This window comes from Leuconostoc sp. XM4 (genome assembly GCF_055698815.1).
The window spans coordinates 1,127,061-1,184,731 of record NZ_CP134507.1; the positions used below are offsets into that span (position 1 = coordinate 1,127,061).

60 protein-coding genes and 1 riboswitch (2 of these 61 cut by a window edge) are annotated in these 57,671 nt (G+C 38.5%); of the genes, 5 read left to right on the forward strand and 55 right to left on the reverse strand.

The genetic code is table 11. The annotated features are described in order from the left end of the window. Window positions 1-1,742: the 5' portion of an MMPL family transporter gene (locus tag RHP64_RS05715; RefSeq protein ID WP_014324780.1), read on the reverse strand. It extends 373 nt beyond the left edge of the window; 1,742 of the gene's 2,115 nt are visible here — the first part of the coding sequence; it begins with the start codon at window positions 1,740-1,742; the stop codon falls past the left edge of the window. A 144-nt stretch (window positions 1,743-1,886) separates the two neighbouring features. Between RHP64_RS05715 and RHP64_RS05720 the strand changes: the two genes are divergently transcribed. Then, entirely contained in the window at window positions 1,887-2,348 is a 462-nt protein-coding gene (locus RHP64_RS05720; protein WP_011679881.1) for a GNAT family N-acetyltransferase, read from the forward strand. 39 nt (window positions 2,349-2,387) lie between these two features. Here the strand turns inward: RHP64_RS05720 and RHP64_RS05725 are convergent, their stop codons facing one another. The 29 genes from RHP64_RS05725 to xerC form a co-directional block, all read right to left on the reverse strand. Beyond that, window positions 2,388-3,758, reverse strand: coding sequence for an FAD-binding oxidoreductase (locus RHP64_RS05725; RefSeq protein ID WP_025268134.1), 1,371 nt, complete (start codon window positions 3,756-3,758; stop codon window positions 2,388-2,390). Between the two features lie 26 nt (window positions 3,759-3,784). Further along, window positions 3,785-4,984, reverse strand: a complete 1,200-nt coding sequence (locus tag RHP64_RS05730) for an MFS transporter (protein ID WP_014324782.1) — start codon at window positions 4,982-4,984, stop codon at window positions 3,785-3,787. Between the two features lie 118 nt (window positions 4,985-5,102). Next, complete coding sequence (locus RHP64_RS05735; RefSeq protein WP_014324783.1) at window positions 5,103-6,038, reverse strand: helix-turn-helix domain-containing protein; 936 nt, start codon at window positions 6,036-6,038, stop codon at window positions 5,103-5,105. A gap of 9 nt (window positions 6,039-6,047) precedes the next feature. After that, entirely contained in the window at window positions 6,048-6,809 is a 762-nt protein-coding gene (locus RHP64_RS05740; protein ID WP_014324784.1) for an acetoin reductase, read from the reverse strand. 210 nt (window positions 6,810-7,019) lie between these two features. Continuing rightward, on the reverse strand, window positions 7,020-8,219 hold the full coding sequence (locus RHP64_RS05745; RefSeq protein ID WP_025268135.1) for a Zn-dependent hydrolase: 1,200 nt from the start codon (window positions 8,217-8,219) through the stop codon (window positions 7,020-7,022). A 6-nt stretch (window positions 8,220-8,225) separates the two neighbouring features. Beyond that, a complete protein-coding gene (locus RHP64_RS05750) occupies window positions 8,226-9,452 on the reverse strand; it encodes an MFS transporter (protein WP_025268136.1) in 1,227 nt (408 codons plus the stop codon). A 23-nt stretch (window positions 9,453-9,475) separates the two neighbouring features. Then, window positions 9,476-10,252 carry a thiazole synthase gene (locus RHP64_RS05755; protein ID WP_014324786.1) on the reverse strand — a complete coding sequence of 259 codons (777 nt, stop codon included), beginning with the start codon at window positions 10,250-10,252 and terminating at the stop codon, window positions 9,476-9,478. Between the two features lie 21 nt (window positions 10,253-10,273). Continuing rightward, the gene (gene thiF, locus RHP64_RS05760; protein ID WP_011679892.1) at window positions 10,274-10,921 is read right to left on the reverse strand and encodes a sulfur carrier protein ThiS adenylyltransferase ThiF; all 648 of its coding nucleotides are present in this window, start codon (window positions 10,919-10,921) and stop codon (window positions 10,274-10,276) included. Window positions 10,922-10,931: 10 nt separating this feature from the next. After that, window positions 10,932-11,129 (reverse strand): sulfur carrier protein ThiS, encoded by a 198-nt coding sequence (gene thiS, locus RHP64_RS05765; RefSeq protein ID WP_010292462.1) that lies wholly within the window; start codon window positions 11,127-11,129, stop codon window positions 10,932-10,934. Between the two features lie 26 nt (window positions 11,130-11,155). Further along, window positions 11,156-11,794: a thiamine phosphate synthase gene (gene thiE / locus RHP64_RS05770; RefSeq protein ID WP_014324787.1), complete on the reverse strand. Its 639-nt coding sequence runs from the start codon at window positions 11,792-11,794 to the stop codon at window positions 11,156-11,158. 131 nt (window positions 11,795-11,925) lie between these two features. After that, a riboswitch (TPP riboswitch) is annotated at window positions 11,926-12,016 on the reverse strand. A 149-nt stretch (window positions 12,017-12,165) separates the two neighbouring features. Further along, complete coding sequence (locus tag RHP64_RS05775; RefSeq protein WP_025268138.1) at window positions 12,166-13,047, reverse strand: type I 3-dehydroquinate dehydratase; 882 nt, start codon at window positions 13,045-13,047, stop codon at window positions 12,166-12,168. Further along, window positions 13,044-13,598, reverse strand: coding sequence for a type 2 periplasmic-binding domain-containing protein (locus RHP64_RS05780; protein WP_025268139.1), 555 nt, complete (start codon window positions 13,596-13,598; stop codon window positions 13,044-13,046). Before RHP64_RS05780 ends, RHP64_RS05775 begins: the two co-directional genes overlap by 4 nt. 3 nt (window positions 13,599-13,601) lie before the next feature. Continuing rightward, the gene (locus tag RHP64_RS05785; RefSeq protein WP_011679896.1) at window positions 13,602-14,402 is read right to left on the reverse strand and encodes a shikimate kinase; all 801 of its coding nucleotides are present in this window, start codon (window positions 14,400-14,402) and stop codon (window positions 13,602-13,604) included. A gap of 7 nt (window positions 14,403-14,409) precedes the next feature. After that, window positions 14,410-15,261 carry a prephenate dehydrogenase gene (locus RHP64_RS05790; RefSeq protein WP_014324790.1) on the reverse strand — a complete coding sequence of 284 codons (852 nt, stop codon included), beginning with the start codon at window positions 15,259-15,261 and terminating at the stop codon, window positions 14,410-14,412. Beyond that, a complete protein-coding gene (aroA, locus tag RHP64_RS05795; RefSeq protein ID WP_462784968.1) occupies window positions 15,258-16,562 on the reverse strand; it encodes a 3-phosphoshikimate 1-carboxyvinyltransferase in 1,305 nt (434 codons plus the stop codon). The genes RHP64_RS05790 and aroA overlap by 4 nt, the downstream gene beginning before the upstream one ends. A gap of 46 nt (window positions 16,563-16,608) precedes the next feature. Then, window positions 16,609-17,787 carry a chorismate synthase gene (gene aroC / locus RHP64_RS05800; RefSeq protein ID WP_011679899.1) on the reverse strand — a complete coding sequence of 393 codons (1,179 nt, stop codon included), beginning with the start codon at window positions 17,785-17,787 and terminating at the stop codon, window positions 16,609-16,611. A 1-nt stretch (window position 17,788) separates the two neighbouring features. Then, on the reverse strand, window positions 17,789-18,853 hold the full coding sequence (gene aroB, locus RHP64_RS05805; RefSeq protein WP_014324792.1) for a 3-dehydroquinate synthase: 1,065 nt from the start codon (window positions 18,851-18,853) through the stop codon (window positions 17,789-17,791). Then, window positions 18,850-19,842 (reverse strand): 3-deoxy-7-phosphoheptulonate synthase, encoded by a 993-nt coding sequence (gene aroF, locus RHP64_RS05810; protein WP_025268141.1) that lies wholly within the window; start codon window positions 19,840-19,842, stop codon window positions 18,850-18,852. Before aroF ends, aroB begins: the two co-directional genes overlap by 4 nt. 4 nt (window positions 19,843-19,846) lie before the next feature. Beyond that, window positions 19,847-20,671, reverse strand: a complete 825-nt coding sequence (gene aroE / locus RHP64_RS05815) for a shikimate dehydrogenase (RefSeq protein ID WP_025268142.1) — start codon at window positions 20,669-20,671, stop codon at window positions 19,847-19,849. Next, window positions 20,668-22,590 (reverse strand): transketolase family protein, encoded by a 1,923-nt coding sequence (locus RHP64_RS05820; protein ID WP_025268143.1) that lies wholly within the window; start codon window positions 22,588-22,590, stop codon window positions 20,668-20,670. The genes aroE and RHP64_RS05820 overlap by 4 nt, the downstream gene beginning before the upstream one ends. Before the next feature lie 381 nt (window positions 22,591-22,971). After that, window positions 22,972-23,544, reverse strand: coding sequence for an anthranilate synthase component II (locus tag RHP64_RS05825; protein ID WP_011679904.1), 573 nt, complete (start codon window positions 23,542-23,544; stop codon window positions 22,972-22,974). Then, a complete protein-coding gene (gene trpE, locus RHP64_RS05830; RefSeq protein WP_014324795.1) occupies window positions 23,541-24,905 on the reverse strand; it encodes an anthranilate synthase component I in 1,365 nt (454 codons plus the stop codon). The genes RHP64_RS05825 and trpE overlap by 4 nt, the downstream gene beginning before the upstream one ends. After that, a complete protein-coding gene (gene trpA, locus RHP64_RS05835) occupies window positions 24,892-25,668 on the reverse strand; it encodes a tryptophan synthase subunit alpha (RefSeq protein ID WP_025268144.1) in 777 nt (258 codons plus the stop codon). Before trpA ends, trpE begins: the two co-directional genes overlap by 14 nt. Then, window positions 25,665-26,240 carry a phosphoribosylanthranilate isomerase gene (locus RHP64_RS05840; RefSeq protein WP_025268145.1) on the reverse strand — a complete coding sequence of 192 codons (576 nt, stop codon included), beginning with the start codon at window positions 26,238-26,240 and terminating at the stop codon, window positions 25,665-25,667. The genes trpA and RHP64_RS05840 overlap by 4 nt, the downstream gene beginning before the upstream one ends. After that, complete coding sequence (gene trpC, locus RHP64_RS05845; protein ID WP_025268146.1) at window positions 26,237-27,025, reverse strand: indole-3-glycerol phosphate synthase TrpC; 789 nt, start codon at window positions 27,023-27,025, stop codon at window positions 26,237-26,239. Before trpC ends, RHP64_RS05840 begins: the two co-directional genes overlap by 4 nt. Next, entirely contained in the window at window positions 27,022-28,047 is a 1,026-nt protein-coding gene (gene trpD / locus RHP64_RS05850) for an anthranilate phosphoribosyltransferase (RefSeq protein ID WP_025268147.1), read from the reverse strand. Before trpD ends, trpC begins: the two co-directional genes overlap by 4 nt. After that, window positions 28,040-29,227, reverse strand: a complete 1,188-nt coding sequence (trpB, locus tag RHP64_RS05855; protein WP_011679910.1) for a tryptophan synthase subunit beta — start codon at window positions 29,225-29,227, stop codon at window positions 28,040-28,042. The genes trpD and trpB overlap by 8 nt, the downstream gene beginning before the upstream one ends. A 433-nt stretch (window positions 29,228-29,660) precedes the next feature. Beyond that, window positions 29,661-30,539: an aldose 1-epimerase family protein gene (locus RHP64_RS05860; RefSeq protein WP_011679911.1), complete on the reverse strand. Its 879-nt coding sequence runs from the start codon at window positions 30,537-30,539 to the stop codon at window positions 29,661-29,663. A gap of 64 nt (window positions 30,540-30,603) precedes the next feature. After that, window positions 30,604-31,506, reverse strand: a complete 903-nt coding sequence (xerC, locus tag RHP64_RS05865; protein ID WP_014324800.1) for a tyrosine recombinase XerC — start codon at window positions 31,504-31,506, stop codon at window positions 30,604-30,606. Between the two features lie 141 nt (window positions 31,507-31,647). Here xerC and RHP64_RS05870 point away from each other — a divergent pair, with 141 nt between their 5' ends. Then, a complete protein-coding gene (locus tag RHP64_RS05870) occupies window positions 31,648-32,088 on the forward strand; it encodes a hypothetical protein (RefSeq protein WP_011679913.1) in 441 nt (146 codons plus the stop codon). A gap of 33 nt (window positions 32,089-32,121) precedes the next feature. On the opposite strand, the gene RHP64_RS05875 is transcribed toward RHP64_RS05870, so the two are convergent. The 3 genes from RHP64_RS05875 to RHP64_RS05885 all read right to left on the reverse strand — a co-directional run bounded on the left by RHP64_RS05875 (window position 32,122) and on the right by RHP64_RS05885 (window position 34,466). After that, window positions 32,122-33,465: a PFL family protein gene (locus RHP64_RS05875; RefSeq protein WP_002814654.1), complete on the reverse strand. Its 1,344-nt coding sequence runs from the start codon at window positions 33,463-33,465 to the stop codon at window positions 32,122-32,124. A 53-nt stretch (window positions 33,466-33,518) separates the two neighbouring features. Beyond that, a complete protein-coding gene (locus RHP64_RS05880; RefSeq protein ID WP_014324802.1) occupies window positions 33,519-33,791 on the reverse strand; it encodes an ACT domain-containing protein in 273 nt (90 codons plus the stop codon). 231 nt (window positions 33,792-34,022) lie between these two features. Then, on the reverse strand, window positions 34,023-34,466 hold the full coding sequence (locus RHP64_RS05885; RefSeq protein ID WP_011679914.1) for a nucleoside 2-deoxyribosyltransferase: 444 nt from the start codon (window positions 34,464-34,466) through the stop codon (window positions 34,023-34,025). A 266-nt stretch (window positions 34,467-34,732) separates the two neighbouring features. Here RHP64_RS05885 and RHP64_RS05890 point away from each other — a divergent pair, with 266 nt between their 5' ends. Beyond that, window positions 34,733-35,368, forward strand: coding sequence for a hypothetical protein (locus RHP64_RS05890; protein WP_011679915.1), 636 nt, complete (start codon window positions 34,733-34,735; stop codon window positions 35,366-35,368). 27 nt (window positions 35,369-35,395) lie between these two features. Here the strand turns inward: RHP64_RS05890 and RHP64_RS05895 are convergent, their stop codons facing one another. The 18 genes from RHP64_RS05895 to RHP64_RS05980 form a co-directional block, all read right to left on the reverse strand. Further along, window positions 35,396-36,553, reverse strand: a complete 1,158-nt coding sequence (locus RHP64_RS05895) for a hydroxymethylglutaryl-CoA synthase (RefSeq protein WP_025268148.1) — start codon at window positions 36,551-36,553, stop codon at window positions 35,396-35,398. A 135-nt stretch (window positions 36,554-36,688) separates the two neighbouring features. Next, the gene (locus tag RHP64_RS05900) at window positions 36,689-38,311 is read right to left on the reverse strand and encodes an ABC-F family ATP-binding cassette domain-containing protein (RefSeq protein ID WP_025268149.1); all 1,623 of its coding nucleotides are present in this window, start codon (window positions 38,309-38,311) and stop codon (window positions 36,689-36,691) included. A 163-nt stretch (window positions 38,312-38,474) separates the two neighbouring features. Further along, the gene (locus RHP64_RS05905; RefSeq protein WP_010280083.1) at window positions 38,475-38,912 is read right to left on the reverse strand and encodes a hypothetical protein; all 438 of its coding nucleotides are present in this window, start codon (window positions 38,910-38,912) and stop codon (window positions 38,475-38,477) included. 48 nt (window positions 38,913-38,960) lie between these two features. After that, complete coding sequence (locus RHP64_RS05910) at window positions 38,961-39,698, reverse strand: RsmE family RNA methyltransferase (RefSeq protein ID WP_025268150.1); 738 nt, start codon at window positions 39,696-39,698, stop codon at window positions 38,961-38,963. Beyond that, window positions 39,698-40,588 carry a 50S ribosomal protein L11 methyltransferase gene (prmA, locus tag RHP64_RS05915; protein WP_462784969.1) on the reverse strand — a complete coding sequence of 297 codons (891 nt, stop codon included), beginning with the start codon at window positions 40,586-40,588 and terminating at the stop codon, window positions 39,698-39,700. Before prmA ends, RHP64_RS05910 begins: the two co-directional genes overlap by 1 nt. After that, on the reverse strand, window positions 40,575-41,645 hold the full coding sequence (locus tag RHP64_RS05920; protein ID WP_011679920.1) for a zinc-binding alcohol dehydrogenase family protein: 1,071 nt from the start codon (window positions 41,643-41,645) through the stop codon (window positions 40,575-40,577). Before RHP64_RS05920 ends, prmA begins: the two co-directional genes overlap by 14 nt. Beyond that, window positions 41,642-42,433, reverse strand: coding sequence for a hypothetical protein (locus RHP64_RS05925; RefSeq protein ID WP_025268152.1), 792 nt, complete (start codon window positions 42,431-42,433; stop codon window positions 41,642-41,644). Before RHP64_RS05925 ends, RHP64_RS05920 begins: the two co-directional genes overlap by 4 nt. After that, on the reverse strand, window positions 42,417-44,270 hold the full coding sequence (gene lepA, locus RHP64_RS05930; protein ID WP_025268153.1) for a translation elongation factor 4: 1,854 nt from the start codon (window positions 44,268-44,270) through the stop codon (window positions 42,417-42,419). Before lepA ends, RHP64_RS05925 begins: the two co-directional genes overlap by 17 nt. A gap of 128 nt (window positions 44,271-44,398) precedes the next feature. Beyond that, complete coding sequence (locus RHP64_RS05935) at window positions 44,399-45,451, reverse strand: Gfo/Idh/MocA family oxidoreductase (protein WP_025268154.1); 1,053 nt, start codon at window positions 45,449-45,451, stop codon at window positions 44,399-44,401. A gap of 43 nt (window positions 45,452-45,494) precedes the next feature. Next, window positions 45,495-47,552 carry a glycine--tRNA ligase subunit beta gene (gene glyS / locus RHP64_RS05940; RefSeq protein ID WP_025268155.1) on the reverse strand — a complete coding sequence of 686 codons (2,058 nt, stop codon included), beginning with the start codon at window positions 47,550-47,552 and terminating at the stop codon, window positions 45,495-45,497. A 37-nt stretch (window positions 47,553-47,589) separates the two neighbouring features. Beyond that, complete coding sequence (glyQ, locus tag RHP64_RS05945) at window positions 47,590-48,531, reverse strand: glycine--tRNA ligase subunit alpha (protein ID WP_014324811.1); 942 nt, start codon at window positions 48,529-48,531, stop codon at window positions 47,590-47,592. Window positions 48,532-48,808: 277 nt separating this feature from the next. After that, window positions 48,809-49,921, reverse strand: coding sequence for a DUF805 domain-containing protein (locus RHP64_RS05950; protein ID WP_462784970.1), 1,113 nt, complete (start codon window positions 49,919-49,921; stop codon window positions 48,809-48,811). 82 nt (window positions 49,922-50,003) lie between these two features. Beyond that, window positions 50,004-50,549, reverse strand: a complete 546-nt coding sequence (frr, locus tag RHP64_RS05955; RefSeq protein WP_002814677.1) for a ribosome recycling factor — start codon at window positions 50,547-50,549, stop codon at window positions 50,004-50,006. Beyond that, a complete protein-coding gene (pyrH, locus tag RHP64_RS05960) occupies window positions 50,549-51,274 on the reverse strand; it encodes a UMP kinase (RefSeq protein WP_011679926.1) in 726 nt (241 codons plus the stop codon). The genes frr and pyrH overlap by 1 nt, the downstream gene beginning before the upstream one ends. Window positions 51,275-51,420: 146 nt before the next feature. Then, complete coding sequence (tsf, locus tag RHP64_RS05965; protein ID WP_002814686.1) at window positions 51,421-52,296, reverse strand: translation elongation factor Ts; 876 nt, start codon at window positions 52,294-52,296, stop codon at window positions 51,421-51,423. A 109-nt stretch (window positions 52,297-52,405) separates the two neighbouring features. Continuing rightward, window positions 52,406-53,182 (reverse strand): 30S ribosomal protein S2, encoded by a 777-nt coding sequence (rpsB, locus tag RHP64_RS05970; protein WP_002814693.1) that lies wholly within the window; start codon window positions 53,180-53,182, stop codon window positions 52,406-52,408. Between the two features lie 145 nt (window positions 53,183-53,327). Continuing rightward, a complete protein-coding gene (locus tag RHP64_RS05975) occupies window positions 53,328-53,600 on the reverse strand; it encodes a GIY-YIG nuclease family protein (RefSeq protein ID WP_011679927.1) in 273 nt (90 codons plus the stop codon). Then, a complete protein-coding gene (locus tag RHP64_RS05980; protein ID WP_025268158.1) occupies window positions 53,597-54,361 on the reverse strand; it encodes a tRNA1(Val) (adenine(37)-N6)-methyltransferase in 765 nt (254 codons plus the stop codon). The genes RHP64_RS05975 and RHP64_RS05980 overlap by 4 nt, the downstream gene beginning before the upstream one ends. A 59-nt stretch (window positions 54,362-54,420) precedes the next feature. Between RHP64_RS05980 and RHP64_RS05985 the strand changes: the two genes are divergently transcribed. Next, window positions 54,421-55,059, forward strand: a complete 639-nt coding sequence (locus RHP64_RS05985) for a lysophospholipid acyltransferase family protein (RefSeq protein ID WP_025268159.1) — start codon at window positions 54,421-54,423, stop codon at window positions 55,057-55,059. 10 nt (window positions 55,060-55,069) lie between these two features. On the opposite strand, the gene RHP64_RS05990 is transcribed toward RHP64_RS05985, so the two are convergent. After that, window positions 55,070-55,306, reverse strand: coding sequence for a YneF family protein (locus RHP64_RS05990; protein WP_002814697.1), 237 nt, complete (start codon window positions 55,304-55,306; stop codon window positions 55,070-55,072). A gap of 249 nt (window positions 55,307-55,555) precedes the next feature. On the opposite strand from RHP64_RS05990, the gene lexA reads away from it, so the two are divergent. Continuing rightward, entirely contained in the window at window positions 55,556-56,194 is a 639-nt protein-coding gene (gene lexA, locus RHP64_RS05995; RefSeq protein WP_011679930.1) for a transcriptional repressor LexA, read from the forward strand. Between the two features lie 39 nt (window positions 56,195-56,233). Here lexA and pyrE read toward each other — a convergent pair whose 3' ends face one another. The 3 genes in view from pyrE to carB are tightly spaced (at most 44 nt apart) and all read right to left on the reverse strand, a layout consistent with a single transcriptional unit that may run on beyond the window. Further along, the gene (gene pyrE / locus RHP64_RS06000; RefSeq protein ID WP_011679931.1) at window positions 56,234-56,866 is read right to left on the reverse strand and encodes an orotate phosphoribosyltransferase; all 633 of its coding nucleotides are present in this window, start codon (window positions 56,864-56,866) and stop codon (window positions 56,234-56,236) included. Then, window positions 56,867-57,562 carry an orotidine-5'-phosphate decarboxylase gene (pyrF, locus tag RHP64_RS06005; RefSeq protein ID WP_025268160.1) on the reverse strand — a complete coding sequence of 232 codons (696 nt, stop codon included), beginning with the start codon at window positions 57,560-57,562 and terminating at the stop codon, window positions 56,867-56,869. Window positions 57,563-57,606: 44 nt separating this feature from the next. Continuing rightward, window positions 57,607-57,671, reverse strand: partial view of a carbamoyl-phosphate synthase large subunit gene (gene carB, locus RHP64_RS06010; RefSeq protein ID WP_025268161.1) — the 3' portion only. Its footprint extends 3,115 nt past the window's final position; 65 of the gene's 3,180 nt are visible here — the last part of the coding sequence; the start codon falls outside the window, past its right edge; it ends in the stop codon at window positions 57,607-57,609.

The window sequence follows — 57,671 nt, forward strand, 5'->3', positions numbered from 1 at the left end:
TTAAGTATTGCGCCCTTGGCTGGAATACCAAACAAGTTAATGAAGTGGCCATCTTGTGCTATAAACACAATAGCGCCCAATGTTGCCCCTAATGATAACACAAATCCTAGCACCGCAACCAATGGAATCAGCAAGGATCTAAATACGACTGTCAACAAAATGAATGCGAATAGCACGATAATAATTGCGAACTTTGGCAAAGCCTTCATTAATGCATCAGACATATCGATGTTGATGGCAGTAGATCCTGTAACATACAACCTTGGCAAACCCTTTTTTTGATTCAAGTCACGTATCTTATGAACGAGCTTCTTAGTTTTAACAGCATTGGCATCCGTTTTGGGAATGACCGTAATCATCTGATAATCGTTATCTTTACTTGGCATAGCTTGTGAAACAGTGGCTACATTTCCTAGATCTTTAATCTCATTAACACTATCGCTCACCTTTACCATGTCATCTGTTTTTAGTAACACGACCAATGTTGCTTGACTACCCTCGCCATAGGCTTCTGTCATCAAATCATATGCGCGTCGTTCAGTTAGTTTTTCTGACTTAACCGAATCGTTAGGTAGTCCAAGGTTAATATGTGTGAATGGTGTTGCAATAACACCCAGTACCACGACCACCAACATTGTTAATAGTAACTTATATTTGGTTACTAGCTTACCCCAACCACCTTCAATGCGCATTTTACTTGCAAATTGTAACAATCGGTTTGGCTTTTTGCCGGTAACTCGATCACCTAATACGACCAGCATCGCTGGTACAAAAGTCAAGGAAGTTAAAATTGCAGTAAGAATGGCCAAAGAAGCAGTAATACCCATCACTGAGAGCATATCAATGCCAAGGACTGTCATACCTAATAAAGCGACAATGACTGTTGCCCCAGCAAATATCACCGACGTACCTGCGGTAGACATCGCTGCCGATAAGGCATCTTTTTTTGATTTATTTTGCTGTAATTCTTGTCTGTAACGTGAAATGATAAATAAAGCATAATCAATTCCGACTGCCAATCCCATCATTCCAACTAATGACATTGAGAAAGTTGCTACTGATAAGAAGTTCGTTGAAATCAAAACCAACATCATACCAGTCACCAGACCCAATAGAGCTGATAAAATAGGAATTCCAGCGACCAATAGTGAAGCAAAAGTAATTGCTAAAATCACAAATGCAATAGCCAAGCCAACCACTTCAGCCTGCTCACCATTATCCATACCTGAAATCGTAACATCATTTGAAGTTAGTTCTGTTTGAATACTTTTGTGTCGTGTAATCTTTATTGACTTCTCTAATGCGTCAACTGTTTTTTCTGAAACATTTTCGCCTTTTTGCTTATATATCACCCTAGCTGTAGCAGTCATGCCATCTTTACTGTAACTATTTAACATAGCTGGCAAAATCACCATTTTGACATGGCTGTTTTTTTGTACATCTTGAAATAGTTCTGCCATGACTTGCTGATTTTTATCAGTAGTTAATGCTTTACCATTATTTGAGTGTAGTACAATTTGTACCTGACCACCATTTTGCCTAGTACTTGGAAACTCCTTTTCCATTAGTTTATTAGCTCTTTCAGACTGTGACCCCTGAATAGACATCCCCGCACTATCAAAATGAATACCAAAGCTAAGAGCCGCACCAACTGATACAGCAATTGTTATGAAAAATGCCACAATTGTCAGCTTAGCATGCCGATATATCCACCGTCCTAATTTACTAAGTAATTGCCCCATTAATATATTTCTCCTTCTAAGTTAATATATTGACTATATCAACAAAAAGAGACTTACACATCGTACCAAAGGGCACACTTTTTGCCCTTTAGGGCAATTGTGATTGATATGGTATACTAAGTAACTAAATACGAGGAGATAACAATGTTAAGATTAGAAAAAATGACAGCAACGCATTTTGATGACTATATGAGTAGATCAATCAAAGAATACGCTTTGGAAAAAGTGCAAGCTGGTAGTTGGACACAGGAAGATTCGCTGGGTAATGCAAAATTAACATATGACCGACTATTGCCAGATGGATTAAACACTCCAGATAACTTTCTCTTCTCCATTATCAATGATGACAACGTTATTGGCTATATTTGGCTTGGAGCAGACAGTGAAAACAAGAACATCGCTTTTATTTTTGACTTTGAAATTTACGATACCTATCAAAATAATGGTTTTGGCTCTCAAGCCATTGCACTAGCTTCCACAAAAGCAAAAGCGCTGGGGTTCACCTCAATTGGCCTACATGTTTTTGGTACTAACTCTCGCGCTATACATGTTTACGAGAAAACTGGCTTTGAAATAACTGATATAAAGATGCAGAAAAAACTATAAAAAGAGCAGAGATATAGTCAACTATATCTCTGCTCTTTTTTATGCATATCTAGATTGGTTTATGATGTGTTTTGAATCATATTTTTTAACAACCTTTTGCAATCGTTCACGCGTATCACGTGACCATGCTTTTGTTGTTTCTGACTTACTGGTATCACTGGAATAAGCACCATACACACCACATCCATGCTCTTGTAGCGGTTTGAATAATTGATTCAATAAACTTGATTGTGTGACGTCTCCCCACATAGCAACAAACAACGTTGCCTCACGAAATGACCAAGCATCAAAATCAGGCGACAACTGATTTATAGGACCATCAATAGCGCGCACTTCAATACCCATGACTGCACTAGATTTTAACATGGTATGCAATGCATTCAGTAAATGATCATCAATTTTAGTTAACAGTACATTTTTGACATAGACGTCATTCGCCCCTTCGTGTGGTAAATGCGGTGCCTGGACTAATGTATGATAACTCAAATTGCTCTCATCTTGCTTTTCAACTTTGGCGATGTTTAGTGCGTCAGTAAAATATTTTTCGCACAAATCTGTTTTTTCACCGCACCAGATGTTTGTTGCCTGCACCGAAATAATACTTGAAGTACTGTCACTTTTGCTTAGCATTAATAAACTACTCATATCTTCAGTCGCAGTTGTTATCCAAGAATGCCATGTAAACAAAAAATGTGATAAGTCGAATACGTTATATGATAACTTTTGCAAACCGATTGGTACTCTTTGTCCTGATTTTGCTGGTTCGACTTTGTCGGCTTGAAAAATAAACTCAGTAACGATACCGACTTGTGAACCTCCGCCACGAATTGCCCAAAATAGGTCGCTATTTTCTTCTTTGTTAACATTACGCTTCTTGCCATCAGCGGTAATGATAGTTGCACCTAGTATTTGATCAGTGGTCAATCCTTGTTTCCGCACGAGTAAACCTAACCCACCGGAAGTTGCTAAACCACCAACGCCGGTGTCGCCAAAGTCACCACTAGACAAAACTAAATCGGCTTTACTAATTTTGTCAGCCACGTCACCCCAAACTGCACCGGCTTGGACTTTAACAAGACCTTTAGCCTCATCAAGTATGTTTACTTGGTTCATCTGTGATAGGTCAATAATGATACCACCATCATTAACTGAATAATTAGTTATGCCGTGCCCACCACTACGAACAGAAAAAGGAATTTGATGTCCAACAAAACGCTGCACATTTCCAGCGTACTCAACCACGTGCGAAACTTGTTCATCATTTTCAGCCATGAATACTAATCTAGGATGCCCTACCTTAAAATAATTAGAACTAACAGACTCGTACTTACCGCTATTTTTTGTAACTGCTATGTTACTTAATGTGGCGGGTAACGCTGGCCATTTCTGTTGATTATCACTGTCTGTCATTAGACTAATTTCTCCTTTACTATGAACTAGCTCAATGTATTTTCACGTTTTGAATTATTAGCAAGAAAAAATAAATAAGTTAAAATCGCAAACGCAACAAAAAATAAAAATGGTAACTTTATGTTGATTTGATAAATAAATGAACCAAACAATGGTGACACAATTCCAGCTATTGCTTGGGTCATAGCAACAGTACCTGCAACTGCTCCTTGTTGATCCTGTGAAACAACAAGTGAAGCACCAGCAGATAGTGAACTCATTCCAAACGCAGCTCCTGCACCAATCAAAATGTAGCTTACCACTAACATCCAAAAGGCACTAGCTACAGTAATCAATAATAAGCCAAGCACAAGTAATGGAATTCCGACAATCATCATCTTACGAGCAGAAAAATTTAGTACTTTAATTTGCAAAATTTGTGTCAACATTAATGTTACGCCTAATATAACAAACAGCAGAGACGAGGTCTTCGCACTTTGAACAACCGTTTGACCAATATTGTCATGTAAATATAGCGATGTTAGTAACTGTAACCCAACCACAACGAACATCACAGAACATCCAACTAACAACCAGCTCAATAATTTAACCGAGAAAAACTTTTTTGACCCAGTTTCTTTTTTGTCGGTAGCGTGTGCTTCGTTAATTGATACCTGTCTTTTGGGTAAAATAGCCGTCATAATAACGGTAAACAACAACAAGAGAACAATGGTTGTATAAAAAGGCAAATATAGATTACCAGTTGTTGAAATCAGCCCACCAATAATTGGCCCCAAGACCATTGCTAACCCTGTTGCAAAGCCAAGGGATGACATGTCTTTTGCACGATCTTTGGTCGTTGAAATATCTGCCATATAAGCATTTGCCGCCGTTGGTGTCGTTGTCATGAATATGCCTAGCAAGAACCTAGTGCCCATCAATCCATAAAAGAATAATGGTACTGCTTTTGACGACGCAATTGACATATGAAACAAGATCACGTAAAGAATGAAGAATACCCCCATCCCGAACAGTCCAATAATCATCACGATTCTACGACCAAATATATCACTCATTTTCCCCCATATTGGTGCAAACAGTAACATTGCCGCAGCACCGAGAGAAATCATAATACCAATTTGACTTGGTATCATGTGTGCTTTAGTTGAAATTGCTGACAAAACTGGCATGGTAATGTAAATTCCCAAATACGACACCAGTGTCGCAACAAAGAGTTTCTTTTTCATAAAATAAAAAATTCCTTTCCTTAATCAAATACTCTAGTGATTAATGTAAAGGAATTTCATGTAGTATACTGCTCTATTTTGGTAATTCTAGCCCAATCGTTCAATGAGCCTACTAAACTTAGTTTTTATAAAGCTGACGATACATTTTAGGTGTCATTTGTTTTTCTTTTTTAAAAAAGGCTGAGAACTTACTTGTATTCATATAACCAACTTCGTTGGCAATAAAAGTAATACTGGCCTGACTATCCTTTAGTAAAGTACAGGCATATTCCAAGCGCGCAGACATCAAGAAACTGTGAATTGACTGGTAATATGTGGCTTTAAACAATTTCTGCATGGTCGTTTGACCAATATCATATTGTCTAGCCAACTGCTGCAAAGTTAACTTTTCACCGATGTGATTCAGCAAATAGCCATGAATAGCATAAATTTTCTTAATATCTCTTGTTGGAAAATAAGTTTTCGGTAAAATAGCTTCGTGCGCCTCATCTGAATTAAGATATAATAATAATTCCGCTATTTTCAATCGTAAAAATTGCAATTGATTCGTTACTTCAACCGCTTCAAAATCTTTAAAAAACCGTTCAATAAACTCTGTTTTTATCAAGATATAATCTTGGTCGGATAAATAATACTTAGTAATGCTATCAATTAGCTGGTCATTACCAACAAGCCTTATAAAATCGTCACTAACTTTCTGGCGATTGATCAGCAATGTAATGCCTTGATATTGGCCACTAACGCTAGAATAGTGATTATTATCATCAAAACTTTGAGCTATTTTCAAAAAACCCGGTTCCAAAAAAATTGTCTCTTGATTATTTTTGATTAAGTTAACAGATCCATTGTAGGAAAAATCTAAGCGCAACACTTGGTCAGAAAAAGTTATCGCCCCATAATACCTATCGAAAGAATAGTCATGTATCACCAAATCCAAGCCTTGTGTTAACTTTATCGCAATTGGTTGAAGATTTCCCGAATTACTAAATAGATTGGTTTTATTTACTTTATTTATGTGTTTTAAAAAATTTAAATAGTTATTTTTATTCGTCATCAAAGACTATTATACATAATTAATCCCACCATCAACTAAAATAGATTGACCGGTGATATAATTTGATTTTTCATCAGCCAAAAATGACACTAGGTTGGCAACATCAGCTGGTTCTTCACCACGACCCAATGCAATACCATCAATATATTCTTGCTTTGTCTCTCCTAATGGACGGTCGTAAATTTTAGCCATTGCAGCATCAATTTGATCCCACATTGGTGTCAAGACGATACCAGGGCAATAGGCATTTACAGTAATTTTGTCTTTTGCTAGCTCTTTGGCAGCAGCTTGTGTAATACCACGTACCGCAAACTTGGTAGCTGAATAAATACCTAGCAACTCAACGGCTTGGTGCCCAGCAATAGAACAAGCATTAATAATCTTTCCACCTCTGCCTTGTTTCTTAAATTGTTTAGCGGCAGCTTGAATACCATATATTGTTCCGTTGACGTTGATGTTGAAAATCTTAGTAATTTCATCAGGCTTAGCGTCTACAATGGCAGCAATTTGTGCAATCCCTGCATTGTTCACAAAAACATCTAATTGACCAAAGTCGTTCACAACGTCATCAACTAACTTGAACATATCCTCATGACTGGAAATGTCAACGTAGTAACCTTTTGAGTCATTACCAACTTCTTCGGCAACTTTCACCGCATTATCTTTGTTTAAATCAGCGACTGCGACAGTGAAACCATCTGATGCGAGTTGCTTAACAATACCCTCGCCAATTCCTTGTCCACCACCAGTAACAACTGCAACTTTAACCATGTGAATTTCCTCCTTTTTAATTACAACTACATTATAAACTTGTAAGCCTTTACATTCAAGTAGTGAAATAATTTTGTGAATAAATTATTTTATGCTAGTATAGAATAATAATTTCAATCATGCATATACTCGGTTAGCAAAGCTTATTTTTTTCAACAACATGTCTAGCGTTAAAAAAGCAAGTAACATCAAAGTTACTTGCTTTTTCATCTATATATAAGCTAATTGATACAATGCTTGTTGTAATACTAATTGGCCATTTACTAAATGCTCAGATTTTGTGTTTTCCGAAGGAGAATGACTATTGCCTTTAATACTAGGGACAAAAATCATTGTGGTAGGCACATATTTTGCAATAATTTGAGCATCGTGTCCAGCACCAGAAATAAGCGACTGGTATGCTGAATTATGATATTGCGCAGCCAAAGCACTGTTATTTGCCAATTGATCACTTAATTTAATGGCATTCACATCCGTCATAATCGTCAAAATACTATCATTCAATTCCGTCAGCTCTTTAACAGCTGTGAATGCATCATCTAATCTTTTTTGGCTTTTATGTCTTAAATCTAATGAAAAATCAACTTCACTAGGAATAACATTGGCAGCATTTGGTTGAACTCGTATTTGTCCAATTGTGTATCTCAACGCCACAAATTCATCTAAAACCGCATAAAGTTGATGAATCAATGTGACTGCTTTTTTCATTGCATCACATCTCATATTCATTGGCGTTGTCCCTGCGTGATTAGCAACACCGCAACATTTGATCAATAGCTTTTTCTGACCAACAATATCAGTCACTATCCCGATATCTTGTCTTTTTTTCTCTAATATTGGTCCTTGTTCAATATGCAACTCAATAAAAGCGTGGATCAGACCAGTCGCTTTTAATTCAGATGCTAGTTCCTTTAATTGAGTAACAGCATTTTGACGTGCATGATTAAAAGATAAACCTTCATGATCTCTCAGACCGTATACTGTGTCTTCTAACTTGTTCATGAGATACCGTGAACCTGTAAAAGCTGTATTAAAACGTGACCCCTCTTCTTCCGAAAATGAAACAGCAACCAATGGTATTTTGGGATGACCAAATTTTTTCATTAATGTGCCAATTGATATCAAACTTGCTAAAGTCCCATAAACACCATCTAACGGCCCACCATTAATTACAGTGTCCATGTGTGATCCTGATAATATGAATACTTTTTGGCCTAGGTTTTTTTCTGTTGTTGCATAGACATTTCCAATGTTGTCAACAAAAGTGTAAAGACCGTAGTCACTAGCAATCTGCATATACTTTTTTTGCGCTGCCAACCAATTTTCATCATATACACAGCGCGTCACACCATCAAAACTAGTTAAACCAATTTTTTTGAATTCGTTTAGTAAAGATACTATATTTTTCATAAGCGTTCAGTCTCGTTCAGCTTCATATTTCACAAAATTAAAGCAAACTAACGACGCCATCAATAATAATGCGGCAACATAAAAACTAATGCTCATACCTTTCGTAACATCAATTAAGAAGCCAGTCATGATTGGTGCAATAATTGATGCAATCATCCCCAAAAAATTATAAATCCCAAATGTCATTGCCAGCTGCGAATTTTTAGCATTAATCTTAATGGTATACAATAGCAAAGGATCTAATGCCATTTTTCCTGTTACCCCATAGACTAGCAAAGACAGTAACAAGACCATATCATTATTAATCGTTACGCCGACAATCAGTGAAATTGCCGATAAAGGAACTAAAATACATATCAATGTCTTAGTATTTTTCAAATAATCATTTATTCTAGCAAACAATAATGCACTTGGAATGGCGATAAACGGCACAATGGATGCTACCCACCCTACATTTGTTCCTGAAATATGCCGATAATCTATCAAGTATAACGGTAACCAAGTAATCATTACAATCTGCCCATAAATTGAAGCAAAAAGCATCAAGTACGTACATGACAAATTACGTGTAAATAGCGCTTTGATGTCGATTGACTTAATTGCAGTCTTAGAATGATTTGGTTTAGTTGATGCATTAAACGGCTTGTCTCGTATAACCAATATATACAGTAGTCCAACGATTACAGTTGGTACGCTGATAGTGATAAATGGGGTAGACCAATGAAAATGAAGCTGTAACACAAGAATACTGGATAATAATGTGCCAAGAATTTGCCCAAAAGCCTGTCCAGAATTAATTAAAGCTGTTCCAAAAGTTAACTTGTTTTTCGGTAATACTTGCGAGGATAATCCATACGATGCGCCATAGAAGCTTCCTTCACCAATACCCACCATTGCTCTAGTAATTAAGAATAGTCCAATAGTTGTGACTAATCCAGAAAATAAGGTCATCACACCAAAAAATATGAAACCAAGTCCAATAATCCATTTTTTACTAAAGTAGTCTGCTAAGGTAGAAAAAGGCATTTGCACGATGGTATACGTTAAGAAAAACAAGGACGAAATCAAACCCAGTTGGCTATGATTCAAGCCAAATTCTGACTGAATAGCTGGCATAACAGGATTTAATATTGTACGGTCTGCATATATGAATATCCAACCAAAAAAATTTAATAAAATAATAGTGACCCAACTATTATGCCGTTTATTTATTGGGTCTATCGTATTTTCCATGTGACTTCCTTTTTGAATTCATCCTAAGCAGGATTACTTACTCCTGTTAGTGTTGAAGACGGTGAAGCAGATCCATCTAATACCCGGCCAGGTTTTGCTAAATAAGCTTTACGCCCGGCATTGATTGCTAATTTGAATGCTTCAGCCATCAAAGGAATATTTCCAGCAGTTGCCATTGCTGTGTTGGCCATAATGGCATCTGCCCCCATCTCCATAGCTTCAGCAGCTTGACTAGGTTTTCCGATACCCGCATCAATTATAATTGGCAAGTCAATCTCATTAATAAGAATTTGAATCAAATCTTTATTGGACAGGCCCTTGTTGGTTCCAATTGGTGCTCCTAGTGGCATAATTGCTGCCGCTCCCGCATCGGTTAATTGTTTGGCTATGTTTAAGTCGGGCAACATATAAGGCATTACAATAAAGCCTTCTTTGGCCAGAACTTCTGTTGCTTTTAATGTTTCGTAATTATCAGGCATTAAGTATTTTTTATCAGGAATTACTTCTAATTTAATAAAGTCACTACCACTTAATTCACGGGCAATACGGGCAATTCGGATAGTTTCTTCAGCATTTGTGCAGCCTGAAGTATTAGGTAAAATAGTGACATTCTCAGGAATATAGTTTAAAATATTTTCCTTGGCGTCATTGGAACGTCTCAATGCCATTGTTATTATCTGAGCATCAGCATTTTTTACTGCTGAATCAATTAATTCATAGGAATATTTACCGGATCCTAAAATGAATCTTGAAGTGAATGTATGACCACCAATGGTCAAGGTATCAGTATTTTCTTTCATTACTATCAGTTTCTCCTAAATTTATAAAGCCACTTTACCGAGTATTAGCTGTAAAATGACATTTGCTTGATGACCAGCGCACACAAGCACTCTTGGTGCCATCAATCCTTCTACTCCAGCACTAATGTTATCCCCACAGATGTATACATTTTCGCTCTGTTGTCTCGTTTTAATATTATTTGGACTATGAATTCCAGCTAACCCGTTGCCCATAACAAGCGGTTTATTTGGAAAAATTTCACGAGAACTACCTAATAGGACTGCTTTACTATGCGGGTCATCAAATGCTTCACATATGATATCACTATCACCAAATAGAGCTTCAACATTTTGCGACGTGACTCTTTCTTGAATTGTTGAAATTGTAATAAATGGATTGAACTCTAATATATTTTGTTTTAGCGCAATCACCTTTGGTACATTAATTTGACTCAATTTAAATTGCTGTCGATTCAGGTTACTCAACTCAACAGCATCAAAATCAATCAAAGTCAAATGCCCTACTCCTGCACGCGCTAATGCGATGGCAATATTAGAGCCAAGTCCACCGGCACCTGCAATAGTCACATGAGCCTGTGCAAGTTTTTCTGACGTTCCTGGCACATTGCGTTGTTTCATATCTTCATATACTTCTTGAACGCTGTAACCATCAATATTAATTTTGTGCATAAGACTTCCTTTAACCTCCGCCTACAAATGAAATAATTTCAATTTGATCATCATTATGAATAAAAGTATCTACAAAACGTTCACGTTGTAAAATCTTACCGTTGTGTTCAACTACAATGTTTTCTAAAGCAGCATTTTTGTCATTGAGCAGTTGTGCAATTGTCTTTCCAACGTACTGATTCTCTACAGAGCCATTTATCTTAAGCATTACCTAGGACCACCTTTCTCTAGTTTTTAAAGTACTTGGTCAAGTGCTTTAATCGTGTCGGATACTTTGTCCGCTATATTTTCGGCACACATAATTTCGCTAACCATCGCCACACCATTGACTTCAGTATTTTTAAAGTTGTGAATTGTATGTTCCTTGATACCACCAATTGCAATGACTGGTATGGAGACAGTTCGTGTAATCTCCTTTAAAGTTTCGATTGACGTAGGTTTTGTGATTACCTTGGTCTTAGTTGGATAAATAGCGCCAACTCCTAAATAATCTGCCCCCTCTAGTTCGGCCTGTGTGGCTCTCATGACACTTTTAGCAGACACACCCAAAATTTTTTCTGGACCAATTAAACGTCTTGCGACTGATATCGGTAAGTCATTATCGCCAATATGGACACCAGCAGCATCAACTGCTTGACAGATATCTATTCTGTCATCAATAATCAATGGAATTCTGAATCTGTCAGTAATTTCTTTCACTTTCGTTGCCAGTTCAAAATACTTATGCGTGGTAACCTCCTTTTCTCTTAGCTGAACGAGTGTGACACCGTTCTGACATGCTTTTTCAATTCGACCTAAAAACTCTTCATCAGAATAATCGTATCGATTTGTGACTAAATATAGCTTTAGCACCTTAGTTATATTTACATCCATGGGCTCCTTTTCGTAAACCTCCTGATAATATATTTTTGAAATTTTTCAATACACTGAACCTTTTTAAATTTTTCAAATAAAAAAGCTGTTTTTTTGCGCAAATGGGTACGCAAAAAAACAGCTTAATAAAAAATCTATTAATCACATCTTCCTACGCAGATTTTAATCCGATCAGGTTCAATGGGTATTTCTCAGCCCTCGCGGGCACCCCAGACATACATATATAATTTCATAAATACTATAACATTTATTTTTTGTAAACACAAGAAATAATTGCCTAGTAAATCAAAGTAAACAAAAAACGCTACCTCCGGAGAGATAGCGGGTAGGTAGATAGATACTACCCAGTTGGTCTTAACTAATATAACACATTATTGCCAAGCTTGCAATAATTCATTAATTGTCAGCTGCCCAGGAGCACTTCCTTGTGTACCATCAAGTACTGCAAAGGTCATTTCTGACCCATATTCATATCCCTCGATACGGCTACGTTTACCTATCTCTCCCATGCTCATCGTGATTAATGGTTGCGAAATATTGACGTTCTTAGTTGTTTGCAATAGGTAATCAACGTCTTTTTCGGATTCAGGCATGACAGCCAATTTGATAATATCTGCTGAAGTATCAGCCATATCACTGATTAAAGCTGGCAAATTTTTAGGGGTAGATTCAAAATCGTGGTATGACAGTAATACTGGAACATTGGCTTTATTCGCTGCGTCCATAATACTTTGTCGTAGCGGCTCATCTAATGTATATTCAACATCAACAGCTGCAAACGGAAACCCCGAGTGTAAAGCAGTAATCATAAAAGTGGCATACTCGGTTGGGCCCATTTCACCACGGCCACCTTGTGTAACCGTACGATATGTTAACAACACCGGAAAACCACCAATACTATTAAACACCGTACCAGTTAACTCTTTAATAATTTGAACATTTATTTGTGGCCAATTAGCCATGAATTCTTGCTTGGCATTATCAATTTCTGACAACATTTTCGCTTCTGTCATGGCAGAAACGTCTTTTTGCGCCAATTCACTTTGTGCCCCATCCTTAACTTGTTGCCACATAACCGCCTGACTAAAGTCATCTGCGATGTAATCTGCCCGCCATTCAACAATGTCTGGATTTTGTTGTTGTAGTTTTTGAGCGAACGGACTAATTTTGTCCGTAGGTCCTAAAGTTAGGGGGACTGCTATAATCGGTTTATTCGTACTGCTAGGTATGTTTAATAGTTCTCTTAATGTCATAGGACTCTATAGACGATCCAAACCATCTGAGGCTTTAATTGTTGCCTAATTTGGTATTTTCCGTCACTACTTTCAGGTAATTTTTTGAATTGTTCTTCAGAAACAATTGTAAACCGATTTTGTTCTTTTATAAAGCTCTGTAATGCAACAATTTTACTTGGTGCAAACATCACTGACGGCCCCCAAGCATTATCTAAATTCACAGAGGTTAAATATCTTTTCATTAAGCCTTCTGTGGCCGCATGGACTATTGCTACATTTCGCTCAAATTGGGTATTTTCAATCACACTCATCGTCATTAAGGGTAGCGAAAATGTTTGTTCAATTGCAAGCTGTGACCAATTTAAATAATTAAAGTCGGCCCAATTCAAATCTGGTTCCTGATTAGACTTAAATGCAACTGGTAAAATTATTTTATCCCCTTTATAGTCACTTAGATGTAATAAAACTTCTTCAAAACTATTGTGCAAAATTAGGGTTTCGTCCGTTAAATAATATTGTGCTGCCTGTTCAGAATCTGTGCCACTTGGTCCTAATGTGTGAAGTTTCATAAATCACCTATTTAATTGCCTATTCTCTTTGTCAATGGCAGCCTGCATCAAAATGGTCATAATACCATCAATCATGTCATCTGTGATATCTACAGAAGTACTAAAATCTGATTTCAATTCCTTACGTAACTTTAACATACGATCCTGTTGAATCGTTGGTATACCAAATTTTTCTTTATAACGAGCCACTGCTTCAACAATCTGAAAACGTTCCGAAATAATTTTAAAAATTTGACGATCAAATGCATCTATCTGTGAACGCAATTGTAGTAGTGCTAGTTCATCCTCATTAGCGCTAAATAAGGCAATAATCTCAGCTGCAATACGCGCCGGTGTTTTACCAACTGTTTCTACGGTGAAATTGGCAACTTCTTCGTACTTTGGGTCACGTTCCTGCCATAATGCAAAGAATTCCGCCGTCGATTTTTCTTGAAGTAACGGGCGCTGTCCTTCAAGAATTAAGCGGCCAATAGTACTTTCTAAATTGCCATGTAAATAAATAATTGTCGCTGGAGAATGGCGCAGAATTTCTAAGTTTTCTGGTCGTTCCACTACACCCCCGCCCGTGGCAACAACACCATCAAATGTTTGCACATTATTTAAAACTTTGGTTTCTAACTCACGGAAGCCGGCTTCGCCACGTTCTTCAAAAATTTCTGCGATTGATTTACCGGCAGCACGTTCAATTTCAGAATCAATATCTACGAACTTTGAATGATGTTGCCGAGCAATTTCCTTACCCACAGTCGTTTTCCCAGCACCCATAAACCCAATAAGCATTAATGTATCTGGTTCTTTAATCATAATTTTCTCACTTTAACAATAAATTTTTTCTTGACTCCTGTGCTGACGAAATTAAAGTCATCAAAGTTGATGCATCATTATCTTCAATTGCTTGAGAAAATAATTGTAATTGCTCGATTATCAAGGACTGACTAGTTAATATTGCTTCTTTGTTGCTTAACAATACATCAGTCCATAACTTTGGATCACTTTCCGCTATGCGTGTCATATCTTTGAAGCCACCAGCAACATACTGTCCAAATGTCGTTGAATCGCCCAGCTGGTTAGTGGCAGTATTCATTAATGCAAAAGACATAATATGCGGTATATCACTAATTACAGCCATCAGCTCATCGTGTTTCTTGACTGAAATTGGCATAAATTTAGCGGCAATCGGTTCAAGAATTTCCTGCAACCTACGAGCATTAGAAATTGAACTTGGAATTAAGAAATAAGGCACATCTTGATACAGTTTTTCATTTGCCCACTCAACACCGCTCCGATGAGTACCGGCCATAGCATGCCCACCAACGAAATGAATATTTTTTGGTGTCAAAACTGCTTCAGCCACATCCATAATATCTCGTTTTGTCGATCCTGTATCCGTAACGATTACCTCTTTTTTTAGAGATAGTTGAGATAATGAACGAATCATTTCTTCGATATAAGTTACTGGTGTGGCCAAGATAATAACATCAGCATGAGATGCAACATTTACTAAATTAGAAGCTGCCTCAAAAACAATACCATGATCTTTTGCATAGCTGAGCGACTTTTCATTAATATCAACACCTATTACTTGGTTTTTTGGCTCTTTGTTTAAAATTTTGGCTAACGATGCCCCCATTTCGCCAAGACCCACAACAACGATATTTTTCATAACCATTCTCTCTTAATTGAGGACACATCTTCTACAAATCCAGGATACGACACACTCATAGCTTCTTCACCGGTTAATACTACATCCCCTTCAGTAATGAGAGAAGCAATCACGTTCATCATACCAATGCGATGATCCCCATGTGAGTCAAGTAGTGTTGAGCCATTTGACGTGTGCAAGAGCGTTCCACCATGAATAACCATACCATCTGGCTTCTCATCAATATCAGCGCCCAATTTAGTTAGCTCACTAATGACTGTCGAAATTCTGTCAGTTTCTTTTACACGTAATTCCTCTGCACCACTTATAATCGTGTCTCCCACAGCTTGTGTAGCAGCTAGAGCAAGAATGGGCAGTTCATCAACTGCACCAGGAATATCCTCAGCAGTAATTGCAATACCGTGTAAAGTTTGTGCTTTGACCGTGATATCAGCCAACGGTTCTCCATCAGATGCAATCGGTTTCTGAGTAATTTCTGCACCCATCCGTTCAAGCAATTTAATCACACCATCACGCGTTGGATTGACACCGACCTTTTTAATGGTAATTTCCGAGTTTGGTGTAATTAAACCAGCCACCATGAAAAATGCAGCACTTGAGATATCCGATGGTACTAAAACATGCTGACCGCTTAGTTTTGACTGCTTTTTAACAGTAATTACACCGTTATCTGTTTTAATTTGCCCACCAAACTGACGGAGCATGCGCTCTGTATGATCTCTTGATGGTAGATCTTCGATAATCGTTGTTTCACCCTCAGCTTGTATGCCCGCTAGTAAAATAGCACTTTTGACCTGCGCTGATGCTACCGGCATATGATAAGTAATACCATTTAGTCCAGTATTGGCCTTAATTACAGCTGGTAAGAACTCGTCATTAGATAATTCAAATTGCGCATTCATCATTGACAACGGGTCGGCAACACGACGCAATGGTCGCTTGCTCAGTGATGAATCACCAAAAATATTTAGATCAAACGGTTGCTTACTTAGCAATCCCATGAGGAGACGAGTTGAAGTTCCTGAATTGCCCATATCTAATCCAGCAGATGGTGCCTTAAAATTTGTAAGGCCTTTACCAATAACTTTAGCTTGTGATTCTGTGTGGTCAATTTCCACACCAAGCGCACGAAAAACACCCATGGTATGCATCACATCATCTGACATCAAAAAATTATCAATGACAGTTTTCCCTTCAGCTATCGCACCAAACATCAATGCTCGATGTGATATTGACTTGTCGCCAGGAACTGTTATTTCTCCATGAAGGCCATTTTTTTCTGCTTTAGTGAGTTTAATCATCTCTTTTTATCCTTTGTTCATAATATGTACTATAGCCGAAGCTATATTAAAACTTTCTTATTTCTTCACGATACACTGCCACTTGTTCTTTCATCCGTTCAATGTTATCTGCATCAAATTTATCCAAAACAGCTTTAGCTAACTCAATTGCTACCATTGCCTCAGCAATTACAGCAGCGGCAGTAACTGCAGTTGTATCTGAGCGTTCTATCGATGCACGGTGGTCTTCGTGTGTATCAATGTCAACTGACTGCATAGGACGATACAAAGTAGGAATAGGCTTAACAACACCACGAACAACAATTGCTTCTCCTGTCGTCATACCACCTTCAAAACCACCGAGATTATCAGAACCACGATAAAAGCCACGTTCTTCGTCCCAAAAAATTTCATCCATGACTTGATCGCCATACTTTTCTGCGTTATCAAAACCACCACCAAATTGAACACCTTTGAAGGCATTGATGCCAACAATAGCGTTGGCAATTTTAGCGTCTAACTTTGTATCGGCAGATACATATGAACCCAATCCAACAGGCATACCTGTCGCAATAACTTGGACTTGGCCTCCTACAGTATTTGCATCACGCTTTGTTTTATCAATTACTTCTTTAATAGCTTCATCAGCTTCAGCATTTAGAGCACGTGTGTCAAAACCTTCTGTCACAACACGCAACTCTTGCAGGTTCTTATACTTAGTTAACTCATTTAGGTCGGACTTAGCAGGTCCAACATTAACAACGAAACCATGAACATCAACACCTATTTCGGAAAGTAATTTTTTGGCAACAGCACCAACTGCAACACGCATTGTCGTTTCACGAGCCGAAGATCTTTCCAAAACATTGCGTAAATCTTCACGGTGACGATACTTCATCCCACCAACCAAATCAGCATGTCCTGGACGCGGGCGCAACACCTTACGGAGCGTATTTTCTGCTGTTGCTGGCTCATTAGGGGCCATAATTTTCGACCAATTATTATGATCATCGTTGTGAACATTCAATGTAATTGGTGATCCAAGTGTTGTTTGGTGACGAACACCTGTCAAAAAGGTAACTGTATCAGTTTCGATTTTTTGACGTTCACCACGACCATAACCACGCTGACGTCGAGCTAATTGCTCATTAACATCTTCTTGACTGATGTGTAATCCGGCAGGAATACCTTCAATAACAGCAATTTCTTCAGGGCCATGGCTTTCACCAGCAGTAACATATCTCATATTAATTCTCCACAAATGCCGGCATGTCGGCGATTTTTTTCTTTACAATAATTGGCTGACCTACTTTTTCAAGAGCCACTAAATTCAAAACACCATCATGATTTTTTTTATCATTGATCAAGTGGTTAAAGAAGTCAGTTGTCCCGATAAAATGCGAATGTGTTGGTAAACCAACAGCTTCCAATCGACTTAATAATTCAGTAGTTAGCCCTCTAGGCATTATACCATGTTGTTCAAATCGACTGCTAATAGCAATCATACCAATCGCCACAGCTTCACCATGACGTAATTCACCATGAGCTAATAGTTCAATCGCGTGACCAAAAGTATGCCCAAAATTCAGAAACTGGCGGTCTCCAGCTTCTTTTTCATCAGCCATCACTACACTAGCCTTATAAGCAATCGCGCGTTTTGACAATTCTTGCGCATGATGACGTATATCTGCTACCGATTTGATTTGACCAGTAAAATCAAAAAAGTCTTGATTAGCCAATGCTGATGTTTTAACAACTTCCGCATATCCTTCAACTAAATCACGGTCCGTCAGTGTATTCAAATAAGTAACATCAACTAAATCTAAATCCGGCTGATAAAAAGAGCCAGCAATATTTTTTGTATTACCAAGATTCACGGCTGTCTTACCACCAACCGACGAATCAACTTGAGCTGTTAATGACGTCGCAATTTGAATAAAAGCAATTCCGCGCATGTACAAAGAGGCGACTACTCCACCTAAATCACCAATAACGCCACCACCTAATGCAATAACACCATCGCCACGCGTAAATCCAGCAGCTGCCATTTTAGCAATCAATTCACCGGCCACTGACAAAGATTTTGATGACTCTCCAGCGGGAACTTCTAACTCGAGTATATCAAATCCTACTTCACGTAATTGCTTTGCTGTATCCTTTAAATACAATGGCCCAACGTTGCTATCTGTTAATAGTGCAATCTTTCGCGCAGACCACACAGCCGATATTTCTTGGCCAAGACGTGTGTGTAAAGTGTTATCAATTTTCACATCATACTTTTTTGTCGCTAAATCAACTGTAATTGTGCTCATTTAATGGCCTCGCGCACCTTGTTTGCCTTCTCTGTCAATTGTTTGAATTGTGCTGGTGTCAATGCTTGGGCACCATCAACAAATGCATGTGACGGATTATCATGTATTTCGGTCATCAAACCTTGTGCACCAGCAGCAATTGCAGCTAAAGCAAGCGGTTCAACAAACTTTGAAACACCAGCCGCATGTGAAGCATCCGCAACAACAGGATAGTGAGTTAGCGATTGTAAAACAGGAATGGCTGATACATCAAGCGTATTACGCGTGTACTTATTATCATAAGTACGAATACCACGTTCCATCAAAATAATCTGATCATTCCCACCAGCAGCAATGTATTCAGCAGCATTAAGCAAATCATCGATGGTTGCTGACATACCACGTTTCAAAACCACGGGCTTGTTCTTCTTTCCCAGGGCCTTGAGCAAAGCAAAGTTTTGCATATTACGCGTACCGACTTGGAAAATATCTGTGTAAGAATCAACTAAATCAACATCTCGTGTATCTAAGATTTCGGTTACCATATCCATTCCCAACGCATCTGCTGCTGCGCGATGGGCTTTTAAACCTTCTTCGCCATTACCTTGAAATGAATATGGGGATGTACGTGGCTTGAAAGCCCCGCCGCGCAAGATAGTTGCGCCCGCCTGCTTAACATCTTCACCCATTTCTTTAACATGTTCGGGAGATTCGATTGAATCAGGGCCAGCCATGAAGACGAAGTTACCACCACCGATGACACTATGTTTAGTTGTAATAATTGTATCCTCTGGGTGGAAGTCACGTGATGACTTGATGGCTGAATGATGGTTTGTGATTATTTCAACAACGTCTTGTGATATATTTTTCAATATATCTTCAGGTAACTTTTTCACGCCGGATAACGCAACTCTATTACTGTGAACAAACACTGGTTTAATAGGGTCTTTGGTATCTAATTGCGCTGCAATTTTTTCTGCATCTTGACTTGTCTTTGCGATAATAATCATTGTTTTATTCCTCAATTGCTTTCTTCATAAGATTTCTGTCAGCTGGCCTGTCGAACCAATATTCAAAGCTCAGCGCTCCTTGATTGACTAACATCGGCAAACCATTTAATGTTGCTAATCCACGTTGGTTAGCAGATTTCAATAATGTAGTTTGTTGATTACGATAAATCATGTCCACCACCAAGGCGTGCTGTGGTAGTAATGCTATTTGCAAATCCGTTAATAGCGTCCGCAAATCATTCATCCCAACGGTGGTGGCATTGATAAGCATATCAGCACGCTTTAATGCTTTGGTGAGCATCTGATTATCTGCTAAATCCTCTAGATGCCCATTCCCCTCACTAAGATAGCTAATCTCTGCTTTTCGCTCATGCCAATCTTCATGAACTCTATTAAACACAATTAATTCCCTCACGCCATACAGTTTCGCAGTGGCAATCACTGATCTAGCTGCTCCGCCAGTACCCAGTAAAATAACCGTTTCTTTGGGTTGGCGAGAATTAATACTTTGCCAGAACCCGTCTCCATCTGTGTTAGTGCCAATCAGATGCCCTTTAACACTTTTAACCGTATTCACCGCATGAAGCCTCTGAGATATTGGCGATAGCTCATCCAAATATTGAATAATTTCATTTTTAAACGGTGTTGAAACATTGAATCCGCCTACGTGTAGGGCTTTTAATCCAACGATGGCCTCTTCAAGTTTTTCTGGTAAAATGTCGAAAGCGTGATAGTGTGCATCAATACCATATTCAGCTATCATCATGTTTTGCATTTGCGGCGAACGTGAATGTCCGGCCGGATGCGCGATTAATCCATATAAAGTCATTGTAACTCCTGTGTGATTTTATCGACGATATCTTCAGCATTAAATCCAAATTCGTCAAGAGCTATTTGTGCTGCCGCACTCATACCAAATTCATCAATACCAAATATTACGCCATCATTGCCAGCAATTCCTTGCCAACCCAATGTTGTTCCTGCCTCTATTATCACATTTTTTGTGCCCGTTTCGGGAATAATTTGTTGCTTTTTATCATCATCTAGCGCTAAGAATCGCGACAGATTTGGCATGGAAACAACGTTTGAAGGTAGTGACAGTAATTCACTCACCTTCTGTGCTATTTGAACTTCGGATCCAGTAGCAATCAAGTTAATTTTAGCCTCATCATGATGTCTTATTTGTGCCGCGCCATTTTCAAGTGATTGTTTTGCTTGGTCTGTGCTTCCTTGAGCACCAATTTCGCCACGACTTAAAATTAAGATTGTTGGTCGATCAGTTGACGTCAACGCCCGCTGCCAAGCGCTGGCTATCTCTTCGGCTGTCCCTGGACGCAATACATCAACACCCGGAATCAGACGAAGCCCCATCAGTTGTTCAACCGGTTGATGTGTTGGTCCATCTTCGCCAACCGTAATACTGTCATGCGTAAAAACATAAATACTCGGCACATGCTGCAAGGCACTCAAACGAATAGCTGCCTTCATATAATCCGAAAAAGCCAAGAATGTCGCGCCAAATACTTTTGTACCACCGTGTAAAGCTATCCCATTCATTACCGCGCCCATGCCAAACTCACGCACACCAAACGCAATATTTCTACCCGATCGATCATCGGCGTTGAATAATGGTGAAGTCGCCACTTCAGCATTAGTAGATGCTACCAAGTCAGCTGATCCACCCCATAATTGTGGTAATTGTGTCGCAAAGTTTTGCAACACATATTTAGATATTTTTCGGCCTGCTTGTACTTTCAAATCAGTCGGTAACTCGGGGATGGTCACCGTGTTTTTAGTTGAGAATTGCAGATAATCGGTTAATTCGTCATTCAAAGGTTGTTTTTGATGCAAAAGTCTATTCGAAATTTTAGCACGCATGTCTTCAAGCAAATGACTTGGTAATTCAAAATTTTGTATATCAACATCAAGCGCTGATGAAAGATCTTGCAATTGTTGACTGTCTAGTGGTGTGCCGTGAGCCTTGTTAGTGCCAGCGAACGGTCCAAAATCACCAATAATTGTTTTCACAGCAATCAACGTGGGCTCAGGAGACATTTTAGCATTTTCAATTGCATCGTGAATGGCTTCTAAATCATTACCATCTGCCACCTCACGTATATCCCAACCATAACTGGCAAAGCGCGCTAGATTATTTGATATATCTGACCTTTTCTTCAAACCATCAAGACTGACAGCATTATCATCATAAAGAACAACCAACTTACCGAGCTTTTGTTGACCAGCGAGTGACGCTACTTCATGGCTCACCCCCTCCATTAAATCCCCATCACCAACTAGCGCAAATGTAAAATGGTCAATCACTGAGGGAAATTGATTATTGAGCTTTGCTTCAGCCATTGCCATACCAACAGCCATACCCAATCCTTGCCCAAGTGGTCCAGTTGTTGCTTCAACACCAGGCGTCACACCAACTTCTGGATGTCCAGGCGTTTTTGAATGTGGTTGTCGAAATTCTGATAAATCTTGGGCTGACAGGTCAAAGCCAGCTGCATGTAAAGTCGCATACAGTAATGCGGCACCGTGACCAGCAGACAAAACGAAACGATCGCGATTAATCATATTAGGATTCTCGGGATCAACATTAAGTTGATTTGCATACAACTCATACAAAATTGGTGCAGCACCCAAAGCAATGCCAGGGTGCCCAGAACCAGCTTTGCTAATCATTTGGTTAGACAGCAACCTCAACGACTGAATTGTTTCTGTTGACAATGATGATGTTTTCATGAGATTCTCCTTAAATAAAAATCGTACTAAGTGAGTAAACACCTAGTACGATTTAACAGAAAATTACACTCCTGAAAACATAAAAGCCACTAGGTGTTTAATATCAACACTTAGTGACTCAACCTTGAAAAACTCCTGGTCGCTAAGTGCGTCGTAACCGACGCACTTATAATGCGACGGCTCTACATAAACCAGAAGTAGTAATAACTATTATTTTTCAAGACTTTGCTGTTCATAATTTTTCTCATTCTTATTTGATGTAATTAACTATACATTCATTTATTATAAATGTCAACAGTTTATTAAAATAAACTTCATTACATCATTAATTCCTCATGAAAAAAGCTTTTATTCTTGCACTAGATTTCATTATTATAGTTTTTATTTTACGTTTGCAGTTAGCGCTATAAATTTTTCAATCATTTTTGATCCTGTCGGCGTTCCAATAGATTCAGGATGAAATTGAAAGCCGAACACTGGTAAAGTTTTATGTTGCATAGCCATTATTTCATCGTCATCTTGTGCGATGCCAACCACTTTGAAATCTTTTGGAAAATTTTTTTTATCAAGAATGAGAGAATGATAGCGCATAATTTTGACTAATCCTGTGCTTAGTAACGGCGATGTGTCTGCTACCAGCATATCAGAAACCTTACCATGACGAATAACAGCTGCCCGTTTAACACGCCCACCAAAAACTTCACCAATGGCTTGGTGCCCTAAACAGATGCCCAACATCGGCTTGCTGTTGGCATAGTGTCGAATCATATTTTCCATTTCTCCTGCTTGCTCAGGTTTTCCTGGGCCAGGCGAAAAAATAATCCCGTCAGCTTTATCAGCAGTCGCATAGAGTTTCTGATCATCGTTTCTTAAAACCACTAAATCAGTCTTTGTACCTACAATTTGTGCTAGATTATAAGTAAAAGAATCATAATTATCCACGATTAAAATCATACATCCCCTCCAACTCGCAACAACGCTTTAGCCTTGTTAAGCGTTTCTTGGTATTCATTTTCTGCTATAGAATCATAGACAATACCAGCACCCGCTTGTACATATCCTTTTTTACTTTTAACAACCATCGTTCGAATCGCAATGGCAAAATCCATCTGATTATCGCGAGATAAATAACCAATTGCACCGGCATAAACACCTCTTTTAACTGGTTCCATTTCGTAAATACGTTGCAGAGCACGAACCTTGGGTGCCCCAGAAACAGTTCCAGCTGGTAATGTAGCTTTCAAAGCTTCAATAGCAGGTGTGTGTGCCCTTAATTTTCCACTGACTTCAGAAACCAAATGCATAATATAACGGTATTTTTGAATTTCCAGCAAAGTTGTTACCTTGACACTGCCATATTCAGAAACTTTACCAAGATCATTCCGTCCAAGATCGACTAACATACGGTGTTCTGCTAGTTCTTTTTCATTTGTTTTCAACTCTTTAGCAATGGCAACGTCTTCTGTTAATGTTTGCCCCCGTTTACGCGTTCCCGCAATTGGATTAGTAGTTACTGTTTCTCCTCTTACTGTCACCAAGCTTTCCGGGGATGAACCAATAATTTGATAATCACCGTAGTCCATATAGTACATATACGGCGAAGGATTTGTACGACGAAGTTGCCGATAAAAATCAAACGGTTTATCCTCAAATTCAAAACTAAAACGTTGCGACGGAACCATTTGAAACATATCGCCTTCTTGAATTAATTCCTTCGTATGATTAACGATTTCTTTAAATTGCTCGGGCGTCACATTTGATTTTGGATTTAATTCATGTAGTTTTACCGGAACGAGTTCATCAGCCACGGGTAATTTCAACTTATTTTCGATTGCAAGAACGACGTGTTCTAAGTTCTGACGTCCCGAATAAACATTATCCACGACAATTTTTATTTTTTCTTGACGATGGTCGAAAATAACAAAATTTTCATACAAAAATAAATGGCTGTCGGGCATATCCAACTCATCTTTAGGTTGGTTTTCTAGTTTTTCATAGCAAGCAACCGTATCAAACCCTACATATCCAATGGCACCTCCTTGAAAAGGCAACTCCTCCACGGGCTGTTCTTGCACAACTACTAAATTTTGCAATGCCAGCAGGGGATCTTTGCTTTCACTAGTTTGACCATCAACCGTCACCAACATACCGTTGGTCTTAAACTCATGGACAGGATCAAGTGCGATAATTGAATAACGTGACTTTTCACTATCTGTAGGTACTGATTCTAATAAAAAACTATGTTCTCCGCGCAACCGAAAATAAGCACTGATTACTGTTAAGGTATCCGCGTCAATTGTCTTAATTTTTCGCATGACGCGCTCCTTTCATGTTTTTAATAAAATCTGTCAAATAAGATGTAGCATCCTCTGGGTGGTCTTCGATAATTTTGACAAGTGCTGAGCCAACAATAATCGCATCAGCAGATTCAAATTGTTTTGCTTGATCATATGTCGTGATGCCAAAACCAACTGCAACTGGCAAATCTGTTAGCCGCTTAATCTTAGTAACGATTTCATCAGCTTCGTTTGACAATTTACTTCTAGAGCCTGTGATTCCTAAGGAACTTACTACATATATAAATCCAGAAGCACGTTCTACAATTTTCGGCAAACGATTTCCGGATTGTAATGTTACGAGTTGAATAAAGTCGCGACCATACTGGTGGACAAGTTCCAAAAATTCATCTTGTTCTTCCATAGGCATGTCGGGCATAATAACACCCTGAATATCCAACGACTGCATTTTGCTGAGAAATTTTTCGTACCCATATTTAAATACTGGATTTGTATACGTTAGAAAAACTAAAGGCACATCCGTGTGTTTGCGAACTTCAGCAACTAAATTAAACACATCAGCTGTTGTTGAACCGTTTTCGAGAACCTCTTGATCAGCATTCATGATAGTGGGACCGTCAGCACTTGGATCACTAAAAGCAATGCCAATCTCAATAAGATCTGCACCAGCCTCAGCCATATCAACAATATATTTTGCACTCTTTTCAAAATCCGGATATCCAGCTACCGCGAAACCAATAAAAGCATTTTTATTTTCTAATGCCTGTGAAATTCTAGTCATTTATTACTCCTTGCTATGCGAACCACTTCGCGCATCTTTTCTAAGTTTTTTATACCATTACATTCTGTTCCTGAACTAATATCAACAACCTTTGGTTTCAATAAAGAGATTGCCTGTTGTAAATTATCGGGTGTCAGCCCTCCTGCCAAGAAATCCAATGACTCTAGTGGCTGAAAATTTTCCCAATCAAAAGTTTTTCCGGTTCCTGCTCCTGCGTCAATCATCCGGCACATAGCTTGCGTTTTATACTGATGGTCAGGCTTCATCACCTTAATAACTGGTAATCCCGCTTGTTGAATTTTACTAATTTCCCGTTCAGACTCATTGCCATGCAATTGAACCATTTGAACAATCTCTCTATACTTCAAAATTTCATCTGCATCTTGATTTAAGAAAACACCAACTAATGGAATCTTTTCATCCAATTGCGAACGCATTTTTTGAGCAAGGGCAAGAGACACCGAGCGTCGTTTGTTAGGAACCAAGATAATACCAGCTAAATCAGGTCGAACATCATTCAAGAAATCTATATCTTGTAAACGAAAATTTCCACATAACTTAATTAGCGTCATTTTTCGCCCCTTAACTGTTGTATGGCCGCTAGTTTATCTGCAGCCTTCATGAACGTCTCACCAACTAAAATACCGTCCACGCCAATCTGTTCAAGAGTAACAACATCTGAGCGATCTTTTATACCAGATTCTGAAATAAATAAAATTTCTGGTGGAACTAATTGTCGTAAACGCTTGGTGTTATCAAAATCGACCGTGAAGTCCTTTAAATTGCGATTGTTCACACCAATAATTCGTGCATTTGCCTTCACTGCTCGGAGAATCTCTTCTTCATTGTGCGCTTCCACAATTACTGACAATCCTAATTCGTTTGCTAAAGATAGGTATTCTTTTAATTGTTCGTCCGTTAAAATAGCAACGATTAATAAAATGATTTGTGATCCAGCTACTTTAGCCTCATAAATCATGTATGGATCAATTGTAAAATCTTTGCGTAATACAGGAGTAGCAGAATCTGCTGCAACTGTTTTTAAAATATCAAGAGATCCCTTGAAATAATTCTCTTCTGTCAAAACGCTTATCGCATCGACACCTGCCACCTCATAGTCTTTCGCGATCCCTTGATAATCAAACTCTGATGAAGGTACAATTTGCCCTTTCGATGGGGATGCTTGTTTAATTTCGGCAACAACTGATATTTTTTGTTGAGCTAGACTTTTTTCGAAAGGAAATTCTCTTGAAACTGTGATGTGTGCTGCTTCATTTTGTAAGTCATGCAGCGATTTTTGAGCTTGACGCGCCAACATATTTTGACGTGTTGCTGCTACTAAATCATCTAATATCATGCCGTCACCGCCCTAGAAGATGATCGCAACGCCTCTAGTTGACCTAATGCCGTTCCATTAATCAAGGTTTCTCTAGCTAGCTGAATGGCAGCATCAATGGACTGCGCTTTTTTTGCAATAAACAATGCTAGCGCAGCATTTAAAATTGCAGTATCTGCCATAGGACCAGTGATTTTACCTGCTAAAATATGCTCTGTTATTTTAGCATTTTCAATTGGTGTCCCCCCTTGTAAGGATTCAATAGAAGCATAGTCAAATCCATAATCTTGTGGGTCGAAAGTGGCCTCTCTAATATGACCATTCGATAATATGGCCAAATCAGTTTTAGTTGTTAATGTCACCTCATCTAAACCATCTTGTCCATGAACCAATATAGCTTCTTGAACACCTAATTCTGACAATACATTTGCTAGTGGTACTAGTAACTCTTTTGTGTAAACCCCCACCAACATTGTACGTGGACGTGTTGGATTCGTTAATGGCCCAAGGATATTAAAAATAGTACGAAATCCCAGGCTTTTACGAATTGATCCAACATACTTCATTGCCGGATTAAACGAGCGTGCAAATAAAAATGTTTGCCCAGCATTCGCTAAAACATCAGTCGCTTGTTCTGGTGTTAAATCAATGGTAACCCCAAGTGCTTCCAATGCATCTGCCGTACCTGATTTAGAACTAGCAGCACGATTCCCATGCTTGACGACAGGCACCCCCGCTCCAGCTACAATGAAACTAGCCGTTGTCGAAATGTTGAATGTACCGGACAAATCACCACCAGTTCCGACAATGTCCATTGCCTCAAATTCTGATGGAATTGTCTTTGCATGATCAATCATGGCCCGAGCCGAGCCAACTATTTCCGAAACAGCTTCTTTTTTTGCGGCTAATCCCATTAAGTAAGCTGCAATTTCAGGGTCAGACACTTTGCCGTCCATAATATCGTTCATTACTTTCTGAGCCATATCATCTGTCAAATTTTTTTGCACGAGCAAGGTTTTAAGTGCTTCTTGAATATTACTCATGAATATCAACTCCTTTATAACGGGCTATCGCAGCAACGTCTTTGTCACCTCGACCACTCAGATTAACCATTATTTGTTGATCTTTTCTCATTTTTGGTGCTAATTTCATTGCATAGGCTACTGCGTGTGCGCTTTCAATTGCAGCAATTACACCCTCTGTTTTTGCAATGTATTCAAATGCATCAACTGCTTCATCATCTGTAATCGGTACATAAGTTGCTCGGTGAATATCCTTTAGATAAACATGCTCCGGTCCGATGCCAGGATAGTCCAATCCTGCAGAAATACTGTAAACAGGATCAATTTGCCCATCGGCTGATTGTAAAAATTGGGATTTCATACCATGAAAAACACCTTTTGAACCTAGTGCCATGGTTGCAGCTGTTTGATCAGTTTTTACGCCTTTTCCAGCGGCTTCAACGCCAATCAATTCCACTTCTGCGTCATCAATGAACTTAGCGAAAGCACCAATTGCATTCGATCCACCACCAACGGCGGCAATTACAGCGTCTGGCAGTTTTCCAGTCATTTCTAAGAATTGCCTTCTGGCTTCCTCACTTATAACCGATTGGAAATATTTAACCATTTCTGGGAAGGGATATGGACCAACCGCTGAACCAAGTACATAGAAAGTATCATCAATTCTTTTTGTCCAGTCTTGAAATGTTGCGTTCACTGCATCTTTTAAGACTTGTGTTCCTGTTGTCACCGCATGAACTTTGGCCCCTAGTAGCTCCATGCGATAAACATTCAACGCCTGTCGTTCTGTATCCTCCTTGCCCATAAAAATTTCTGCTTCCATACCAAACAATGCCGCAGCCGTAGCTGTTGCCACGCCATGTTGTCCGGCACCTGTTTCAGCAATTAAACGTGTTTTACCCATTTTTTTGGCAATTAATGCTTGCCCTAAAACATTGTTAATTTTATGAGCACCAGTGTGATTTAAATCTTCTCTCTTTAGATAAATTTGCGCACCACCTAAGTCTTCAGACATATTTTTTGCATAATATAACATAGATGGTCGGTTCGCGTAATTGTCGAATAAATCTTTCAATTCACTTTTAAAAGCTGGATCCTCTTTATATTTATTGAATGCCTCTGTGACTTCATTAATTGCTGGCATTAGCAATTCTGGAACAAATTGTCCCCCATATTCTCCGTAATAACCTTTTCTTGTCATCTTATTCCTCTTTCTTTAAGCAAACAAAAACCGTCCTGAAAAATTTGCTTTTGCAAAAATTTCAGGACGGTTTTCCCGCGGTGCCACCTGATTTCGTTTAAATCAAATGGTACCCAAAAAGCCCACTCGAGTTAAAACGCGTCTCAACAGTTATCTAACAATAACCTGATCACTTACGTGGATCTTACGTTTGGCAGTACTTGAGATTGCTCTCGTTCAACCAACCCTCAACGGTCCATTTGCCATGTTGCGTTCGGCCCTACTTCCAGTAACAAGGGCTCCCTTTACGTGCACACATGGTTTGATCTCCGTCTCATCAGTTTATGACGTTTTTAAATTACTATCAGTTTAAGACATTATGATAGATAATGCAACCTTTTAACCTAAATTCTAATAAAAAAGTCATCAATACTAATGTATCAATGATTTCTTATTAGAAGAACTGTAGACTATAGGTGCCATTAAAAGTGTCGCCGGCAGCTAAAACATTTGAACCAAATTTCTCTTTAAAGTTACCTGTTGCATCCACCGTGTCAGCCAACCCCCACCATGGTTCAAGCGCAATAAATGGTGCTTGTTTACCAGCAGGTGTCCAAACGCCGATAAATTGCGCATTGTCTAACGTCATACGCAATCCATGTTGATTAGCCAAACGAGCCAACAAAAATGACGTCTTTTGTCGATTGAGTTTCAAAATAATAGCATCATCATGATAGTCTTCTTGACGCAGACGTAGTGGAATACTAGCATTAAAAGGCGTGGGATGGTTTGGATTGGAATATGGTCCAACTAGACGTACACGATCATATATTTTTTCAGGCTCAATTGACAGATAGTAGTCCGAAAACTTTCCTCCATCCAGTGGCAAATTAAAGGCCGGGTGTCCACCCACACTAAAGAATAGGGTTTCTTCTTTATCGGGATTATGTACGATATAAGCAATATGTAGTGTGTCATCCTCTGTTAATTCATAACTGATATCTAATTGAAACTTAAAAGGATATACACGATGCGTCGACTCAGAGTCAACAATACGAAAAACAGCCTTATTTTCACTTTGTTCAACAACATCAAATAACATATTACGTGCAAAACCATGTTGGTTCATGTAATACGTCTCACCCGCAACTCTAAATTGATCGCCACGTAATCGGCCCACAATAGGGAACAGATTTGAAGCATGTCGTCCCCAATATTTAGGGTCTGCAGTCCATATATATTCTAATTCAGCATTTTTATGCCAGACACTTGTTAATTCGGCGCCTTCTGGATTAATTTTCACAATGAGGTGTTTATTTTCTAGCGTTATCATAACTTTTATTTTACTATCTTTTCTTAGATTTGTGAAGCGCTTGATAAACTATTTTTGTAACCGGTTACTTATTGGCTCGCGGAAAGAAATTTTGATAATTTTTTTGTAAACTTTCTCGCGTCACATGGGTATACATTTGTGTCGTTGACAAATTAACATGACCCAACAGTTCCTGAACCGTTCTCATATCTGCACCTCGATTAATCAAATGGGTCGCAAAAGTATGACGCAACATATGTGGGTGAATTTTACCAGTCAATGCAGAACGTTGCATTAACTGGTTTAAAATGTAGGTAATGCCAGCTGGTGTAATTGGCTCGCCACGATGATTTACAAATACATATTCATGTTCTTGATTTACTGTTAAGGATGCACGCAAGTCTGTAATGTATTCTTTCATAATATTTTCTGCAAAATGCCCAAAAGGAACATAACGATCTTTATTTCCCTTACCATGAATGAGCACCAGGCGCTGCGAAAAATCCAACTGAGATAGCGTCAATCCAGCAATTTCAGCCACTCTTATGCCAGTAGCATATAAAAATTCAAGTAAGGCTGCATTACGTTCCCACAAATGATCTTCATGATTGTAGGCCACATCAAAAAGTTCATGCAGTTCATCTTCGTAAAAAAAATCTGGTAATTGGTTCTGATGTTTTTTTAATGAAATACTATCAAATGGATTATCAATGGCAAATTGATTAGTAATTAAAAATTGATAAAACATTCGCAAACTGCTAATCTTTCTAGAGATAGTTGTACGAGCCAACTTTTTTTCATATAAATCATTCAAATAGACACGTACATCTAAAGTTTGAACTTCTCCAAATTTTGTAAATCCGCCACTTTCATGCAAATAATTCTTAAATTCAGCAATATCTGTTAAATAAGCTTTTAAGGTTTGCGGTGAATATTGGCGTTCTGATTCTAAATAATCATGATAAAGTTGTTCTTCACGTGTTGTCATATTTTCATTATACTATCTATTGAAAAGATTAAGAACAATTAAATTTGTTTGCAATCATATAAACTCACCCAAATTTGTCTTAAGATGTCGTATAGTAAAGTTAGGATCTAACAATTAACGTTAAAGATATGGAGATTAAATATGAAAGTACCAGTATATAGCCCCATAGAGCAATTACGTGAGCGCGTAATGAAGTTACAAAACAAGGCATTGGTTAATATTGCTAATTTCCGAAAAAATGTCTTAAAAAATCGAGATGACCGACGCAAACGAATAGCTAAGTTATCAAAAACACGTGAAATTTCTATTGTTCCTTATGAATCAACAGCCAGAGCTGTTGACACTAATAGTTTTGCCTATGCCTTGGAAGCCTCAATTACAGAAAGTGCTGCACCGCAAAAAAAACATTTTGCCATTTCAAATTATATTAAAAACTTTTTCTATCACCCACTTCGTGTTTTATCTACCGTCGTTATTCTGATTCTATTAGTTTATATTGCGGTTATGTTTTCTAAAGCAGTTTCCACAAACCAAAATCCAATTACCGAAACACGAACACAACAATCGAAAAATACAAAATAAAAAAGTTGCGATGATTTTTATCGCAACTTTTTATTAGTTTTTAAATGAATGAATCGGTGCTGGAATGTGTCCGCCACGATTGATAAAGTCTGCACTTGACTTTTCTACAACTGGCATAACTGGAGCAGTACCTAACAACCCACCATAATCAACCATATCACCAACCTTTGTACCCAAAGTTGGCAAAATACGGACAGCCGTAGTTTTATTATTTTGTACACCAATAGCGGCTTCATCAGCGATCATTGCACTAATTGTCGTTGCACTAGTATCTCCTGGAATAGCAATCATATCTAATCCAACCGAACAAACAGCAGTCATTGCTTCAAGCTTTGATAACGTCAATGTACCTTCTTTTGCTGCATCAATCATACCAGCATCCTCTGAAACTGGAATAAATGCACCGGATAGGCCGCCAACACGTTGCGAAGCCATAACACCACCCTTTTTAACAGCGTCATTCAATAGCATTAATGCAGCTGTAGTTCCGTGCGTTCCTACTTGTTCAAGACCAATTTCTTCAAGAACTTCAGCTACAGAATCACCTCGTGCAGGTGTAGGGGCCAAACTCAAATCGACAATTCCAAATTCAACTCCAAGTCGTTCAGCAGCTAGTGCACCCACCATCTGTCCAACACGTGTAATTTTGAAAGCTGTCTTTTTGACAGTTTCGGCAACTACTTGAATAGATTCGCCTTTTACCTTTTCCAGTGCACGTTTTACAACGCCAGGCCCAGAAACACCAACGTTAATCACAACATCGGCTTCACTGACACCATGAAAAGCACCAGCCATGAAAGGATTATCTTCGACAGCATTTGCAAAAATAACGAGCTTGGCATTAGCTGTATCGGATTTTTCAGAAATTCCTTTTACAGTTTCGCCCATCAATTTAATTGCATCAAGGTTTATACCTGCTTTAGTTGAACCAATATTAACACTCGACATCACTAAATCGGTTTCTGTTAGCGCACGAGGTAACGATTTAATTAATGCCAAATCCCCATTGGCAAAACCTTTTTGGACCAATGCTGAATAACCACCAATGAAATCAACACCCACTGCTTTAGCCGCATCATCCAAAGCGTGTGCATAATAAAGCATATCATCGGGTGTTGCATGACCTGCAATCAACGCAATTGGCGTTACACTGATGCGTTTGTTTGTAATTGGAATACCATATTCACGTTCAATTTGCTCAGCAACTTTTATCAAGTCCTTCGCATATGTTGTAACTTTCTTATATATATTTTTTGCAGTTTGTTGTGGATCACCTGCGATTGTGTCGAGCAACGAAATACCCATTGTAACTGTGCGGATATCAAGATGTTCTTCCTCGACCATGTTGATTGTTTCTTGTATTTGCTTTGTTTCCATGACTTCTCCAGATGATTCAATTCGTAAGTTCTTTAGTAGGTTAGCTACAAATATTAAACTCTACTCATCGCATCAAATATTTCTTCACGTTGCGTATGAATAGTAACGCCTAAATCAGTCCCTAACTTATTCAAATCATCTTGCAACACGTTAAATTGCCCTTCTAATTCTTCTAAATTAATTAGCATACTCATCGTGAAAATATCACTCATAATCGTTTGAGAAACATCTAAAATGTTGATGTTGTGATCCGCTAACGTGTTAGCCACCCCAGCAATAATTCCCGGCTTATCTTTACCAACAACTGTTACAACTGCTTTACTCATAGTCATACAAATTCTCCATTAAAATTTACTTACAATATTATACCAGATTATACAGCAAACTATCTCGCAAAAACGAATAATTAATAGTACAAACTATTTTTTATTCGTTTTATCATCTATTCATTATACAATTACATCACCATTCAAAACGATTAACAAAAAATATACGTTCAAATGATTACCTGTTTTTTATTTTGTTCGGGAGACACATATCAAGTTCACTCTTAAAAATTAAAAGATTTCACCACTAAATTCAATCTTTGGCGTAGCATCAAAGTCGTAAGTTTCCAAATCTGAGATATCCGTAATATAAGCCGTTAATGGCATTCCCATCATTAGATTTACTGCACCAGCTTTTTCTTTAACAACAATAACCGGAATGTTTTTGGCTACTGCGTAGCCAAACTCCCAAGCAGTTCCTGGATCTACTTCCTGCCCTACATAATCAATAACCGCTACCATGACGTCAGCTTGGTTAATTGCCTCAATATCGCCGTTGTAGGTTGCGACACGCCACTCCGGGCCAAACATTTCAAATTCTTCGTGTTGGTGTTCGCGTGGTGAAAAAACAGAACTTAATGTTTGATTGGCTGCTAAAGCTTTTTCAACACGTTCAACACGCTCAATTTGCTCTTTATCGAAGAATGGACTCGCAAGGTAAACATTTTTTGACATTTTTAACTCCAATATTATTTAATGCTATTAGTATAACACACCTTCTGGTGAGATTAATCGACCTGAAGACATAAAGACTTCTAAATGAATAACGTTTCGCAAAACAAATAAACAAATGACTTCTTAGTAGTTCTTTTATACTTGAAACAGACAATAATTTTAGATATAATAATGTTGCAAGCGCTTAACTATAATGGTGATGCCGTGCCGGGACACGCTTCATCGGTTAAGTGCTTTTTCTTTTTCAAAATAAGGGGGATAAGAGAATGATATTTTTGTTTATCATTTTATTTTTATTAAGCATATTACTTGTAAGTTTTACGATACAAAATAAGCAGAGATATGGGACATTTCTAGTACCACTTATATTCTCAATATTATGTATTGGTGGTACAATCTTTTTTGGTTTTCAATTGCCGTCAGCAATACAAAAGATACAAAAAAATAATGACGCACAGGTAAATTCAAACAAACTAACCAAGTCGCAACAAGCCCATTCACAATCAAATTTGGAAAATGGCAGTACGACTGTAATATCCGATGCTACAACGAAACAACAGCAAGAACAACTCAAATTAAAAGAACAAGAGCTTACTCAGAAACTTGACACAGCATATAGCAAAATTGGTGACGTCACTTTTAATACCGATGCCAAAACTTTCCAGCTCAAACTTTACACTGATTCAGATTTATCAAAGTCGGTTGCTCAAATAGAGACCGACCCAAGTTTAGCAGAAGAAGCGCACTGGTCGAATTTCACTGATTCACTTTTAAAAACTTCGAAGAATATCAAAAAATCTTTTAAAACTGGATACACTTTTGAACTAATGGGTGTCAATGACAGTAACAAAGTGTTGTTTGCGGCAAAAGATGGTGCTGAAATCAGCTCTATCACAAAATGAAGAGATGCATACGCATCTCTTCATTTTTTATTTATATTGTCTTTCACCATTCTGCCAACCTAAAAACTGAAAATGATCTGCGTCAGGATGATCAGATGAAACGTTCTCATGTGAATCAAGAAGCTGTGAATTAAATATTTGTTCATACTGATCTACAGATACTTTTTTTCGATCAGCTAATTCATTTTTTGTTTCATTTGCTGGTACATACTTAAAGAAGTTTTCTTGCAATGTTATAGAGTACAGCTCGGCTTCAGCACCTGAACCATAACTAAATATGGCCAACCGCTCTCCTGCAACCAAATCTTGTGCGTAACTCAACAATGATAACAAGCTTAAATACACAGAGCCAGTGTACAAATTCCCTACTTCTCGACTAAACTTTTGACTTGCCTTTAGATTTTTTAATAACCGTCCTTGCGTTCTCTCATCAGCCTCATCTATAATTTGATCAAAAGCTTTTTTACCCATTTTTGTATACGGTAGATGAAAAGTAAAACCTGCAAAATCAGCGATTGTCCGCCCGGATTGGTCCTTATATCGTTGCCATAGTGTCAAAAACATTTCTTTATAAATATCTGTTGATAAATGTCCGTCTACTATGGCTTCCGTTCTATCGATAGGACGCCAAAAATCTGCGACATCTCGGCTCATATAAACCGAATCAGAATTAATTGTTGCAATGTGTGGGCTTTCTGAAACAATCATGGCAACAGCTCCACCACCTTGGGTCACTTCACCAGGTGTATTTAATCCGTATCTTGCAATATCCGATGCGATAACTAAAACCCTTTTACCAGAATGGCTTGCAACGTAATCTCGAGCCTGCATCAATCCGAATGTTCCCGCATAGCATGCTTGTTTAATCTCAATTGTTCGCGAAAATTCAGACAAATTAAGTAATTTTTGAACATATAATGCGCTTGATTTTGAATTATCGATACCAGATTCAGTGGCAAAAATAATCAAATCAATCTGCTGACGATCATCATTATCAATAATTTTTGCAGCCGCGTTAGCACCCATTGTTACGACATCTTCATAATTCGGTATCACCGATTGTTTATCTTGACCAATACCAATAGTATATTTATTCGGATCCACCCCACGTTGCTGAGCTAATTCTACCAAATCTAATACATATTCAGATGTGTAAAATGATAATTTATCAATTCCAATTGCCATTCTTTTTACCTCCTGTTTTATTGTGGTTAAATAGCAAAAAAAGAATTAATAAGTCGACGCTCAAAATTCACAATATGTTACAAATTATGGTTTTTGTGCCAGCTCATTAATTCAATTTATTATATTACTTATCTACTAGTAAAGTTCATTTACTTTGTCCTGAATACTATCATTATTAATGAATTCATCATACGTCGTATCAACGCGATCAACAACACCCTTTGGTGACACTTCAACAATATGATTTGCCGTAGTTGCTAAGAATTCATGGTCATGCGAAGTCATAATAATTGAACCCTTGAATGCGATTACCGCATCGTTAAGGGACTGAATTGACTCCAAATCCAAATGATTTGTTGGGTCGTCCATCAATAGCACATTAGCTTTGAGCAACATCATCTTTGCCAAAACAATGCGGACTTTTTCGCCACCGGATAACACATTAATTTGTTTTAAGGAATCATCACCACGGAACAGCATTTGCCCGAGCATACCACGTAAACTGGTGTTATCTTTTTGGTCTTCTTCCGCAAAATCACGTAACCAATCCAAAATAGTTACATCTTGATTATCGAAGTTATCATTTAAATCTTTAGCAATATAGGATTGTGACGTTGTAACACCCCAAGAAACAGTCCCCTCATCTGGTGCCATCGTACCTGCTATAATTTGCATCAACGTAGTGGTTGCTAAATCGGAACGTGATAAAATAGCAATTTTATCGTTTGGTCGACCAATAAAGGAAATATTATCTAATACTTTTTCGCCGTCAATTGTTTTTGAAACGTTTTCAACGCGAACCATATCATTCCCGAGCTCACGATTAATGGGGAAATTAATGAATGGGTATTTTCTTGATGAAGGTTTAATATCATCTAAAGTAATTTTATCTAATTGCTTTTTTCGGGCTGTAGCCTGCTTTGATTTTGAAGCATTAGCTGAAAACCGAGCTACGAAATCTTGCAACTGTTTAATTTGTTCTTCCTTCTTAGCATTTTGTTGAGAAGCTAAGCGTTGGGCCAATTCAGACGATTCACGCCAAAAATCATAGTTTCCAACAAAGGGTGTAATTTTTCCAAAATCAACATCCAAAATATTGGTTGAAACAGCGTTCAAAAAATGTCGATCGTGGGAAACAACAATAACTAAGTTCGGAAAATCAGCTAGAAAGTCTTCTAGCCAATTAATCGTCTGTACATCCAATCCGTTGGTTGGCTCGTCTAAAATCAAAATATCTGGATTACCAAACAAGGCTTGCGCAAGCAGAACTTTCACTTTATCATTTTCAGTTAGCTCACCCATCAAGGTATCGTAAACACTATCGCTAATACCCAGCTTGCTCAACAATTGACCAGCTTCAACTTCAGCATTCCAACCATCTAGCTCTTCAAATTCCGCACCCAAATCAGCAACACGTACACCATCTTCATCGTTAAAATCCGGCTTAGCATAGATAGCGTCCATCTCAGTTTTAACTTCGTACAATCGCTTATGACCTTGGATCACCGTATCTAAAACCGTAAATTTATCAAATGCAAAGTGATCCTGCTGCAAAGACGACATTCTCTCGCTATCACCGATTGAAATGGTTCCTTCAGTTGGTTGTAGTTCTCCTTGCAATAACTTCAAAAAGGTAGACTTACCAGCGCCATTAGCACCAATAATGCCATAAGTATTACCGGGCGTTAATTTCAAGTTAACATCTTGATAAATTTTAGGCCCTGAAAAACTAAAACTCATATCTGAAACTGTAATCAATGTAAAATCCTCCAATTAAGTAATGTAAAATAGTATCTCCAGAGTTCATTATTATCTGTATGCTTTGAGCAATAACTATTAAACACAAAGGTAAAATATCCTATACCAGTGTAACAGAAAAAGTGCGAAATATCGCACTTTTTCTAGTTATTCATAACACTAATTATACTTTCAAGTTTCCATCAACTGAAACTTGTCCATCATTCTTTGTCTCACTTTTTAAATCACGGAATCCGTTTTCAACTGGAATTTGATTTTCATCCGGGTCATCACGTGTATCTCCGAAAAAGGTGAATAAACTTAGTACAATGTACATTAGTCCAAAATAAAATCCATACTGATGAGATACCAAATGAAGTAATAATGTTGAAATTCCAGAGAATACTGCAGGCAAGGCAAATAAAATGAGAGGTGATAGCCCACGCTTACGCACACTATACCCAAGATATAAAGTATAAAGACCATTAATGATTAGATAAAACCAGATAACTTTATGTAAACCACTCACACTGAGTAACTTACCAATAAATGGTAGTACCAAACCAAGCATAAACGCTGCAAGCCACTGATACCCGTAGTATTTTTTGAATATCTTCAGCATTATTTCACCACCTATAGTTATCTCATTTATTTATTATATTATAACGAATTAATTTAGTTCACGCAACACGCTAATCGCTGACATTGCATAGAGTGGCGCTGTTTCAGCTCTCAATATTCGAGGACCCAATCCAGCTAATTCAAAATTCTGCAATCGTAATTCCTCAATCTCATTTTCTGTTAGACCACCTTCAGGACCAAATACACAGACTAGTTTTTCTCCAGATGGAACAGCCGAAACAGCCGCTATTAGTGCAGCACTTTCTCCATCACGAGCTGATTCTTCCCAAGCAACAAGTCCAGTATTTTTAGGCATTTGGATAGTATTTTGCCACGTGGTAAAAATAATTTCTGGAACAACCAAGCGATGTGCTTGCTCTGCTGCAGCTTGCGCTATTTTATTAAATCTTTTGACTTTCTTTTCTTGTTGCTTTCGCCAATCGGCAACTGTTCGTTTCATTGAGGTGAAAACGATTGTTTTGACACCAAGCTCTGTTGCTTTTTGGATAAACCAGTCAGAACGATCATTCTTTAGGGGAGACACGACAAGTGTTACATCAATTGGTAACTCAACATTTGAATAATATCGATCAATCACTTTGATATTAATAACCTCGGAATCAATTAAAGTAACTTCTCCAAGGCAGATTTCCAAATTATTACTAACAAATTCAGCTTTTGACCCCACTCGAGCTCTCAAAACTTTGCCAAAGTGCTTAAAAATGTCATTGTCAGCTGTCAAGCGAATCGTATCATTAATTGGTTCGTTTAGAAAATAGCGTTGCATTATTTAAAATCCTTTTTTGCAATGAATGCATGCCAGTCACCCATTGTTGTGTGTTGAAAAATTTTATATCCCGCTTGTTGTAGCTGTTGTTCAATCGATACTGAAATAGCATCATAGATTCCAGAAACCAAGAAATAGCCACCTGGCTTCAGGCGTGACCATGTCTGTGGAATAAGGCGTTCAATAACGTCAGCTAGAATATTAGCAACAATCAAGTCTACAGGCTTATCGATAGCAATTGACTCCAGTAAATCACTAGTTACCACTGTAACATCATTGGCCACTGGGTTTAACGCTAAATTTTCTTTAGCAACATTCACAGCCATCTCGTCAATATCTGTTGCTAAAATACCTGCTACACCGAGTTGTTTTGCAGCGACGGATAGTACTCCTGAACCCGTACCCACGTCTATCATGCTTTCTCCGCCACGAACGACAGTTTCTAGCGCTTGGATCATTAATCGTGTTGTTTCATGAACTCCTGTTCCAAAAGCTAACTTAGGATCCATAATAATTGGATATTCATCTTTTTGAGCTGCTACAAAGTTTTCCCATGAAGGTACAACAGTAATGTGTCTTGTTATGCGGGTGGCATGATAATATTGTTTCCAGTTGTTTTCCCAATCTGATTGTGCCACGTCATTTAATGTAATAGTTGCAGGTGATGCATCAACCCCAAGCATCACTAAGTTATCCAACTGTTCTTTTATCCGACTAACAGTGTTAGGTAAAGATGCATCGTCTTCAAAATAAGCTGTCACTGTTACTGGTGAAATATCATCAACAATCTGCACACCCTCAGCGCCGGTTGACATCAATATATCAGCAATTGGTTCAATGCCATCATTGTTCGTCGCAACGGTGAGTGCCTGCCATTTATTGTTCGTCATACTTCACCACTACTTTTCCAATCATGCGACCAGCTTCAACTTCTTTCGTAGCAGCACGAATATTTTCTACAGACAGCCCGTGATAAGTCTTCGACAGTGTCGTCTTGATTTTATTCTCATCAAGTAAACGCGCTACCTGATTAAGTGCATTCCCTTGAGACTGCATATTAACGCCATAGTTTCCCTTCGCAAACATGAACACCCAGCTAAACTGTGCGCCAATGTTCTTCAAAGGCCCCATATCAATTGGCTCCGTCGTTTCAACAATTGATGCAATTCGTCCAAATGGCTTAATAACGGCTGTTGCAAGTGGCCAATAATAATCCGTATTTTGTAAAATCGCAATATTATCAACTTTATCGTGCTGAATCTTTCTCATCTGCTCGTTCAAATCTTGATGGTAGTCTAAGATATAATCAGCGCCAAGTGACTTAACCCAAGTAACAGACTCGGTGCGAGATGCTGTAGTGATAACTGTCATCCCGATATACTTTGCTAATTGAATTAATACAGATCCAACACCACCAGCACCATTCACAATCAAAATTGTGTGCCCCAAGGCACTGTTTTCCTCAAGATCATAACACAACGCTTCATGTAAGATTTCGTAGGCTGTAATTGATGTTAACGGCATAGCCGCAATTTCTTCATCACTCAATGAAGTAGGGGCATGGCCGACCAGTGCTTCATGAACAACTTGAAGGTCAGCGTTAGAACCGGGTTTCAATTGCGCTCCAGCATAGTAAACTTTATCACCAACGCTGAAATGTTGAACATTTTGACCAACTTCTACAACCACGCCGACAGCGTCAAAACCCAAAATACGAAAAACGCCATCATGAGTATAATTGGCTCTCATTTTTGTATCCACCGGATTGACAGAGCTGGCCAAAACTTTAACTAGTAATTCATCTTTATCCGGTTGTGGTCGGGGAATAACTTTTTCCACAAAAGCATCCGGTTGATCAATTAATAGAGGCCGTTCAAATCCAATGGCACGCATTTTATGACTTTGACCAAATGGCCAAATGTTTTTTATTTTGTCTAATAAATTCATTCTGATAACCCACTATTTAAAATATTATTCAGCGTTTGTTTCGATACTTGATAAATTGGTTTAAAGTTTTCATGAGTATACAACATTGTTATTGTCATATTTCTCGTCGCTGAGGTTGGCATGTCATCCTTCAAAACACTTTGCCAGTTTTCAGCGATCATAGCATACTCAACTAAGCGCAACTGTTCAGCAGATAATTTGCTTGCCTCACTAGATTTCTTTTGTAATTGTTTTTCAACATATCTTTGAACTTTTTTCTGGCCAGCAGGCAAATCAATAGGTGTTACTTGATATTGAACCTTTGCGTTATGGTATCGATCATACCTTATTTTTGTGATTTTATAGTTACGATCACGTTGTAAGGTCTTTACATATCGTTGCGATAAATCGCTTATGACTTGTTTCTTTTGATACTTATGGCCATCAAAAGTAACTGAATCTGCCACTTTAGCGCTGCTCTTCCACGCTTTGCCAACACTAGTAGCAATTTCTGTTTGCCACGCTGTATTGGTTAAATGTACAACCTGTTTGGTGCGTTTGTCATCAGAATGGCCTGTCAAGCCAAATTGTAACGCGATCGCTGCATCTTTTTGAAGAGTTTTCACACGGGTCTCCTGCGAGATGCCATCAAAATTAAAAACAACTCTGGCAACTGTCAGACTAACCACTAACAGCATAACCAGTACTGAACAAACTGTTAGGATTTTAACTTTACGATTTGTTGGTTTTGACTGCTCGGATAAATTGCGTGCTAATCTAGAACGCTTTGTGTTAGTTTCCTCGGGCATATTGGGCATCGTCCTCCGTTTTAAGCACAGCCATGAAAGCTTCTTGCGGTACCTCGACTGAACCAACAGACTTCATACGTGCCTTACCCCTTTTCTGCTTGTCGAGCAACTTCGCACGACGATCAGGATCACCCGTATGAATTTTAGCCGTGACATCCTTACGATAAGCTTTAATGTTTGTACGAGCTAATATTTTAGCGCCAATAGCTGCTTGCACTGGAATTTCAAAGTTTTGACGTGGAATGATCTCTTTTAGTTTAGAAGTAATAATCCGTCCTCGTTCTACAGCAAAGTCACGATGAACAATGAAACTCAGGGCATCAACCTTCTCACTATTTAACAGAATATCTATTTTGACCAAGTCGGATTGTCTGTAGGATGATAACTCATAATCAAGTGAAGCGTAACCACGTGTGCTCGATTTTAGTTTATCAAAGAAATTGAAAATAATTTCGGACAAAGGCATGTAATACTTGACATTGACACGCGTGTCATCCAAATATTCCATTGTGTCAAATTCACCACGTTTGCGTTGCGCAAGTTCCATAACAGCACCAACGTAATCATTAGGCACCATAATTTGGGCATGCACATAGGGCTCTTCAATGTATTTCACTTTGGGCGTGTCTGGCATTTCGGATGGGTTTTCAATCTCAATAGTTTCTTCATCATTAGTTACCACTCGATAAGTAACAGACGGAGCAGTTGTCACCAAGTCCAAATCAAACTCGCGCTCTAGTCGCTCTTGAATGACATCCATGTGTAGCAAACCCAAAAAGCCAACTCGATACCCAAATCCTAGTGCTTGTGAAGTTTCTGGTTCAAATGTTAACGCAGCGTCATTGAGCTGTAGTTTTTCCAAAGCTTCCCGTAAATCCGTGTACTTAGCGTTGTCTGAAGGATATAGACCAGAATAAACCATAGGTGTCATCGGTTGATATCCGGATAATGGTTCACTGGCTGGATTATTCACTAGGGTAATTGTATCACCAGAATGTGTCGTATGAATGTCCTTAATAGCTGCTGTTAAGTAACCAACATCCCCCGCCATCAAGTAATCACGTTTCTGAGCATTTGGAGACATCACACCAACTTCCGTGACCTCATATTCCGCACCAGTGTTCATCATACGAACCTTGTCACCAGGCTTTACAATGCCTTCTCGTACACGCATGTTAACAACCACACCACGATAAGCATCGTAGGCTGAATCAAAAATCAAAGCACGTAGTGGTGCATCGATATCACCTTGCGGTGCAGGTAAATCGGTAACAATTTTTTCCAGCAGTTCTGGAATACCAATGCCTTGTTTAGCTGACGCTAACACTGCCTCTGAAGCATCAATGCCAATAACATCCTCAATTTCCGTACGAACCTTTTCGGCATCCGCCGCCGGTAAATCAATTTTGTTAATTACAGGTAGAATTTCCAAGTCATTATCTAGGGCCAAATAAACGTTAGCTAACGTTTGTGCTTCAACGCCTTGAGAAGCATCAACAACAAGTATAGCCCCTTCAGCAGCTGCCAATGCCCGCGAAACCTCATAAGAGAAATCAACGTGTCCTGGTGTGTCAATCAGATGGAAAATGTAGGTTTCACCGTCTTTAGCGTCATAATGAACTTCGACCGCATTTAGTTTAATCGTAATTCCACGTTCACGTTCTAAATCCATCGTATCCAGTAACTGATTCTGCATGTCACGTTCAGCAACAGTATGTGTCTGTTCCAAGATACGATCAGCTATGGTTGATTTTCCATGGTCAATGTGTGCAACAATTGAAAAATTACGTATGTGTTTTTGTCGTTCTTTAAGTTCATTCAAATTTAATTCTGTCATAATTGGCATTTTTTTCTTTCAGTTTTCTATCTATTTAATTTTACCATAAAGCCTCACGTTACTTTTCGAAAATGACACCGCTATTTTAGCAAAATAAAAAAGCTAGGCTATTGCCAAGCTTTTAACTTTCATGAAAATTTAACGACGTGCGGTCCTTTTTCTTTCAACCCTGCAGACAGTATCTTCATTACAGTAATCATATTTTCATCGGAAACAAGTTTTGGCATACCTTTGACCAGTGTGTTATAAACAGAATCATAGACTCTGCCATAATCACCCTGAATACTAGGTATGTATTTATCAATGCGATCACCACTCTGATTGTAGTATACCAAGTGCCCATAGTTTTGTGGTGTGTCAACGCCAAAACGCGCGTCTCCAGGCATAACACCAGTTTTAAGGTCATTTTCCTGCTCATCAACCTCATACTTAATAAATGTACCTTGTGTTCCACGCAGTTGCCATTTTGGATATTGGATTGTTGCTAATTCTGTGGTTTGAATTGTTGCTTTAAAAGCTTGTGGATAAAAAAGGTTAACCTCAATTTGGTCGTCTACAGGACTATTCAGTAAGCGAGTAGAACGTATATCGTAGGCTGCTGAATTTGGTGCACCAAAGAGACTCACAATTTGATCTACCAAATGAACACCATGTCCGAATAGCGATCCGTCAATTTCATTACCATTCGATTGCCCGTCATTAGGTCGATAATGGTCCATATGAACCTCAAGATCAACTAAACGACCGAGGTACCCATTTTGAATAACCCGTTGAACTGTCAAAAAGTCACTATCAAATCGCCTACTTTGAAATGGCATCAAAAATAACTTTTTATCATAAGCAATATTGACCAAATCACGAGCCTCGATATCACTAGCAGCCATTGGCTTGTCAACCATAACATTTTTTCCAGCCAACAGTAGTTGTTTTGTCACCTGATAATGGCTGGCTGAAGGCGTTACAACAACCACTAGATCGATGGTTTCATCTTCAATAATGTCATCAATATCTGTTGAAAATACAGTACCAGTAACTTCTAACTCAGATTGCTCTGTTGGTCTTTTCCCAAGTGTAGGTGTTACTACACGGCTCACGTGAAACTTATCTTGCCGTAACTTTAAATAAGGTAAATGATAACGATTTGTGCTTTTTCCAAAACCAACGTAAGCAATATTCAACATAATGACCTCCTACTTTCTAGTGACGACCTATTATTTAATAATTTTACTTAATGACAATTTGTTCTAAATCACCCAATTCACTAATTAAGCGATGAATTACATTCAGTTGTGCATAGCGATTGTTTTTAACAGCTGCATTCTCGGTGTTAACCATTGTATCTTCAAAATAAGTTGAAATAGGAGATTGTAACCCAGCCAATGTTGTATATACCTCGTCAGCACCTTCTTTTACTAAGTGGCTTAAGTTCAGTGCATACGTTGCCTGATACAATTCTTTTTCAGCATCATTTTCAAATAGAGATGGATCCACGCTATCATTGGTTAACTGCTTCACTGCTAAGCGATCGACACGTGTCAGTGATTCAATCACATCACGGAAATCATTATCTTTACTATGAGCAGCGAGTACATTAATACGATCTATGAGGTAAACAACGTCAGTATTTCCTGAGCGACTAACTCCTGCAGATACCAAATCTTGGCGAACACCATCATCCAACGTTAACTTACGCACGCGATCTAAGATAAACTCCAGTACAGCTGTGATATCAGCCGCAGCAACTTCTCCCTGTGATTGGGCAAACTGAGTTAATACCGGTTTCAAAGCAATATGCCAGTTTTTTTCCTGTAACGTTCTTACGATACCTGTTGCTGCGCGACGTAGTCCATAAGGATCATTTGAACCACTTGGTGTTAAGTCAGCTGCAAAGAAAGTTACAATAGCGTCTAGCTTATCGGCAACTGCTAGTACAGCACCAATATCTGACTCAGCAATTTTTCCTGTTGCTGAAGTCGGCATATAGTGCTCTTTAATTGCTGTAGCCACAGCGGGATTCTCACCAAATAATTTAGCATAGTGTTCACCCATAATACCTTGCAATTCGTCGAACTCACCAACCATACCGGTCATTAAGTCGAATTTATAGATTTCTGCTGCACGGCTCACGTTAGACAATTGTTGTTCATCAAAATTCAGTGATTGTGCTAGTGCCTGAGCCAAAACGCCAGTTCGTTGCATATGTTCATAAACAGTACCAATTTTTTCATGGAAAACCAGTTTTTTGACCTTTTCCATGTAGTCAGCAATTGTTTTAGTTTGGTCTTCTTTGTAAAAGAATTCTGCATCCTCAAGACGAGCAACCAAAACTTTTTCATTACCAGCAATAACATTATCCAAATGCTCTTGGTTCCCATTACGTACTGATAAGAAATGTGGCAACAATTTCCCGTCATGATTAGTAACAAAGAAGAAACGTTGGTGTTCGCGCATTGATGTGATTAATACTTCATCAGGAATTTCCAAATATTTTTTATCAAAAGTACCAGCAAATGCCGTTGGCCATTCGACAATATTATTAACTTCTTCCAGCAAATTCTGTGCTGCATCAGTGTCTAATTCTAATGACCAATTGTTTTGTTTAGCAATTGCCGTCAGTTGAGAACGGATTGCATTTTTTCGTACCTCAGCGTTAACTACAACACTTGCTGATTCGAGTGTACTTACATAATCGTCAGCAGAAGAAATTTCAACATGTTCATTTGACAAAAAGCGGTGTCCTCTTGTAACACGACCAGTTTGAACATCTAATACATGAAAATCAACGACTTCCTTATCAAACAAGGCGACAAGCCAGCGAATTGGTCGCACGTACAAGAAAGCATTATTCGCCCACTTCATGTACGTTGAGAACTTCATCTCTGAAACCACCTCGGCACCAATTTTGACCAAGATATCCTTGGCAGGAACACCTTCAGTATGCTTTGTTAACCACACATAGCCGTCTCTTGTTTCAAAGTCATCTGGTGTTGCACCTTGACCGCGTGCAAATCCCATTGCTGCCTTAGTCCACTCACCATTGGCATCTTTTGCTCTTTCAATTGACGGACCACGCTTTTCTTCACTCAAACTTTCTGATTTTTCCGCTACATCGGTTAATTCAACCGCCAACCGACGTGGAGTTGAATAAGGATTAATGGCACCAACAATCAAGCGATGCTCAGCTAAAAAGTTTCTTGTTCTTTCAATTAATTGATTTTCTGAGCTTGTGACCAGATGTGCTGGCACTTCTTCAAGACCAATTTCTAATAAAAATGTTGACATGAGTTATTCTCCAATATTGATTTTATCTCTGTTACTATCAGGCATTTTCTTTGGTGTATTTACCGTTTTTACCAAGATACTTATCCCGTAATGTCTGATCTTTTAGCAAAGGAAAACCAAGCTTAGCTCGTTCTTCAATAAATACTTTCGATACTTTGCGAGCCATTGTACGAATACGATGTAAATAACCAGCTCGTTCTGTGACCGAAACCGTACCACGTGCATCTAATAGATTAAATGTATGTGATGATTTCAAAATATAGTCATAAGCCGGATGTACCAAGCCCAAATCTAATAAACGAGTTGCTTCTGCTTCAAATTCTTCAAAGTGGCGCAACAACATATCTTGGTTAGATTCTTCAAAAGCGTATTTCGAATGCTCGAATTCTGGTTCTTTGAAAATATCACCGTATAACACACCATTACCCCATTCAAGATCATAAACCGTTGGTACATCTTGAATGTATGATGCTAATCGTTCTAGACCATAAGTCACTTCTGCTGTCACAGAATCTACTTCAATCCCACCAACTTGCTGGAAATAAGTAAACTGTGTCACTTCCATACCATCCAGCCAAACTTCCCAACCAATTCCTGCAGCACCCATAGAAGGGTTTTCCCAGTTGTCTTCAACGAAACGTATATCATGTTCTAATGCTTTAATACCCAAAGCTTCTAAAGAACCTAGGTAAAGCTCTTGAATGTTTTCAGGGGAAGGCTTCATCACTACTTGAAACTGATGATGTTGAAACAAACGGTTTGGATTATCGCCATAGCGGCCATCAGCTGGACGACGAGAAGGTTGAACATAAGCAGCGTTCCAAGGCTCAGGGCCATTAGCACGTAAAAATGTATATGGCGATTGTGTTCCAGCCCCAACTTCATTGTCATATGCTTGCATTAAGTTTGCGCCTTGTTTAGCCCAATATTGTTGTAGGGTCAAGATAATATCTTGTAATGATAGTTTTTCGTTTGTCATAATCGTTCTTCCTTAAAAATTTACCGACAATTTAGCACAGATGGTATCGATATTTTGTTATATTTACCAGCATCAAAAAACCGCGTGTAAGTTCATCCAATGCCAAAATAATTGACATCAGGACGCTTACGCGCGGTTCCACCTGACTTCCGAGTTATAAAACCCGACACTCGACTGTTTGTCCGTTCCACCAACGCCACTTGGCTTCATCACGTACAAAACTCAATAATGATATTATGCACTCTCTACGACAAATCGTCAAGTAAAAATTTCTACATTAAGTTGCTCGAAAACTTTCTGACAATGTTTTAACAATTAAATTAAGCAATGGTCTTGATGGCGCAATTAAGTACACAACTCGGATATGACCATCTGGCATATGCCACTCTAAATAAGTCATAGCCTTAATACTGTCAGAGGTAGTATCTTGGTAGGTACCATCAATTCGAGAGGCTTGTATATTGTCGACTTGATCTAATGAAACATAACTTTGTCCCGTAATTTTTTTAAAACTAAAACTAGCAAAATCAACACCAAATCCCTGACCTTGAGTGCTGGTTAAAATCATTACGTTTTGTTGTGACTGCAACCACTGCAAAGAAGCTGCATCTTGTTCCCAAGTCCCATGGACCTTAAAGAAACCAAATGTTGCATCTCCTATTGTATCTTCTGTTAATCCTCTGTATGCTGTCGTCTCAGAATCGTCTGGAAGTTCAGTAACTTCTTTTTCAGGTATCGAAGATGCTGAGCTGGCTTCTGGTATGTTATCATCTGTCTCTTGGGTTGACGAGCTCATAGAACCATTTTTAGTAGAATAACTTGATGACGCGGACTTACCTCGATTTTCATTAACCTGACGCTGTTCCTGAATATACTTTTGCGCAGCAGCTCTAAATTCATGTGTGACATGCTTTAAAGCAGCAACCTGAAAACAGGCAGTTAAAATTATTACAGCGCTAATTAAAGCTGCATAAAATGATTTTTGCTTTTTACTTAAAGTCGGTGTCCAATAAGCAGAACGCCTTGAAACCAAGTAAATCAGCCAACCGAAGTATATTAAAAATGCAATTGGCGCCAAAATAACTAAACGAAAACTGGCTAAAATGCCAAAACTCACTCCTAAAAGTGACGGGCTCATCAGTACAAACATAATTGTCTGTACTGGAAATCCGTTATCTCGTAATCGCCTAATAAATAAGGATAAGTTTGGAATAGTTATTAAGATACTGAATGTTCCAGATAACTTGGTTGCTAGCGACCAAGAGTTAAAAAAAAGAATTGATACAAATAAAATAGATGCAAAAATAAATGTATTCACGATATGAACCCACCAAAAATCCAATCGATACGCACCACTATGAAAATCAAATGCTTCCCGCCAATATCTCAAATATCTCCTCAGCACATCCCTCTCCTAAATAAAAAGACTTGGATTTATCCAAGTCAAGCATGATCGCAATATCTTACGAAAATCAAATTGTTAACAATTCTTTTTCTTTTTCAGCTGCTATTTCATCAATTGCTTTGATGTTTTCATCAGTCAACTTTTGTGTCTGATCTTCGGCCTTGCGGGCATCATCTTCAGGCATGTCTTTGTCTTTTTTAATATCATCCATAATATCACGACGAACATTACGAACTGAAACTTTAGCTTTTTCAGCTTCAGCCTTCACTTCTTTAGCAAGTTCTTTACGACGTTCTTCTGTCATTTGTGGAATCGCCAAGCGCACAATATTTCCGTCAGAAGCAGGATTCAAACCAAGATCGGACACGTTAATTGCATGTACAATTGCTTCCAAGGCACTTTTATCAAACGGCGTAATTAGCAATATTCGTGCTTCCGGTACTGAAATTGAAGCCACTTGGTTCAATGGTGTCATTGCCCCATAATATTCAACTTCGACGCGATTCAAAATATTGGGATTCGCACGACCTGTACGGATGTTGGCTAATTCACGTTGAAGTGCCTCTTGTGCCCCCTTCATACGCTCTTTAGCATTAGTTAAATCAAAAGTCATTATTTTTCTCCTGTTACTGTTGTTCCGATGGCTTCACCAAGCACAACTCGTTTCAAGTTACCTGGTGTGTTAAGGTTAAACACCACCAATGGCATATTATTATCCATAGATAGTGAGCTTGCTGTCGAATCCATTACTTTCAAACCTTTTTGCAAAATGTCAAGGTGAGTTAATTCCGTAAACTTCACCGCATTAGCATTTTTATTTGGATCTGAGTCATAAATACCATCAACGCCATTTTTACCCATTAAGATGGCATCAGCATTAATTTCGTTTGCACGCAAGGCTGCCGTCGTATCTGTAGAGAAATACGGAGAACCTGTACCTGCTGCAAAAATGACAATTCGTCCCTTTTCTAGATGACGAATCGCACGACCACGTATGTAAGGTTCAGCAATCTGCTGCATTGTAATAGCAGTTTGCACACGTGTTTGGACACCAGCGCGTTCCAATGAATCTTGCAAAACTAGAGCATTCATTGTTGTACCAAGCATGCCAGTATAATCAGCACGAGACCGTTCCATACCAATTTTTGATGCTGGCTCTCCACGCCACAAGTTTCCACCGCCAACAACAATGGCAATTTGTGTACCTAGGTCATGGACATCTTTTAGCTCTTCAGCAATTGCAGAAACAGTCTCAAGATCGATGCCTTGACCTTTGTCCCCTGCCAATGCTTCACCAGAGAGCTTCATCAAAACGCGTTTGTACTTAATATCAGTCATGTTTAACCTCTTTTATTTGCTTATACAAGTATATCAAAAATTCCGAAAAATTTCCGAAAAAAAAGTGCGCTATTTATAATAGTACACTTTTTAACTAATTAGCTGCATTGATAAAACAATCAATGGCAATTAGTAGTTTTTAAATATTAACCAAGTTGCTTAGCAACTTCTTCAGCTAAATCAGTGACTTGCTTTTCAATGCCATCACCAACTTGGTAACGAACAAATGACTTAACTGATCCATTCTGTGAAGAAATGAATTGTGCAACTGTTTGGTCGCCATTTTTAACAAATGGTTGATCCAACAAAGAAATTTCAGCCAAGAACTTCTTGATACGTCCTTCGACCATGCGTTCCTTAATGTTATCAGGCTTACCATTCAAATCTTCAGAAGCTAATTGCACTTCCTTTTCCTTAGCAATAACATCAGCAGGTACTTGATCATCAGATACAAATTGTGGTGCAATAGCAGCAACATGCATTGCGATATCCTTGGCAGCTTCTTCTGAAGCACCATCAACAACAACCAAAGCTGAAATTGAGCCTGCCAAGTGAGAATATGAACCAAAGTTTTCTGAATCTGACTTTTCTACTACTGAGAAACGACGCAAAGTAATCTTTTCACCAGTAATTTGAGTTGTTCCGATAATTTTGTCGTTCAAAGTTTGACCTTCTTGAACTTCAAGTGCCAAAGCAGCTTCAACGTCAGCAGGCGCAAATTCGACGATTGTGTTGGCAACTGCGTTAAGCAATTCGTTAAATTCAGCGTTACCAGCCACGAAGTCAGTTTCTGAGTTTAATTCAATGATTGCAGCGCGGTTACCCTTAACGGCAACAGCTGTCATGCCTTCGGCAGCGACACGATCACCCTTTTTAGCGGCCTTTGCCATACCCTTTTCACGCAATAAATCAATTGCCTTGTCTAGATCGCCATCAGCTTCAACCAATGCTTTTTTAGCATCCATCATTCCAACAGATGTCTTATCACGTAATTCCTTTACTTGTGCAGCAGTAATTGCCATTATAGTGCTCCTCTAAAATAGTTTAATGTATTTTTATTATAACATATTAAAATACCATTCCGCGTCCCGAACAGGTCCGCTAGGAACGGTATTTATAGAATAAAATTAATTAGTTATTGCCTTCTTCAACGATGTTAGCAATTTCTTCGATTGATTCTGTGTTTTCGTCACCTTCAACGAATGCATCTTCAGGTGCTGAATCTTGGCCTTGACGACCTTCAATAACAGCATCGGCAATCTTTGATGTGATCAAACGTACGGCACGAATAGCATCATCGTTAGCAGGAATCTTAACATCGACTACATCTGGGTTAGCATTTGTATCGATCATAGCTACAACTGGGATATTCAACATGTTTGCTTCCTTGACGGCAATTTCTTCCTTCTTTGGATCAACAACAAACAATACATCTGGCAAGCCAGGCATGTCTTGAATACCACCTAAGAACTTTTCCAACTTTTCACGTTGCTTGTTCAACAAAACAACTTCTTTTTTAGGCAATTGCTCAAATGTACCGTCTTCGGCCATTGTTTGCAAATCCTTCAAACGTTGGATACGTGTCTTGATAGTGTTCCAGTTTGTCAATGTACCACCCAACCAACGATGGTTGATATAGTATTGGCCAGCACGTGTTGCTTCTTCAGCAATCGCATCAGAAGCTTGTTTCTTTGTACCAACGAATAATACGTTAGCGCCATCAGTAGAAGCGTTACGAATAAAGTTATAAGCTTCGTCAACTAACTTAACTGTCTTTTGTAAATCGATGATGTGAATACCATTACGTTCTGTAAAGATATATTCGTCCATCTTTGGGTCCCAACGACGTGTTTGGTGACCGAAGTGTACTCCTGCTTCGAGGAGTTCTTTCATTGAAATAACTGCCATGATATGGCCTCCTAGGTTTTTCCGCCGACAAATTCGTTGTTCACGCTGACATTTCTGCACCTACGTGTTCTCATTTATCGTGTGTATTTGCTGCTTTTCACAACATATTACATTTTACATTATTTATGGTTCCTTGACAAGCATATTACCAAATTTTGATTACGTGGTGTACTAATAAATACTTTTCCTTGTTAATTCGTGTTAATTTCTTAAAATTTGCCTCTGCTTTTAACGCTTCGCTCTTTGTCTGGAACTCTTCATAGTGAATCAATTTTAATGGATGCCGCGACTTTACGCGGGTAAACTTAGCCCCTTTACCAGACTCATGTGTCGCTAGACGACGTTGTACGTTATCCGTGAATCCACCATAAAAATAACCATCCGCTGTATATAAAACATAAAAATAATAATACTTCATTCATGCCACGCTTTACCATAAAGGATGTCGTGAACCTCTGATGTATAGTCATTGTCATCAGTATAGGCGATAAGGGGTGGCATAATGCGCACGCCACCTGGTCGGCCAGATTTAATGGCTTCTATTAAAACCATATTGGCTTCGCGGTTTGCCTTTCCATAAACAAATTGAACTCTTTTAATCATAAGCTTTCGTGCAGCAAACGCTGCAAATATATCTGCTAGCCTTTCCGGCCGGTGTACCATATAGACCTTACCATTATTTTTCAGCAGTTTATTGGCAATTTGGGCCAGTTCAGGTAAGTTAATCATCAACTCGTGGCGCGCAATTTCATAATGTTTATCTATATTAGTCTTGGTAGTCTCAGTTAAGGGAAAATAAGGTGGATTAGTCAGAACAGTTTCAACAGAGCCAGGTTTAATTTCATTAAATATATTTTTCATGTCAGCTTGAACGACTGAAACACGTTCATGTAAATTGTTCAGTTCAATGCTACGTTGTGCCATTTCAGCTAATTCTGGTTGTATCTCGACTAACTTTATTTCCCCAGTCACTTTTGGAGCGTAAAAAAGGCCAACCGCGCCAGTACCTGATCCCAAATCAACAGATAACCCTTTCCCTTTTCCCTTTACATCAGCAAAATGTGCTAATAAAATCGCGTCTAAGGAATATGAAAACATGTCTGGATTCTGGATGATATTAATATTTTGTGATGGAAGTCCATCAATACGTTCATTTGCTTTAAGAAATGGTTGTGTCATTTGCGTTTCTTTCTGTTTATCTGTAAAATTGAAATGATTAATTTATGAGGTAAATAAATATGAAATTCTATGATTTTTTACGCGGCATTGCTGTTGCTTTAATATGGGCAGTTACTGGCCGCATTAAATACATGAATCGCGACAGAATACCCCAAAACAATAACTATGTGCTAGTTGGTCCACACCGCACTTGGTGGGATCCAGTATGGTATGCTGTGGCAGCTTACCCAAAACACTTTATTTTCATGGCAAAAATTGAATTATTTAAATTCAAGCCACTTGCATGGTTAATCAAATCAGCCGGCGCATTCCCAGTTGATCGTGAAAATGTTGGCCCAAGCGTCATCAAAATACCTGTACGCGAATTAAAAGATGGCAATCGCTCTTTAATAATGTTTCCTTCTGGTTCTAGACACAGTGATGATTTAAAATCAGGTTCCATTCTAATTGCACGAATGGCTGGAAAGGCAATCGTACCAGCTGTATATCAAGGCCCTGTAAAGTTCAGTCAACTTTTCAAACGTAATAATACCACAGTTAATTTTGGTGAGCCAATTATTATTGATCGTAAAGACCGATTGAACAAGGAAAATATTGCTAAATATACTGAGCAAATGCAAGCAGCTTTCCAAGAATTAGATGCTGAGATTGACCCAACTTGGAAATATGTAGATCCAAAACGTTCAGAAAAAAAATAAGCCGATTGGCTTATTTTTTTTGCGAATTGGCACTTTGTTGCTTCATCTGAGCCATCATTTGGTTCAATTTCTTTTGAGATGGTTTTTGTCCCATTGACATCATCATTGATTTCATCATTTCTTCTGAAATAGGTGGGTTTTTTGCAAGATAACTCTTCATTGAGTTACGTGCCAAGAAAAAGCCACCGACCAAACCAATAATTAAAGTTAACACTGCAATCAAAATTGCTAGCCATGTGCTAATCATGCATATTCTCCTTACTAAAATGTCTGATAATTATTATAGCACAGCCAGCAAAGGCGTGCTATAATAACTTGCAGAGTTAACGTTTTCAATATGAACCATTTTGTTCGTTACAAAAATAAATAACACGAATTTTTTATTATTTATTTAATATTAGGTTGAATTTTTAAAAAAATAACGAACAAACGTTTGATTTGTTCGTGTTTTTCCGTTATACTGATGATAGTAAATTTAACAAGTAGGAAACCCATCATGGCAATTACACAAGAAAGCAAACAAATTCAAGTGCTTCGATTTATTCATGAAGCACAATCAGAAAATGGTTACCCACCAACCGTCCGAGAAATTGGTGAAGCTGTTGGATTATCATCTTCTTCAACTATTCACGGTCACATCGAACGTCTGGTAAAAAAAGGTTATCTTTTAAAAGATGCTTCTAAACCAAGAGCTCGTGCGATTGAAGTAACCGATATTGGTTTAGAGATGCTTGGGATTTCAACCACACCCGGAAAAATTCCGGTACTTGGAATGGTTACAGCGGGTACACCAATTTTGGCAGTAGAAGAAGAAGCAACTGAATTTTTCCCTATCCCAGATAATTTAATGCAATTTGATGGTGACCTATTCATGCTTAATGTTCATGGTGATTCAATGGTTAACATTGGCATTCTAGATGGCGACAAAGTTATCGTACGTAAGCAAGAGAATGCTGATAATGGAGATGTTGTTGTCGCAATGAATGATAACAATGAAGCGACAGTTAAGCGTTTTTTCCGTGAAGCCGATCATTATCGCTTACAACCTGAAAATAACAGCATGGCGCCAATTATTTTGCAAAAAGTCTCTATTTTAGGAAAAGTAATCGGACTGTATCGCGACGCTATTTATTAAAAACCAAATAAAAAGGCACATCTCTGATGAGCCTTTTTATTATGCTTGCCAAGCATTTGGATTTTCCTTCCAGTTTTGTAAGGTTTCAACTTGTGATTTATCGAGATCCCCACGCTTAACGGCTGTTTCAATTAGTTGTGAATATGTTGTCAGTGAGTTAAATGTTAGTCCTGCTTCAGCAAAATTTTTTTTACCAGCTGGTAATTCATAAGAAAATATGGAAACAACACCAAGGACACTTGCTCCCTCCTTACGCACCGCATTTACTGCGGCCAACACAGACCCACCTGTTGATATCAAATCATCAATCAAAACGACTTTACGATTTTTTACCAATGCACCTTCCGTTTGACGACCTGCCCCGTGATCTTTGGGTTTTGAACGTACATAGACCATTGGTTTATTTAATTCTTCAGCTACCCAAGCTGAATGTGGAATACCTGCAGTAGCCACTCCACCAATAATCTCAACGTCACTATATTCTTTTTTTATTAGTTCAGACAGCCCTTTGTATATATTTTGACGTACCGAAGGGAACCCAATGGTCATCCGATTATCTGTATATATTGGACTCTTAATACCCGAGGCCCACGTGAAAGGTTCTTCTGGCGAAAATTTTACGGCACCAATTTCAAGTAAATCATTAGCTACTTGTTGTTTATAGTCTGTCATTTATTTTCTCCATTCATTGACAACACGTTGATATGCAGCCACTGGGTTGGTCGATTGTGTAATTGATCGACCAACAACTAATCCAGTTGAATTCAACTTCTTGGCTTCCCCTGGCGTAGTCACACGCACTTGATCTCCAGCTTCATCACCAGCTAAACGAATACCAGGTGTGATACGTAAAAATCGATCATTCGTGTGTGACTTAATTAAACCAGCCTCTAAGGGTGAACTAATTGTCCCGTCTATGCCCACCGAGTAAGCAAGCTCAGCCAAATGTGCAACACTTTCTTCAGTAGTTGCTGTGGTTAATTGTATCTCTTGTATCTCAGCTTCTGAAAAAGAAGTTAGCTGCGTCACTGCAAGTAATTTTAACGCTTCACTTTTATTAGCAACAGCTGCTTCTAGCATTTTTTCCCCTCCAGCTGCATGCAGAGTTAAATATTGTACATCTAGTTTTGATATATTAGCGACTGCACGACCAACAGTGTTTGGAATATCGTAAAGTTTTAAATCTAAGAAAATTGTATAGCCCAATACACGTAGTTCTGTGATGAACTCTGGTCCCGTACGATAAAAAAGTTCCATACCAACTTTCAATGCTGGCTTTTCTACTAGATCTGAAAAAGGCTTCAAAAATTTGTAAGTAGTAGCTGCATCAGGAAAGTCCAAAGCAATAAAAACTGGCTGTTCTGTCATTATGATCCTCCTATGCACATAAGCCGAAGCTTATTTGAAAAAGTTTAGTGCATTTCTTTCACTGTAAAACTGCGCGACTCTAATACTTCTAAGAAGGCACTAACTGTGT

Excerpts from the sequence above, each read along its gene's own strand:
- RHP64_RS05720 (WP_011679881.1), top strand. The coding sequence starts at position 1,887 with ATGTTAAGATTAGAAAAAATGACAGCAACGCATTTTGATGACTATATG.
- RHP64_RS05725 (WP_025268134.1), bottom strand. The coding sequence starts at position 3,758 with ATGACAGACAGTGATAATCAACAGAAATGGCCAGCGTTACCCGCCACA.
- RHP64_RS05730 (WP_014324782.1), bottom strand. The coding sequence starts at position 4,984 with ATGAAAAAGAAACTCTTTGTTGCGACACTGGTGTCGTATTTGGGAATT.
- RHP64_RS05735 (WP_014324783.1), bottom strand. The coding sequence starts at position 6,038 with ATGACGAATAAAAATAACTATTTAAATTTTTTAAAACACATAAATAAA.
- RHP64_RS05740 (WP_014324784.1), bottom strand. The coding sequence starts at position 6,809 with ATGGTTAAAGTTGCAGTTGTTACTGGTGGTGGACAAGGAATTGGCGAG.
- RHP64_RS05745 (WP_025268135.1), bottom strand. The coding sequence starts at position 8,219 with ATGAAAAATATAGTATCTTTACTAAACGAATTCAAAAAAATTGGTTTA.
- RHP64_RS05750 (WP_025268136.1), bottom strand. The coding sequence starts at position 9,452 with ATGGAAAATACGATAGACCCAATAAATAAACGGCATAATAGTTGGGTC.
- RHP64_RS05755 (WP_014324786.1), bottom strand. The coding sequence starts at position 10,252 with ATGAAAGAAAATACTGATACCTTGACCATTGGTGGTCATACATTCACT.
- thiF (WP_011679892.1), bottom strand. The coding sequence starts at position 10,921 with ATGCACAAAATTAATATTGATGGTTACAGCGTTCAAGAAGTATATGAA.
- thiS (WP_010292462.1), bottom strand. The coding sequence starts at position 11,129 with ATGCTTAAGATAAATGGCTCTGTAGAGAATCAGTACGTTGGAAAGACA.
- thiE (WP_014324787.1), bottom strand. The coding sequence starts at position 11,794 with ATGGATGTAAATATAACTAAGGTGCTAAAGCTATATTTAGTCACAAAT.
- RHP64_RS05775 (WP_025268138.1), bottom strand. The coding sequence starts at position 13,047 with ATGACATTAAGAGAACTATTAAACATACCTAGCAGTACGAATAAACCG.
- RHP64_RS05780 (WP_025268139.1), bottom strand. The coding sequence starts at position 13,598 with ATGAAACTTCACACATTAGGACCAAGTGGCACAGATTCTGAACAGGCA.
- RHP64_RS05785 (WP_011679896.1), bottom strand. The coding sequence starts at position 14,402 with ATGATTAAAGAACCAGATACATTAATGCTTATTGGGTTTATGGGTGCT.
- RHP64_RS05790 (WP_014324790.1), bottom strand. The coding sequence starts at position 15,261 with ATGAAAAATATCGTTGTTGTGGGTCTTGGCGAAATGGGGGCATCGTTA.
- aroA (WP_462784968.1), bottom strand. The coding sequence starts at position 16,562 with ATGATTAAACTCACTAAAGCAGAAAAAAATGGCCTTCATGGAGAAATA.
- aroC (WP_011679899.1), bottom strand. The coding sequence starts at position 17,787 with ATGAGATATGTTACTGCTGGTGAAAGCCATGGCCCTGAAGAAATTGCT.
- aroB (WP_014324792.1), bottom strand. The coding sequence starts at position 18,853 with ATGAGCACAATTACAGTTGATTTAGCGACAAAAAAGTATGATGTGAAA.
- aroF (WP_025268141.1), bottom strand. The coding sequence starts at position 19,842 with ATGATTATTATCGCAAAGACAAGTCAAGATGCAGAAAAAATTGCAGCG.
- aroE (WP_025268142.1), bottom strand. The coding sequence starts at position 20,671 with ATGACTTTATATGGATTAATCGCGCATCCGGCCGGACATTCACGTTCG.
- RHP64_RS05820 (WP_025268143.1), bottom strand. The coding sequence starts at position 22,590 with ATGAAAACATCATCATTGTCAACAGAAACAATTCAGTCGTTGAGGTTG.
- RHP64_RS05825 (WP_011679904.1), bottom strand. The coding sequence starts at position 23,544 with ATGATTTTAATCGTGGATAATTATGATTCTTTTACTTATAATCTAGCA.
- trpE (WP_014324795.1), bottom strand. The coding sequence starts at position 24,905 with ATGCGAAAAATTAAGACAATTGACGCGGATACCTTAACAGTAATCAGT.
- trpA (WP_025268144.1), bottom strand. The coding sequence starts at position 25,668 with ATGACTAGAATTTCACAGGCATTAGAAAATAAAAATGCTTTTATTGGT.
- RHP64_RS05840 (WP_025268145.1), bottom strand. The coding sequence starts at position 26,240 with ATGACGCTAATTAAGTTATGTGGAAATTTTCGTTTACAAGATATAGAT.
- trpC (WP_025268146.1), bottom strand. The coding sequence starts at position 27,025 with ATGATATTAGATGATTTAGTAGCAGCAACACGTCAAAATATGTTGGCG.
- trpD (WP_025268147.1), bottom strand. The coding sequence starts at position 28,047 with ATGAGTAATATTCAAGAAGCACTTAAAACCTTGCTCGTGCAAAAAAAT.
- trpB (WP_011679910.1), bottom strand. The coding sequence starts at position 29,227 with ATGACAAGAAAAGGTTATTACGGAGAATATGGGGGACAATTTGTTCCA.
- RHP64_RS05860 (WP_011679911.1), bottom strand. The coding sequence starts at position 30,539 with ATGATAACGCTAGAAAATAAACACCTCATTGTGAAAATTAATCCAGAA.
- xerC (WP_014324800.1), bottom strand. The coding sequence starts at position 31,506 with ATGACAACACGTGAAGAACAACTTTATCATGATTATTTAGAATCAGAA.
- RHP64_RS05870 (WP_011679913.1), top strand. The coding sequence starts at position 31,648 with ATGAAAGTACCAGTATATAGCCCCATAGAGCAATTACGTGAGCGCGTA.
- RHP64_RS05875 (WP_002814654.1), bottom strand. The coding sequence starts at position 33,465 with ATGGAAACAAAGCAAATACAAGAAACAATCAACATGGTCGAGGAAGAA.
- RHP64_RS05880 (WP_014324802.1), bottom strand. The coding sequence starts at position 33,791 with ATGAGTAAAGCAGTTGTAACAGTTGTTGGTAAAGATAAGCCGGGAATT.
- RHP64_RS05885 (WP_011679914.1), bottom strand. The coding sequence starts at position 34,466 with ATGTCAAAAAATGTTTACCTTGCGAGTCCATTCTTCGATAAAGAGCAA.
- RHP64_RS05890 (WP_011679915.1), top strand. The coding sequence starts at position 34,733 with ATGATATTTTTGTTTATCATTTTATTTTTATTAAGCATATTACTTGTA.
- RHP64_RS05895 (WP_025268148.1), bottom strand. The coding sequence starts at position 36,553 with ATGGCAATTGGAATTGATAAATTATCATTTTACACATCTGAATATGTA.
- RHP64_RS05905 (WP_010280083.1), bottom strand. The coding sequence starts at position 38,912 with ATGCTGAAGATATTCAAAAAATACTACGGGTATCAGTGGCTTGCAGCG.
- RHP64_RS05910 (WP_025268150.1), bottom strand. The coding sequence starts at position 39,698 with ATGCAACGCTATTTTCTAAACGAACCAATTAATGATACGATTCGCTTG.
- prmA (WP_462784969.1), bottom strand. The coding sequence starts at position 40,588 with ATGACGAACAATAAATGGCAGGCACTCACCGTTGCGACGAACAATGAT.
- RHP64_RS05920 (WP_011679920.1), bottom strand. The coding sequence starts at position 41,645 with ATGAATTTATTAGACAAAATAAAAAACATTTGGCCATTTGGTCAAAGT.
- RHP64_RS05925 (WP_025268152.1), bottom strand. The coding sequence starts at position 42,433 with ATGCCCGAGGAAACTAACACAAAGCGTTCTAGATTAGCACGCAATTTA.
- lepA (WP_025268153.1), bottom strand. The coding sequence starts at position 44,270 with ATGACAGAATTAAATTTGAATGAACTTAAAGAACGACAAAAACACATA.
- RHP64_RS05935 (WP_025268154.1), bottom strand. The coding sequence starts at position 45,451 with ATGTTGAATATTGCTTACGTTGGTTTTGGAAAAAGCACAAATCGTTAT.
- glyS (WP_025268155.1), bottom strand. The coding sequence starts at position 47,552 with ATGTCAACATTTTTATTAGAAATTGGTCTTGAAGAAGTGCCAGCACAT.
- glyQ (WP_014324811.1), bottom strand. The coding sequence starts at position 48,531 with ATGACAAACGAAAAACTATCATTACAAGATATTATCTTGACCCTACAA.
- frr (WP_002814677.1), bottom strand. The coding sequence starts at position 50,549 with ATGACTTTTGATTTAACTAATGCTAAAGAGCGTATGAAGGGGGCACAA.
- pyrH (WP_011679926.1), bottom strand. The coding sequence starts at position 51,274 with ATGACTGATATTAAGTACAAACGCGTTTTGATGAAGCTCTCTGGTGAA.
- tsf (WP_002814686.1), bottom strand. The coding sequence starts at position 52,296 with ATGGCAATTACTGCTGCACAAGTAAAGGAATTACGTGATAAGACATCT.
- rpsB (WP_002814693.1), bottom strand. The coding sequence starts at position 53,182 with ATGGCAGTTATTTCAATGAAAGAACTCCTCGAAGCAGGAGTACACTTC.
- RHP64_RS05975 (WP_011679927.1), bottom strand. The coding sequence starts at position 53,600 with ATGAAGTATTATTATTTTTATGTTTTATATACAGCGGATGGTTATTTT.
- RHP64_RS05980 (WP_025268158.1), bottom strand. The coding sequence starts at position 54,361 with ATGACACAACCATTTCTTAAAGCAAATGAACGTATTGATGGACTTCCA.
- RHP64_RS05985 (WP_025268159.1), top strand. The coding sequence starts at position 54,421 with ATGAAATTCTATGATTTTTTACGCGGCATTGCTGTTGCTTTAATATGG.
- RHP64_RS05990 (WP_002814697.1), bottom strand. The coding sequence starts at position 55,306 with ATGATTAGCACATGGCTAGCAATTTTGATTGCAGTGTTAACTTTAATT.
- lexA (WP_011679930.1), top strand. The coding sequence starts at position 55,556 with ATGGCAATTACACAAGAAAGCAAACAAATTCAAGTGCTTCGATTTATT.
- pyrE (WP_011679931.1), bottom strand. The coding sequence starts at position 56,866 with ATGACAGACTATAAACAACAAGTAGCTAATGATTTACTTGAAATTGGT.
- pyrF (WP_025268160.1), bottom strand. The coding sequence starts at position 57,562 with ATGACAGAACAGCCAGTTTTTATTGCTTTGGACTTTCCTGATGCAGCT.